The following is a 41,908-nucleotide window of genomic DNA, read 5'->3' as shown; positions in this document are numbered from 1 at the left end:
CTTTCCTGCATTGGGAATGCCATGTTGTTAATGAATTTTTGTATTAAAAAATCGCCACGATATTCCGCATGGCGTGTACCGTGGCGATTTCCATATAGAATTCCATTTCAGGCAATCCAATTACTTCCCCGCCGAAAAGTCCTTGATGCTCTGTTCCTCGCTCAGGCGGCACACCAGCAGACGGCCGTCCTTTTCCGCCACGATGTAGTTCTCCAGTCCTTCCAGCACTACCTGTCTGCTTTCCGCCACATGCACCATACAGTTGTGACAATTATACAAGTCCACCTTGCTGTCGCCCACCGTCGCGTTGCCGTTCTTGTCCTGCGGCAACAGCGTGTGCAGCGAGCCCCAGCTACCCAGGTCACTCCATCCGAACTCCGCCGAAAGCACATAGATATCTTTCGCCTTCTCCATCACCGCATAGTCGATGGAAATCTTCTCGCAGGTAGGGAAGAGGCGTTTCAGCTCCTCCGCTTCCCTGTCGGTAAACAAGGCAGGCTCCAGCTCGTCCATCACTCCGGCGATCTGCGGCACGAACGTACGGATGGCATTCGTAATTGTTTCCACGTTCCACACAAATATCCCCGCGTTCCAGAAATAATTTCCCGCTGCCAGATACTTCTTCGCCGTTTCCACGTCCGGTTTCTCCTTGAACGCCTCCACCTTGCAGATACCCTTTTCGTCGGCTTCACCCTGAGCCGCTATGTACCCGTAGCCCGTTTCCGGTCGGGTAGGCCTCATACCCAAGGTCACAATGGCGTTGGAGTTTGCCGTCTTCTCCAGAGCCAGCCGGATACAGCGGGCATATTCCGTTGTGTCAATCACCAGCGCATCCGAGGGAGTCACCACGATGTTCGCCTGCGGAAACTCCTTGCGGATCTTCCAGCACGCATACGCGATGCACGGTGCCGTATTCCTCGCCTCCGGTTCCGCCAGGATATGCTGCTCCGGCACCTGCGGAAGCTGCTCCTTTACGATGTCTACATACTTTTCCGATGTCACCACCCAGAAGTTTTCCATCGGGCAGATCTCTTTCAGACGCTGTACCGTAAGTTGTATAAGCGATTTTCCTACCCCCATTACGTCGATGAACTGTTTGGGGTATTGTGGGGTGCTCATGGGCCAGAAGCGGCTTCCTATGCCGCCTGCCATGATGACTACGTGGGTTTGCATAATGCTTGTATTTAATTTTAACATGTTCATATAGAGAACACTGCTCTTCAAGGTAATCTAAACTCCAGTTGAAACATCTACATTTAGAAAAGTCGGACAATAAGCTGTCTTTTGCTTCCAATCGACATCAAGAATTCCAGACATAACTATCAATCCGCCCGACTTCCTAAAGTTCTCACCCACCTTTTAATCCTATTTAAAATCCAATCACATCAACATTCAATAGGATAAAGGCTTCTCAAAACCTCACCTATTATTATGTTTTTTCTTTCTTCTCCACTCACTAATAAGCAGCATAGGCAATGTAATGACAATCCATCCACATCGCTTCAATTGCTTTTTGGGTTCACAAAATATCCGGTAAACAAACTCTAAATGATTCTTTACCATCCATTCTGGTGCTCGCTTCACATCAATGCCACTATAAAACTTAAAAGCAGCTCCAACCGCTATCATCACTCCATGCTTTAAGTAAGGCTTCAGCTTACTCATAAAAATCTCCTGTTTAGGAGCACCTAAAGCCACCCAAATAATATCCGCCTTATCCTCTTCTATAACTTCAGCTATCTCCTTATAGTCGAAATCTTCTACTCTTCGAAAAGGCAACTCTATAAACTGCATATTAGCAACATCAGGGTTTACCTTCATCAAATTAGCTTGCAACCCGTCCAATATAGCCTGCGAAGTTCCCATAAATATCATACGATACTTACGACACTTCACGATATCCATAAAAATCTGGCTTCCACAATACTGTTCATATCGCTTTCCATATATCCACTTCAAATACAAAGGAACATAGCTACTGTCACAAATGGCGAACATTCCGCCATTCACCACTTTCAGGTATTCCGCATCCCGGTTAGCAATATTCAAAATTACGCCATCTGCTACACAAATATAGTCCGCCCTTTCCTTCTTTAGCTGTTGGTCAATACATTGCCATACAGCACTGCGGTCAAATTCATATCTAATATTGAAATAAGTTTGCATATTAATAAATTATTATTAGGAACTCACTTTCCTTGACAACTATCACTTCAATATAATATCATCTTTATTTAATAATCCAGTCATTAGTTCCAGCCATTTTTTATACACTATTTCCGAAGAATATTCTTGCTGTAGTTTTCGAAAAGCCTTTTCTCCCAATTTTTCTACAGCTTCCGGATGTTCCCAAAGTGCAGTAATTTGTCTCTCCAAGTCTACAACATCATTCGGTATAAAAAGTTTTCCAATAGCCTTTTCTCCCTTTCCAATGATTTCCGTAAATCCTCCATGATCTGGTCCGACGGTTGGCTTTCCATATTGAGCAGCCTCCAGAATAGACATAGGAAAACCTTCATACCAGCGACTTGCCATTACACAAAAAGCAGCATTCTTATAAAACTCAGCCAGTTTATTGCCACTGATATATCCTACTAATAACACATTTCCAGGTAACATACCAAACTGATTTTTATCACGTAAAGCTCCAGCTAAACGAAACTCTATTTCAGGATGCCGTCGGGCTACTTCTATAATTATATCCACTCCTTTTTCTCGGCTCAACCGCCCGCAATATGCTACATATTTTCCATTTATCGGTTCATAGCTACCCGGTGCGTCTATCGCATTAGGAATTACTTCAAATTTATCAGTAGAAAATCCAGCTTGTATCAATTTCTTCCGTTGGAAATCTGTAATACAAGCAAATTTGTCTACACGATCTCTGTAAGAACCGGTCAATCGTGCTACAGCATTTCGAGCAGCATAACCAACAGACTTCAATAATGAATGTTCACAATTATAACGTACACATCCCCACTCATTCCCTTTCTGTAAGCACAATTCGCAAGGTCTTCCATCTCGCATAAATAATCCAGTAGGACAAATTAATCGGAAATTATGAACTGTCATTACCACCGGTATTCCTGCCTTCTTACACTCAAATAATGCTGCCGGACTAATAAAAGGATAAAGATTATGCACATTCACTACGTCTGGTTTCTCCCGTTGCAATACTTCTCGCATAGCTTTTACACCACTCGGACAATATAGCCCTGCACAGAATCCATGTATCTTACCTATCAAATTCTCACGGCTTCCAGCTGTTGACTGACGTAATTGTACAACTTCATGTCCGTGAGAAGTCCACATTGCAGCCATTCGATCAACAACGGCTTCTTCACCGGAGTATTTTCCATAATCGTTATGGACGAGAAGAATTTTCATATATTTAGTTCAAGCCCTATTAATATTTTCCAACTATTTACCACTCTTCCTTGTGTCACCTATTTTTTTTGCAGGATTGCCTATTAATATAGAATAATCTTCAATGACTCCTTTTATAACAGCTCCTGCACCTATAATACAATGTTTCCCAATCCTTGTTCCCGGTAATATTATAGCGCCAGCTCCAATAAAAGAATTTTCTTCTATACTAACAGATTTAAAAGCATATTCTACTGTACTCTGATTATTAGGCCTTTTTAAAAAAGACCAATCGTGAGTTAAAACAATTACTCTAGTAGAAATCACGACTCCTTGATAAATAGTTAATCCACCAGATGGATCTAAATATGCATCTTTTTGAATGTATTCTGGAGTGCCTATAAAATGTACTCCTTGTGATTTATGCGCTTTAACAATAAAATACATATACCATTTGTCATTTATCAACCGAGAGATAAATGACATGTTTATAAAAATATAAAATAAAAGTCGTCTCATATATTTTAATAGTGTGAGATTATCATATATCTCATTTTTTGAGGAAGTAGTGCCAATACTAAAAAAGGCATAACTTTGATATTCAAAATATTATATCGCAACGATAGGAAAACCTCATAAATGGTTTCTCTTCTTTCATTGTATCTGACAGCAACAGAAGCTCTCATTTTATGCCAATGTGAAATATAAGTTTTTAATCCAAGGGTTTTTGGATATTTTTTATATATATTCACTAACTCCTTACCTACTGGATCTCCCTTATCCTGTCTTCTTGGAGGAAGATTCTTCTTATTATATCCCTCACCCAAATTATAAATTACATGCGACGTCCTTGCAAACGCTATAATATATCTACAAGCCAATCGTGCCCATGTCAATAAATCTTCCCCTGATTTAATGCCGACAGGAAATCCTCCAACAGATTGTATAGCATCCTTCTTCACCATAACAGCAGACGTCCACAAAGGAGGATGTGAACAACTGGCCACTTCAAAATAATTGGAAAGGACACCATATTCTCTTGTAAAAGGTAGTTTTCGAATAATGGTAGATCGCACATTCCCTTGGATATCCCTGAATTCGTAATTACAAGCAAATACACTACAATCCAAATATTGTTGTGTAAGATTATATTGAGTTTCTAAATATTCCGGTTTCCATTCATCATCAGCATCCAAAAATGCAATATATTCTCCTTTTGCTTCCTCAATTCCACGATTGCGTGCAGACGATACACCAGCATTAGGTTGTTGAATTAGACGGATGCGAGGATCTACTACTTTATTAACTTCTTCTACACTATGATCTGTTGATCCGTCATCCACAATGATAATTTCAAAATCTTGAAAAGTTTGTTTCAATACGGTTTGTAGTGTTGAAGTAATACTTTGTTCTTTATTATATAAAGGAATAACAATTGAAATCAACATCTATGAATATTTATTAATTCTAATTTATACAAATCTACTGCTTTCAAGAATATTCCTATGAAAACGAATGGAAATATGAAAGCCTGTTGTGAATATGAAACTACATTATCAAAAGCCATAGAAAAAAACGTACCCAAACAACTTCCTAAAGCCATAGCACCTGATAATAATATAAAATCATCTTTAAAGAATACAGTACAATAGCCTATTTTTAAAACTGTAACAAAAAAAAATAAGCCAAATAAAACAATGCCAATCAACCCTGTATCACATAATATTTGTACGTAATCGCTATGAATTAATTTCACAATAAAATTGTCTTTTGTGTATTGCACAGAATTTCCCAAACCTGAACCTATAATAGGATTAGGTTTATAAAATTTTGCCAAATTAGTTTTCCAGATCACCTCACGACCATTTGACTGTATATTATCTAAATCCAATGTTCCATTCTTATATACTTGTGTAGACTCTCTATCATTGATAAACATCTTCTCCTTAAAACTTGGTACTAAATATATTGTTGCAATAGAAAGAATAACAAATATTAAAATATACGGAATAGCTTTTAGCTTATATATAACAAGAATAAAAGATGATGTAGCAAGAGCTATGCCTCCCAATCCTGTTCTAACAGTTTCTAAAATAGTCGATAATAGAATCCATGTTGCAGAAAGTAAATATATTTTCTTTCTATAAATAATATATAAAGTAAGAGGAATTACAAATAATGCTGAAAAAAAATCTGCTAATGAAGCATATGCAATAAATAGCCCACCGCTTTTATATAGTAATGCATTATATACAAAAGGTAATATTATAGAAGCAAATCCTCCTATAAAAAGTGCATATATTACCATAATTAAATTAGTTTTTTTCAATAAAAGAAGAAAGTCCTCTTTGTTATTAATAGCATTATAACCAAGCCATAAATACAGTAGAGGAAGCGAATACTTTATCAACATCATGATGCCTTGCACTTTATCTATAGAATTTAGTAGCGAAAAGCAGCACCATAAAAAGAATGCCATATATACACAAACAATCTTTTCAAACTTCAATTGAAAAGAAGTCAAGGCTATGAACAATAGCAAAATAATACTAAAAGCATATTTCACTAAAGAAAAAGATCCTAAAAAAAGCATTGCAGTAGCGACACTGAACAAAAGGAAATGTAAATTTCTATTTATAGGATATGGCTCATTTTCACATGGATTTTGTATACATAAAAGGTTCTGTCTATTATAGATTCTAAAACTATAATAAACAAACCACATAGTAAAAAGCAAATTAAGCAGGAAGGTCATATTTTATTATATAGATTATTAAACAATTTTATATATTGAGCTAAACTAAATCGTTGTACATAGGTTGTAGCTTTTATTGAATATTGCTTCCAAAGTAAAGGGTGTTCTACCAACTCGTTGATTTTGTCAGCTAAATCTCCTATTTGTTCTGGTACATGTAATAATCCAACTTCTCTATCCCGTACAACTTCAGGTAAACCACCTACACGAGACGCGACAACGACACAGCCGCGTGCCATTCCTTCAATGGCCGTAAGTCCGAAACCTTCACTACGCGAGGGCATTAACAAGATGTCTATACGATCATAGTAGTTTGATAACTTCTCCTGTGGTTGCTGTCCCGTAAACTCGACTGCTTCTTCCAATTTTGCTTCGTAAACCTGTTCGTCCATCAGTTTACGCAGACTTCCATCACCGACTACCAACAATTTCATTTCTGTATGACTTGCTTTTACCTGAGCAAAAGCAGGTACTACCAAATCCATTCCTTTGATTGTTTCCAAACGACTGACTACTCCGATTGTTAATGGTTGGTTATATTTTTTTGCTTGCTTAGATATAGAAATACCCGCAGGCAGGGCATTATATATTGTAAAGTGATTCCGCTTTTTCAGTTGGGCCTGTTCTGTATATAATTGGGAAGTTCCAAAGAACGAACGTTCTGCTAATTCCGTAATACAAGTAAAAGCCCGTACGCAATGTCGCTGAACAAAATGTACTAATCGCAGGCTTGAGTAAATGTCGGCAGGCGTATGTGCTGTCGCTATGATTTTAGGTATACCTAACAGACGTAAAAGTAGAATTGGAATCGCACCAGGGGCCATGTACTGTACATGCGCCACTTCTGGTCGGTATTGTTTCAATATCTTGCGAAGCCCTTTATAGAGGAAAATAATTCCTTTCCAACCTCCGATGCGTGATCCGTCTTTACTCAAACAAATTACTTCACTACCGACTTGTTGAAACCTAGAAACCATCTCTGAAGCGTATTCAAAATAGCAAACAGTGAGAACTTTGTGTCCACCTGTAACCAAAGCCCGTACTAAATTGAGGGTCTGTATTTCTGTACCTCCTGTCATCAGACAAGGAATGCAAACCAATACTTTCATCGCTGAAAACGTTTTTTTATTTTATGTAAATAATAACAGACAGTCGGCATAGGATCTCGCCAATTGAAATTAATAAAACAGCGGGTTCTCATGAAGTCTTTTAACCATAACCTCAATGAAACGTCTCCGTTCTTTACATATAAAAAATCAATAGAGTAATTCATCATATACGTTCTTCGTATATGTTGCCAATCAATAGTATAATCTGGATTTACATAAAAAGCATGAAGATTAGCGCCTGCTGCAGTTGACGCATACGCTAAACCTTCATTCCGAAAATTTACTTCCATAAAATAGTTTTTGTTATCTTTATGTAAAAATTCCACACTAAAAGGGCCATAATATCCTGCATGTTCAAAAAAGCGTTCCAAACCGGGGATATCGATATTCAGCTCTTTCAATGGTAGAAACAATCCGTAAGCTCCGGCGCCTATCAAATAAGGATAATGCCTAATTTTCCGTACGGCACCGGATAGAAATACTCCTTTTTCAGTACGAACTCCGATACAATCCAACTCATATTCTTTGTTAATAAACTCCTGAAGAATAAAATCCTTGCAATGACTTTCCTCTTTTAAAGCAGATTTTAAATCCTGAAATACATAGCAAATATGAATATCACTCTTTTCTCCTTGAGTACTATACAAAGGTTTAAGAAGAATTGGATAATCAATACAGATAGAATCAATTTTATCTGTCCGATGAAAAATTTGCGAACGGGGAACAGTTAACCCGCATTGTATAGCCAACTTGCATTGCTCATCTTTGTTGAATAAAGAGCCTATAGTTTTCCCTTTAGCGGGAGTTCGGAAATAAGGAGCAAGCTCTTTCTCTAGGCTGTCAATAAAAACAGCCGCTTCATCAAATGTGCAAATAATTGTCTTTATACCTTCCATCTCTTTCATCTTTTCTAAAACAGAAAAGCATTCATCGATTGATTGGATGTATTGCACCCGATTTTTTTTTAAATATTTACTTTTGGCTACAAAACAAGTATCTTCTTCACATTTTAAGATTAAGTATTGTTCTATTCCTGCTTCACCTAAACTGCGAACAGCACTTAAAGTGTTATGCGTAGAATCACCAATAACAATAGCTATGTGTAGTGAGGTATTCATTAGTCAATTTTAAAATAGAGTTCACAGTTCCATTGATTTGCTTTCACAACTAAATTTGGAAGTACTCCACTCCATGGCTTTCCACAAGGAGCAAGCGGTTTCACATAAGCGTCAATGGCTTTTAATTTTACCAAGTGTTCTTTCTGATTCATTTTAAGTATGAAAGCATTTTTCCAATCAATGTTCCATACATTGTAATACCAAAACCAAACACAATACTCGTACAACTGAACCGGAATTGATTGTATTCGTATAATTTCTCTTACTATTTTTCCAGCTTCAATATGGTCGCTCCATCCTTCACCTTTGTGGGGAACAAAAATAGCGTTTGGCGAAAGTTCTTCAATCAATATCTGTAGGCGTTGAGTTTCAGTGTCATTGAATGAAATACTACCATCTGAATAATCTAAAAAATGCAGTTGGTCAAGTGGAAGATTCAAAATCTTTGCAGCCTTCCGAGATAAATTCCGCCGGGAGTCGATTAATGTGGATTCATCAATGTGGCAACAGCCTTGATGGCTCTTTCCTCCTCCAGATAGAATCACTACATGCACTTGTTTTCCATTATCAATCATTCGTTGTATAAAACCGGAACAACCCAAAACTTCATCATCAGGATGGGGAGCTACAATCAATACCTTGTTTTCAAGCTGTAATTGAGAAAATCGATAAAGCAGGCAGTTTATAATTGTTACTCTAGTTTGCCTAATAATATCTTTTATAAATCTAAGCATTTCCGATATACTTCAATTGTTTTGTGAGCACAAGTTTCCCAAGTAAATTTAGAAGCCTGTAAAATAGAATTTCTTTTTAACGATTCAATATCTAACTCTTTGTTTTCAAATTGAGCCATTATTTGAGTCATTGAGTCAATATCTTCCGGTTCTACGTATATAGCCGCATCTCCTCCTACTTCTCTTAAAGAACTGTTATCGCAAGTTATGACTGGAGTTCCGCAAGCCATTGATTCTGCTATTGGTAATCCAAAGCCCTCGTATTTGCTTGGAAAAAACATAGCCGTAGCAGAAGCATACAATTGACTTAATTCTTCATCTGTTATATTAGAAACAAAATGAATTTTATTATTAAATTGAGAAGATATATACTTTTCCTGAATTTCTATTGGAGGATTTCTCCAAACTAAAACTAAATGATGATATGGTGCTTGTTTCAACAATTGTTCATATGCCTTGAGTACTGATATTGTATTTTTGCGACCAATATCACAAGAAACAGACAGAAAATATGGATTACTTCCCGTATATTTATTAGAAGATTTCGATTTCGGGGAAAATAATTGGTGATTAATCCCCCAATAGCATACAAATATTTTTTCCCTTGGAATTTGCATGTATTCTATGATTTCTTTCTTTGAATTTTCACTACAAGTAATAATAGCTCTTGCTTTTCGTGCTAACTTAGGATAATTTTCTTTCGCAAAATCATGATTTAAAAACTGTTCTGGATAAGAAAAAAACATAGCATCATGAATTGTCACGATACATTTTTCCGGGCAATGTACATATTCAAAATTATGTGGTATATGCATCAAATCATATCTCGTCAAATATTCTCTTAAAGGAAATTTAGCTAATAACTTATCTATCTTTTCTCGATGCGGCAAATAAACATGACAATTTTTAAATGGTAGTCCTGTATTACGTCCACCTATTCCTTTCATATTTTGGGAGTAAAGAATAACTTCAAAAGGTAAATTGTCTATTTTTGCCAATGCTTGAATCAATTCCAATGTAGTGCGTCCAATACCATTTACCTTACCAAAAACGTAGTAAGGAACAATAGAATTTACATCAATGAGTAATTTCTTCATATAGCTTAATTAATGATTTACAATGTAGTTGAATAGGTATAACCTTATCACAAAAAAAGTTAGATTTAGTATGGAGAAAATGTTCCGATATTTTTCGTATACGTTCAGCAAGTTCCTCTACATTATTAGGTTCCACCAACCACCCATTGACTCCTTCTTCAATCTGCATTTCCGCTCCCCCACATCGAGTAGCCAATACAGGTTTATTCATAGCTAATGATTCAGCAATATTTAATCCAAAAATTTCCAAACAAATAGTTGGATGAATTAATATATGAAAACTTTGAATGGTTTGAAAAACCTGTTCTGGATGAATTTTGCCATGCCATATAATACGTAAATCGGCAGCATATTTTTTTTTCAATAAACCTTCATACCTTCGTTCTGTTTTATTTCCGGCTCCACCTATTAAATGTAATTCAATATGTGGATTATTTACCAATGAGAATGCTTTTAATAACACATGTATTCCTTTTACATAGCAAATACGACCAACATAAAAGAACTTTATTCTTCCATCGATAATAGGAGGGAAAGGTGCTACAAACGTTGGCAAAGGTATTCCATGAGGTAATATAATAATTTTATCTTTAGCTAAACCATTACGTTGCATAGCCTCAGAAATGGCATAACAAGGAGCAATCATTCGGGTACATTCACCAGCTATCATTTTCCAATCTTCCTCTTTGCGTGCAATTAACAAAGCTATTTGTCCAATAGGAGTGACAAATGGGAAAAAAGGTAGTTTCGATAGCCCTTCCCCTATTTGTTGATAAAGTTTTTGAGGAAGCAATTTCATCAGTGGATACCAATATTTTCCACTGCGAATATTCCGCAAACAACAAGCTAAGCAATTATTATGAGAAACATGATGAGTACAAATTTGGTCATTAAAATCAAGCAATGTTCCAGCGGGACAGACGATACCACCATGATGAGCAGTCACTACTACCGGAATGCTTAGTTTCTTTCCAATGCTTACAACCTCAGACTTATGACTATGAGCGTGAATGATATCTGGTTTTATTTGTTCAATCAGTTGTCGCAAATCTTTTATACCTTTTATACCTACCTCGTACAAATCAATTGATTTATATTTCTTCTTTTCAATATAACTTTCTTTAGAAAGAAAAGAAATAACCTGTAAAGAACATTGCCGACGAATCATCTCATCCACAATATTCTTCACATAGACTTGTCCTCCACCGTAAGTAGAGAAGAAATCACCGGAGGCAATCTGAAGAATCTGCATTAAACTATCTCAATTTAAATTTATTCGTACATTCCAGCATAACTTGATTTAAATCAGTCTGTAAAGATTTTATTCTATTTATGGGTTTCAAATTCGTTACACTAATAAGATCAGATAAGGTCTCATTACCATTAACTTCTAAATAACTACTTGAACAACCTAATGAAGAATAATAATCATCAAATTTATAATCATAAAAAGAAGTTGGCATTGTTTTTCTATCAATAAACCTCATATTAGGAATGTAAAAAGCGTCAGCTATAATTAGGCCATGTAAGGAGGAAGATATTATTGAAGCACATTGTTTTATCTTCTCAATAACCTCCTTAGGCGATTTTAACACATCAATAAAAAGTACTTCTGCACCAAATTTTTCTTTCCATTTTTTTATGATATCTCCTTCTTTATCAACAAAATGAGGGATAATCCCTAATTTATATCGAACGACTAATTTTTCTGGATATACTAAAGACATCAGCAGCCCAGGATCACCTAACTTTATTTCTGATACAGCCCCACCCTGTATATTAGATAATGTCAATTTTCCTCTTACAGCTAAAACTGTAGCATTAGGAAAATTGTATTCCATATTATCTCCTCCAGTTCCAATAATATATCCAGAATAATCACTAGAGACCCACTGCAATATACTTCCGGCTAAAATTATATCAGATTGATTAAGATTTGGAACATATACAGGTGTTAAACCATAGTATTTTAATATATCAGGCTGCAAACAATCCCCAAAATTATTTAAGCCACGTCCCCAATGCACCTTAATCAGATTATGCTTAATATACCTACCCTTAATTATTGCTGGGAAACGGCATTTAAAATAGTAACAAATTTCTTTATAAGAATATTTCATCGTAAAATGAGTTTTATAAGACGATGTGGTATGTAGTTAAACTCTCTTATACAGCCATAATATATAAAAAAACTAATTATAGAATATATAATTAAAGCACATATAGAATATATTAACCATTGAAATATATTAGTAAAACTAAACCATTGATTTATATTGGATAAAATTATATATGATATAAAGAATGATAAAATTGTCAATATATTATATTTAAACCAAACACTCCAATATTTCCATACATTTTTTTTAAAACCTTTTGTATATAAATAATAAGGTTTCCAAATACCAACAATAGCAAATATGCTAATAATAGAAGACAGTATAATACCATGTAATCCCCAAAATTTACCTCCAATAACAGCTATACCTACGAATAATATAATTTGAAGAATTGAAGACCAAACATCAGCAAATAGACCAAATCCTGCAATGAACTGTCCAATACCCCCTGTCGAAATTTGTATATAGATTTTCAACGTTAAAAGCAATAATATAGACTTTGGCAAAAGATATTCATGACCAATCCATTCAATAATAAAAAAATCTAAAGTATTATAAATAATAAATGCAATAATACCTGCTATCCAATATCTAATACCAGTTATTTCCCAAAAAACAGTTTCTATTTTAGCATTATTCCCTTCTGCTATTAAATTTCCAATACCTGCCGATGTACTTCCCAATACAGTATTCATTAACTGACAAAGCTTGTCTACAATTAATGTATAATTACCATAAAAAGCTACTATTTGTAAAGATACAAATGTATAAACGAAAAAAGGAGTCGTTTGATATTGAAAAAATGATGAAATTTGATGCACAAACAACTGCTTTGTATAAGTCATCACCTCAGGGTAGTTTTTGAATAACATTTTCCCCTGCTTTATCTCACTTTTTAACCACGGATACACTTGATTGATCTTCCAGTTTAAAATAAACGAATAAATGATACCAAATACCAACTCGATGATAACCCAAAGATAATAGCTACCTGTATAGTAAGCACTTGCCATTTGTATAATCGTCTTAATGAGGGTAGCTGTTTGAAAATAGGCAGTGACTACGTAATTCTTCTGGTCTGCTCCTAATAGAGTTTGCTTGTAGTTAGCAAAGTAACCGATGAGTGAAGATGCTAAAAAAGAAAAGTAGGCAAAAATAATGATACCTAAATCAAATCTCGTATCAGGAAATATTAATGGCAGAAAACAAGCCAAAACAAGACCAACTCCCAAGATGATGAAACCAATCCAACGATACAAATAACCAAAGACAGAAATAATCTCGTTGATTTTTGTTTCATCGTGATCGAACAAGGGCTTATAAAGTACATAGCCAATTGCACTACCAATACCCAATTCTGCTAAATTAAGAAAGCCCAAAAGGTTCTGAAGAGTTCCTGTCAACCCTACAAAATCAGCTCCCAAACAATCTAAGAAAATTTTACGGGAAAAAAAACTTAGAGCCAATGTTAAAAAATAAAAGATCAGATTAACACGAGCATTAAGTAAGGATTTTTTTACACGAGATTCTTGCGCCATTATTTAACTGCAAATTGCTTTTTAAGAGATTTATAAAAGTCTGTAATCTATGCACATCCAAACCTGTATAGTTGTACATACCTGATTGTAACAGCCAGTGGGCTTTTTTCTGAACTTCCTTTCCATATTGTCCATATAAGGAAGGAAAATTTAACTGAAATTTCACTTTTCCTTCTTGCAACTGGTAATAATCGGACTTGTGCATATAGACATATCGTTCCGGATGAGCCAGTACAGGATAATAACCAACAGCCTTGATTCTTTCCAACATATTATACAAACCCACCGGTGGATTGAAATAGGAGGTTTCTACCAGCAGGTGGTTGCCTTCTGTACCCAAGGGGAGCAGGTCGCGGTGGGCAAGCCGTTCCTTGAACAGGTTATCGAGCATGTATTCGGCTGCCAGATGCAGGCGGATATTGCCGGTATAGTTTTTCTGAAACTGTTCGAAGCGGCTGCGCAGACCGGCTGTGGTATTGGGTATGTCTTCCATGATATGTGGGGTAAACCAGACTTCACGGATTCCCAACTGTTCATACAGCCGCAGAATTTCCAAGGATTCTTCGGTAGTCTGTACGCCGTCGTCTACGCCGAAAAGGAGGTGGGAATGATAATCGGTCATTCCCCGCAACACTCCGCTTTCTGCCAGCGTCTGTTTTTGCTGAAAAGGCCACCACCAGCTCATTCCTATTTCTGTTTTTCGTTACCGTAATAACCGGAACCATAACCGTAATGATAACCATAACGATAACCATAATGGTACGAACCACTACCTTCTGTGCCGTTCAGCAGTACGGCCATGTTCTTGAACTTCTGTCCGGTATAGAGGTTTTCCAGTTCGGGCAGCATGCTGCGTTCCAGCAGTCCGGCACGTACCACGAAGATAGTCCGGTCGGCATATTTTTCGATGATATGGGTATCGGCTACCAGCTCAATCGGCGGACAGTCGATGAATACATAGTCGTAACGGGTGCAAAGCTCGCCCAGTAACGCCTGCAGGCGTTCGCCCGACAGTAGTTCGGTAGGATTGGGAGGAATGGTACCTATAGGCAGAACATCGAAACGGACTGCCGCGGAAGCGGGTACAATGACGTCTTCGATACGCTGTATCTTGCCGGCAAGGTAGTTGCTCAATCCGCTGTGCGGCGAACCGACATAAACAGAGGTAGAACCGCGGCGGAGGTCACCATCGATTACCAGTACCCGTTTTCCCTTGAGGGCAAGCGTAGCGGCGATATTCACGGTCAGGAAGGTCTTGCCGCTGCCGGGATTGAAAGAGGTCATCAGGATAACCTGTGCCTTTCCGTTATCGCTTGATACAAACTCCAGGTTGGTGCGCAACACTCGGAAGGCTTCGTTCACCACGTCACGGCTGCCTTCCTGTACGACAATCTTCGTTTCGGTAGAGGGAGTAACTTTCTTGCGGAAAAGTCCGGAACGGCGTACCCTGCCGTACAACGGTATTTCGCCCACAAACGGGATGGACAGATTTTCCAGATCTTTTCTGCCGCGTACCTTGGTATTCATGCTTTCCTGCAAAAAGACAATCACCAGCGGAATCAACAGGCCCAGGGCAAAACCTATCAACAAAATATTCTTCTTGACCGGAGCAGTCGGAGTCATGGAACCGGTAGGCGGGGTAATGATACGGGTATTGTAGGCGGTAAACGCCTGTGAAAGCTCGTTTTCCTCACGCTTCTGGAGCAGGAAGAGATACAACGCTTCCTTTACCTTCTGCTGGCGTTCTACCGACAGCAGGTATTTGGCCTGCGAAGGATTGGCGGCAATATGTTCCGTAGCCTGCTGGTTGCTCTTTTCCAAACTGTGAATCTGGGTATTCAGGGTAGTAATCAGGTTGTCTACAGATGATACAATACTCTGGCGCATGGCACGCAGCGACTCGTCCATATCTACTACCAGCGGATTCCGCTCGCTACTGTTTGCCACCAGGTTGTTGCGCTGGAGCTGCAAGTTATTGTATTCCGCTATCTGGCTTTCGATATTCGAACTTTCCAGACCGGAATTGGCGGGCAGCAACTGGTTGCGGCTGGATGCGGTAGTCAGGTAATTGCGGATGTAACGAGCCATGGAAAGCTGGGTACTCAAGGTCAGAATTTGCGATTTGGCCTGGCTACTCTCCGTCATGTAAAGCTGGGAAGCCGCCTGTACATCGGGCAGCAGGTTCTCGCTCTTGAAGGTGGAAATGTTTTCATCCACATGCCCCAGTTCGCTTTCGATTACCCCCAGACGGTCGTTGATAAACATGGAAGTGCTGACCGCTATCTGGTTCTTGTCCTTGATCCAGTTTTCATTGTATACGGCAATTACCGTATTCAAGATGTCTTCCGCCCGCTGAATGCAGACATCCCGGAACGTCAAGTCCACAATTGTAGTTTTCTCACTCTGTAATGCAACACTTAGCCCATTAGTATATCGAGCTACAGCTGAGTTCAAAGCCGAACGGGATACCGACAAAGGTTCCGCATTTTTCTGCCAAGCAGTATAAGCCGCAGCCGGACGGATCACGACTTTACCTACCGGAGTAACCAAAGTATCGTTCAACGCGCCGACTACCTCTCCGTCTACTTCTTCTCCGTTATGCATGAACGAAGTCAGCTTTACCCCCTGCGGACGGACTGCCTGTACGGTCAGTGCCGCGGTTTCGTTATCGGCCAGACCGGCAAATGTCACCGTCAGAGGCAGGTTTTGTCCGTAACGAACCTGTGGATAAAAGGTACCTTTCGTACAATAGTCCACATCCAGGTGCAGGCGCTTCACTACGTCGTACATCACGGCAGGCGATTGCAGCGAAACCACTTCATTATTGACATTGGTATTGGACTGGAAAAGTCCCAGGTCGGAAAACGAGGATCCCACATCACCGGAAAGGGACTGCCCTTTCGACTCTTGCTTAATAAGTAACGAAGCTGTGCGAGTATATACAGAAGGAGTCTTTAAGAGATAAAGTCCAGCAATGCCAACACAAACTATCAGAGAGATAACAAACCAGTACCATTTAGCTAAACATAGATAACCAATGTCCTGAATGCGAATAGAATCGTCCACTTTAGATACCGGACGATTATTTTGTTGAATGATCATATTATAGAATTCTATTGATTATTTGAAAATAAGCACCCCAATCGTAGTCAAGAAAGAACCAAGTGACAACCAAAAAGAAGTAGAACGCACGTTATTGCCGTTCACCGTTGACTGACGGGCACGGACATTGTTCGGTTCCACATATACCACATCGTTCTGGCGCAGGTAATACACCGGCGAGGTATACAGATATTCTGCCGAACAGAGATCCACGCCATAAACATGTTGTACTCCTTCTTCTTCACGAAGTACCAATACCTTTTCACGCTTGCCGTAGATGGTCAGGTCGCCCGCCATGCTGATGGCATCGAGCAAGGTTACCTTATCACGGTCGATGCTGTAACGCCCCGGTTTTGCCACTTCCCCCAAAACGGAAATGCAGAGGTTCATATATTCCACGGTTACCACCGGATCTTTTACCAGGTTCTTGGCCAACAGCTCTCCCTTAATAAAGGAGGCGATTTCCTCCCGGTTCTTGCCGGCTATTTCAATCTTGCCCAAAACCGGAAAGTCAATCATTCCCTCTTCATCTACCGTATAGCCGGAAACCCCCTGACCGGTACCTGAAACAGAACCGGAAGATTTAGATGCGGACATCTGTCCGATTTGTTGAGTGACATACGGCAAATTAAATAGCTGTGTTAACTGGGGATCACGGCTGTTTACAATAATAGAAAGCTTGTCCCCGGGACGAACCTTGATTTCGGTAGCCGCTATGACCTTCTGTTCGCTTTCTCCGGGACGCAAATCCTGAAAATAAGTGACCTTCGAAGGAGTTGAACACGATACCGCTGCCCAGGCGGCAAAAAGGATGAATGCCGCCTGCAGCGACAAAGACCGGAAAGATAATTTCATAACAACGATATAAAAAGAATAAATTAAACGACTTCATTGTGATGTGCCGCCAGCATTTCCTTGGCTTTCCGCTTGCGGGCTATCAGCACATTCAGATAGAGATGCAGCGCAATCCACAGTACGATATCGATAATGAGGATGTAGGTAACGTTGCAGTAAGACAACAGTAACAGATTCAAAGCGATGAAAAACAGTGCAATAAAGAGAATGGTTGCCATCACCCCGCGTACCCGCAGACCGGTGCGCAGCAGCTTGTGGTGGAAATGGTTCTTGTCCGGCAGGAAAGGACTTTTCCCGTGACGGATGCGGTGCAGCACGACACGTACCACATCGAACAGGGGGACAATCAGGGTGGTGAGGGCTATCACCAGCGACGGATTGGTGTGCGCGGTTTCATCAAAATGGACAAAGCTCAGGTGAATCACCAGGAAGCTGAGGATATAGCCCAGGGTAAGGCTGCCGGTATCGCCCATAAACAGCTTATGGCCTTTCTGGGCATTACCGAATACATTGTAACACCAGAAAGGCATCAGGATGCCGAGGGTTGCCAACGCCAGGAAGGCATAGATGTACTGTCCGACATAGATGTGCATGTAGGCAAGCATGGCAAGCGAGATACAGCACAGGCCGGAAGCCAGCCCGTCGATGCCGTCAATCAGGTTGATGGCATTGGTGATGTATACGATGAGGAACATGGTAAGGGGGATGCCGAGCCATGCGGGCAGATCGTAGATGCCGAACAGACCGCCCAGCGAACGGATCCAGTCGCCGCAGACCACCAGCAGCAAAGCCGCCAGAATCTGAATCAGGAACTTCCGGCGGTAGCCTACGCCGATCAGGTCGTCCTGTACGCCGATGAGGTACAGCATCATGGCACCTACTATCCAGAACAGGAATTCGTACAGGGTACGCGACAGCGGAAGATTTTCTACAGGAACTTGAAACAGAATGCGGAATCCCATAATCAATGCTACAGCAATGACAATGGCCGGCAAGAAGGAGATCCCTCCCAAACGGGGAACCGGACAGGTGTGCACTTTCCGGGGATCGGGTAAATCGAACAAACGTTTTCGGTAAGAGACAAGCAGAATGTTGGGAATCATTATAACTCCCAGCAGCAGGGCTATCAGGAAACTACCTGCCAAAAACAATGCAATCATTTATTTAGAAACAATTAAGTATTAATAATCTCTATCAGGTCGGGCGACACTTCGGATACGGCGATGGCGGATACGTGGTCGATAAGCACTACCACCCGCCGGTTACGCTTACCCTTGACTTTTACGAACACACCTTCCACACCATTGAAGGCGCCTCCGAGAATGCGGACACGAGTACCTTTCGAAAGGTTGATTTCTTCCGGTTTCAGGTAAATCAAATGTTCGTCGTTTGTGCGGCACACCCGCATAAACTGTTCCATCTGCGTATCGGGGACAATGATTTTTTGGGAAACGCCATCTACCTTACGAACTAAATATTGTAAAAAGGTAGTGGTCTGCTTGAACAATTTCAGACAGGTATCTGTTGTATGAACAAAAATCAGGTTGCTGACGGCAGGAACGTATAAACGCATCTTCCGTCCTCTGACGGTACGCACTTCATAGCGCATGGGCACAAAACAGCCGATCTGTTTTTCGTCCAGCATGCTTTTTACTTTCAGCACCCGGTTATAAGGAACACTCATGGCGTACCAGCATTTCTGCTCTACGGCACTGCCCGGACTGTCTGTCGCTGTCATATTTTCCCCCTCAATAATCATAACGTTTCTTCTTAAAAAGCTAAAGAATTAGCTCCTTGAAACACTCGCAACTGTTTGTATTTCAAGCTATTAAACCCAACTAATTCTCTTTTTATTCAATATATAGACCTTTTCTTACTTAGAAATGGACCATTCCTATTTACCGCTTCTGCTTAGTGCGGCAACCAGCTCGGCATTCGCACGGTCGATGACGGAAGTATCGATGGAAGACAGGTAAATCAAAGTTGTTTTTTCAGAACTGTGTCCCATGCCGTCGCTGATGACGGCTACCGGGACATTGTGCTTGCGTGCCGTGCTTGCCCAGGTATGGCGGGATGTATAGGAGGTGAGCAAGATATCTCCGCCCAGCAAGGATGCCAGCTTTTTCAGTTGTTTGTTGTAATAACGCAAACCGGTCTGGTACTGTTTGTACGATAAGGCTTTGTCTTCTGTACGGAGAATCGGAAAAAGATAGGGGGTATTTGCCGTGACATTCCGGTAGCGGTTGATAATGGCCTGAACCTCAGGCTCGATACGTACCGACAGGGGATGGCCGGTTTTTCTCCGGATGTAGCAGATATAGCCGTTGTGGATGTTTTTACGGCGGAGGTAAGCGATATCGACAAAGGACATGCCGCGGGTGCAGTAGCTGAACAGGAAAAGGTCGCGGGCCAGACTCAGGCCGGGTGTATCGCTCAGCTCCAGTTCCTTCAGACGGATAATCACGTCTTCGTCTACCGAACGCTTGGCGGTCTTGTCGATGCCGGTATAGACGTGACGGAAGGGAAAGGTCTGGACTACGCCTTCCTCGCGGACGGCACGGTTGTAAACCGAACGCAGGTTGCGCATATAGAAAGAGGAGGAATTGGAGGTGATGCCACGCTTGGACAGCCAGTCGGCATACTCTCCCACCACGACCTCGTCGAGCATCGAGAAGGCTATATCTCTGCCGTGCAGAAATTCCGCGAAACTGGAAAGGGTGCATCGCAGGTTGCGGGCGCTGCCCAACTTGCCGTTGCCTGCCATGCGGGCTATCAGAAGTCTGCCGTACGAAAGGATGGATACGGCATTCCGGGAGGATTGAAAAATCTCAACAACGGTGCGGGTGCTGAAATCATCGCCGGACATTTCCAGGGAACGGACAATCTGCCTGAGCTGTTCCGCTTCGCGGTCGAGGCGGTGCTGGACGGCGGAAAGACGGAAACGGTCTGGAAACAGGGACTGGCAGATGCGCCCGGCGGAGGAATCCCACTCTTCCGGCAGCAGACGGATGTTGGTGGTGATCTGCCTTACTTCTTTTTTATGAGAAATCTGATAATATACAGTGCCGGACTTGCCCGGAACTGTAGATAAACGTAATTTAATTCTAATCTTAGCCATATTCATTGAATTTTTATATTCAACAAACAAGTTACACAAATTAGAAACGTAAAATGACAGTTTTAGATTTCGTAACAACCGGATGCGACGGCCGGATATGACAGGAAACGTCAGATAGACAAGAAGTTAGGGAAATGTGAAAGAAAACCTGCGGACAAAACGGGGAAAACCTCGATAAGTTCTTTTAAAAATTTGTACAAATAATTTTATTTTTTGTACAAATTTTCAGAAAACATCGAGACGTTTTCGGTGGTTTACGAGGAAATTGGGGTTATAAACAGACATTCAATAGGCTTATTTGCTATTCACGCCCTTCACACAGCGGGTTTCGATGATGCGTTGAGCATGCCAAAAGAGCCGGATGTGAAGGGCGTGAAGGGCAAAAACGGGTACTTTTTCTTTTTATTTCAGAACTGGAAATAGATAAACGGCTGGATGTCGCTGCTCTTTACCTGAATGACCAGGAAGATGAGGGCTATCAGGATGAGTGCCTGACCGACCAGTGGCAGGCGTGTCATGCCCCGGCTGCAAGCGTTCTGCCAGGAATCGGGACACCAGTGAAGCAGGTAGCCGACGCCCATCAGGACGAATACTTTCCAGTATCCGGTGACGAGCTGCGTAAACAGTTCCGGATGGAAGGAGGTGAATATCTGGCGGATCATGGAAACCGAACCTTCGAACTCGGTATTGCGGAAGAATATCCAGCAGAAGCAGACGAAGTGGAAGGTGATGATTACGGCGAACACGCGGCGCCAGCCGGTACTGCGGTAGGTCTTGGGACGGTGAAGCAGGCTGCGGAAGAACTTGTGTACGGCCAGTGCTACGCCGTGCAGTCCGCCCCATACGATGAAATTCCACGAAGCGCCGTGCCAGAGCCCGCCCAGCAGCATGGTGAGTATCAGGTTGAGGTAGGTACGCAACTTGCCTTTCCGGTTGCCGCCCAGCGAGATATAGAGGTAGTCGCGCAGCCAGGTGGACAGGGAGATGTGCCAGCGGTGCCAGAAATCGGTCACGCTGTCCGACTTGTAGGGAGAGTTGAAGTTGATGGGGAAACGGAATCCCAGCAACAAGGCGATGCCGATAGCCATATCGCTGTAGCCCGAAAAGTCGCAGTATATCTGCAAGGCATATCCGTAAACGCCGAAAAGGTTCTCAAGACCGGAATAGAGGCTGGGATTGTCGAAGATGCGTTCTACGAAATTGATGCTGATATAGTCGGAGATAACGGCTTTCTTGAACAGACCGCTCACGATAAAGAATACACCCTGACCGAACATTTCGCCGGAAACAAACAGCGGCTGACGGATCTGCGGTATGAAATCGCGAGCACGCACAATGGGACCTGCTACCAACTGGGGGAAGAAGGATACATAGAAGACGTAGTCGAGCAGGTTGTCGAGCGGCTTGAGGTCGCGGCGGTATACATCGATGGTATAACTGAGCGACTGGAAGGTGAAAAAGGAAATACCTACGGGCAGGAAAATGTCGAAGGCTTCGTAATGTCCGTTCCACAGGGGGCAGAGCATTTCGTAGAAGAAATTGGTATACTTGAAGTAACACAACAGTCCGAGGTTGATGCACAGGCTGACTACAACCAGCAGCTTGCGCTTCCAGCGGGTTTCGGTACGATCCATGCGGGCCGCCAGCAGAAAGTCGCTCACGGTGACAATGCCCAGCAGAAAGAAATATACTCCGCTGCTCTTATAGTAGAAATAGTAGGAAAAGGCGGATACGAACAGCAGGCGTGCCGTGGTACGTTTCTGTAACAGTACGTATATCAGGCTGAATCCCAAGAAAAGGAACAGGAACAGTCCGCTGCTGAATATCATCGGCTGACGGGGGTCGTAGGTTAGTATGTCTGCCAGTTTAGTCCAATCGAGTTGCCACATAATTATTGTATGCTTTTATAAATGCTTCGTGTAATAACAATCCTTGTAATCTATATCCTTCGTAAGTAAAATGAATTTTATCGCGCTGGTACATTCTGGCCGCACTCCAGTTCAGGCAGGCACGCTGCTTGCCGCCGACGATATGGTACATATCCCATACGGCAATGCCGTACTGACGGGCAAACCGGAGTTCATTTTCTACTACCAGCGGGGTGCGGGGGTTAATGATCTTCCCTTTTCGGCCGTTCCGCACATAGGCTCCCGGAGGGGTGGTCATCAGAAAGACGACATCGGGGCAGGCTGCTTTCAGGGCATCCGTCAGGTGTTTCATGGCTTCGGTATGCTCGGCGGCATTGTAGCGACGCCCGTGGGCTTCGTTGGTACCGAAAGACAGGATGACCAGATCGGGGTGAAGCTCGGTAATCCGGCGGATGTTCTCGGGGGTGGAATAGCTCTGGCAGGTGGCTCCGTTTATGCCGAGAATGTGGTATATCACGCCGTTGGAACCGGTTTCACGGGCGATGCCGGAGGTCTGGTAGGTTACGGGAATGTTTTCGACGGCTTTCGAGCCGAAATCGTCTTCCAGACAACAGCGCATGATGTAGGGAAAGACATGTCCCCGGACATGTGAATCGCCGATGTGTACGATACGCAGCGGACGGTCGAGTACGCTCAGTTTCTCCCAAAAGGGATATAAGGAACCGGCGGGATCGGTCAGTTCGTTTGCTTCGGTACCGCGGAATGTGGCAGGCATGGGACTGTCTACCGGTATAAACCGCATCAGTTGCTTCATCTCCCGGCTGGGATAGACAGGCGATGAGTGCTTGTCGGGCTGAGGACAGTCCGGCAAGACATCCTGTGCATAGCCGGGCACAGTGACCAGACTGATCAGGCTGACTATCGATATGAATAATTGTTTTAGGTTCATCGTGCGTTAATTTTCGTAGGCCTTGCGTTTCTCATACTGTTCCTTGCCGTACATCAGGGCATCGAACAGAATCTTCGCCAGGTGTTTTCCGCCCCGGAAGTTGATGTGGGTATAGTCGTAGTTCGCCATGGCGGGCTTGCTGTTGACCATTTCTTCCATACTGCCCTCGCCTCCCATGGCTTCGTACATGTTCCAGAATGCGACATGGGTCTTGGCGGCAAGTGCCTGCTGGTAACGGATAAGGTTCTTTACGCCGGGCATGGTATGCAGTTCTCCGGTTTCGGTCTTGCTCTCACGGTCGCCGATGCCGACAATCAGAATGGCGGCTCCGGGGAAGGCTTCCTTCAGGTGGGCAATGACTTTCTCCATCTCGACGGTATAATAGGAATAGTTCATGACTTTTTCCGACGCGACATTCAACCCGTACTGTAACACAATCAGGTCGTAGGTACGCAGGCGATTGTAGGCTTTCAGGATGGAAACCGGTATGCCGGCAAGCTGCTGTCCGCTGCTGCCCCGGGTACTGAAGTTGTCGAGTATCACCCCTTCCCGCGAATCCATGGTAGCGGCAAAGCAGCGGGTATGCTTTCCGGCCTGCTGTACACGCCAGCGGATCGTGCCGATTCTTCCGTCTACCCGGGCAACCTGCATGCCGGTGCTGTCGCCGGGGAATACGTATTCGGTGCTTTCACCTCCGTTAATCTGTGCCGACAGTATGACGGAATCGGGCGAGAAGAAGTAGAAGGAGGAGGTTTCGCAGGTATCCAGACAGGCGGCATAGTTGGTTCCGCCTTTCAGGGTGACCGTAGCTCCGCTGCGGGGAATGAAATAATGATTGGATATGTCCTGGAAGGCACGCTTGAAGCCTACCGAATCGGTTACAGCATGACTTTCCCAGCCTTCGAAGGTATGTTTTACCGTGGGACGGAATCCGGCTACACGGGAGGTGACCGGCACATAGCCTACTCCCCTGCCTCCGAACTTCTGTTGGAACAGGGTACGCAAATCGGCTGTCAGGATATCGCCTTCGATAAAGGAGTCGCCGAAATAGGCGATACGGACCGGACGGCCCAGTGAGGAGCTGCTTGCCAGGGCTTCGTAGAATGTGCCCATTCCCTGCCCCAGTGAATCGGCATAATCTTCAATGCAGGTCATTCCGGACTTGCAAGTGTCTACAAACGCGGGCTTTACCACGACCGGCAAAGCGATGGAATCGGAATCGGAAACTTCTTCGACAACCGGATCGGGACGCAGGTCGGACAGCAGATCGACTTTACGCAAAGGGCTTCCGTTCAGCATGACAGGCGGCAGATAATACAACGCCAGTAGTCCTGCCACAACCAGCAGGGTAAAGACAAAAGTAAATGTTATTTTATTTTTCATCGATGAATCTTTGCAAACAGCTGCAAAGATAGCGGTTTTTCGAAGATAATGAGAGGGATTGTCAGGGCTTTTCTTTTACCGACTGTAAAAAAGCGTCTACCATCTGCATTCCCTTGGGAGTGGAAATTCCCCGCATGTGCAGGAAAGTCACCTCGCTGTAAATTTCTGATAACGGGTAGTTTTCGGTTATATCGGAATATACGAGCATCTCAAACTGCATGGACATGGCCTGATTGATGATGTCGAAATTGATGTCGTCGCGGAAGATGCCTTCTTCCACGCCTTTCTGAAAATGAACCAGTGCCGCCGCGTCGCTCAGCTTCTGACGTTCGCGTACGTATGACAACACATTGGGGTATTTGCGCAGGTCGCGCAGAAAAAGCGGATTCAGCTCAGTGAGTTCACTCAGCTTACGTCTGTAAAAAGCAAAGATTACTTCCAGGGCATTTTCAGCCTTGGAAGCAACCTCGCTTATATAGGTATTCATTTCCTGCTGGTGCATGATCAGCACTTCCAGCAGAAGCTGTTCCTTATCGCAGAAGAGTTCGTAAAGGGTACGCTTGGATATGGAGAGCGAACAGGCAAGATCGTCCATGTGGACGTTTTTTATGCCGTATTTGCCAAAAGCGCGGAAGGCCTCAGCAATAACCCGCTTCCTCAGTTCTTCCCGGTCGTACTTGTTTCTCTTTACGCCTGCCATACGATACGATTAATGAATGATTCCTAATTTTGATGTTTCAACAAACTCGATAATGCGGTTGATCTCTGCACTGGGCGGTACCTGTTCCTTGATACGGAGCAACGCATCGTGCTGTGAAGTATTCGCCTTGTACAGGATACGGTATGCCTGTGCGATATGCTTGATGAGTGTTTCGGAGAAACCTGTAATCTCGAGCACCTTGGTATTGATGCTGTAAAAGGCAATCGGTTCGTGAGCCGCTACAATATAAGGAGGAATATCCTTGATGAAACGGCAGCCTCCCTGTACCAGAGAGAAACTTCCCAGACGTGTATTTCCCTGCATCAGCACATTGGATGTAAGGATGGCACAGTCCTGAATGATACAGTTTCCTGATACCTGTGAACCGTTTCCGATAATACAGCGGTTGCCCACCGTAACATCGTGCGACAAACGTACCCCTGTCATGATGAAGTTACCATCGCCTACGGTAGTAGCATGTCCGGCATGTGTACCACGGATAATCACAGCGTTTTCACGAATGACATTGTTGTTGCCGATGCAAGCCAGTGTATCCTCGCCGGTATAGGCAAAATCCTGAGGTACGGCTGCAATCACCGCACCCTGGTATACTGTGTTGCCGTTTCCCATACGAGTGCCGCTCATCAGGCTGGCATAAGGCATAATCACATTATCGTCGCCTATCTCCACATTCTTGTCGATATAGGCAAACGGATGTACCGTAACGTTTTTTCCGATCTTGGCAGAGGGGTCAACGTAAGCTAAAGGACTAATCATAGTTTCTGTCATTATTTAAGGTTAATTATTCTCTTCCTCCTCCCACGGCGCTGTACAAATCGATAACAGCCTGAATACGCTGGAAGTTATCGGATACTTCGCTCAACTGTGCACTCAGCAGGTTCTGCTGTGCTGTAAGGATTTCCAGATAGGTAGCGTCGCCGCTCTGGAACAAAGCCTTGGTATAGGTAACCGCCTTGTCGAGCTGTTCTACCTGTCCGCGGTCTTCTATCAGTTTCTTGTTCTGTGTATCGTACAGGAACAAGGCGTCGCTGACTTCTTTTCCTGCTTGCAGGATGGTCTGCTGGTAGTTCATCTGGGCAATCTTTTCTTCAGCCTTGGAAACTTTCAGGTTGGCAACCAGCTTTCCGTTGTTGAAGATAGGCTGAGTCAGTGAAGCGACAGCGTTCAGAATCAGCTTGCCCGGGTTCAGTACTGCAACACCGGCGTTGTTGGTCCATCCGGCAGTACCGGTAATATTCAGCCCCGGATAGAATGCGGAACGTGCCTGATTGGTTGTATAATAAGCACTTGCCAATGTCATTTCGGCAATCTTCACATCCGGACGGTTTTCCAATAACTGCAAAGGTACACCGGCTGTCAGTTCTTCGGGCATTACCTGCTCGTCCAGTGTGCTGCGTTCGATGGTCTGCGGAGCCTTTGCCAGCAATACGGCCAGCGAGTTTTCGGTTTCACGCACCTGACGTTTCAAGTCCATCAGAGATGCTTCTACCTGATGACTGGCAGCACGCATCTGTGCAACTCCCGCTTCGGTAGTCATACCGGCTATCTTCATGGCTTCCATCACACGTACATTCTCTTTGTAGATGGCAGCAGTTTCGGTCGTGATTTCTACCTGACGGTCGAGCATCAGCAGTGAATAATAAGTATTGGCAATGCCACAGATAATCTGTGAGCGTACAGCCTGACGGGAATACTTGCTTTGCAGGTAAGCAGCCTGTTGTCCGCGTTTCGCGTTCAGCAGCTTGCCGAACAAATCGATTTCCCAGCTTGCTGCAACCGGAAGCTGGTAAGTCTGCGAGGGTTTCGACTTATCGAAACTGCTCAGTGTTCCCTGAGGAGCCAGATTGATGGAAGGAAGGTAAGACAGACGGGCAGCGGTAAGCATCACCTTGGCCTCTTCCACACGCAGAATAGCAGCCTGCATGTCTACATTGTTGGCCAGTCCCTCTTCTATCAAAGCCTGCAACTTCGCATCACGGAAAACTTCTTTCCACGGCAGATTCCCCATGTTGGCTGTATCGGCAGCCAGCGTATCGGTTGCCGATGCCGGGTCACGATAGATACCTGAGGCATCTATCGATTCCGGACGATCGTAAGCTTTATAAATGTGGCAGCTGCTCATCATGGCAGCCACACACATTGCACCTAATATTTGTTTTTTCATTATCGTCTTTATCATTTATGAGTTTTACTTGCAGGAGAATACTGTTCAATTTCAGATTCTACTTCGCTTTCATCGAGGCTATCCCATTCCATCGGTTTAACCTTCTCCTGTAACCACTGGAAGACCACAAACAATACGGGGACAATGAAGATCTGCAAAATCATACCGATCAACATACCACCGATAGCTGAAGAACCCAGTGTACGGTTACCGTGAGCACCTACACCGAAGGCGAACATCAACGGAAGCAAACCGACGATCATCGCCAAAGAAGTCATCAAGATAGGTCGCAAACGAGCAGCGGCACCCAATACAGCCGCCCACGAAATACTCATACCTTGCTTACGACGGTCGAGGGCAAACTCTACAATCAGGATGGCGTTCTTTGCCAACAGACCCATCAACATGATCAACGCAATCTGCATGTAGATATCGTTTGACATGGATCCCACTATCATCTTCAGTGCAGGGATGCTTCCCAGTGCGCCGAAACCGTTGACGAAGATAAAGCTACCCATCAAACCGAACGGTACTGAAAGCAATACGGCGAGCGGAAGGATGTAACTTTCGTACTGGGCACTCAGCAACAGGTATACGAATACGAAGCAGAGTACGAAGATGATACCGGTAGTACTGCCGCTTGAAGAAGCTTCCTCACGCGCCATACCTCCCAGCTCGTAACCGAAACCGGTCGGCAGGTTTTCCTTCGCTACTTCGGCGATAGCCTGCAAGGCCTGACCAGATGTATATCCTGATGCCGGAGCAACCATGACCTTCATGGAAGTATACAGGTTGAAACGGCTGATGATATCCGGACCGTATACCTTCTTCATGCTGACGAACTGGGTAATAGGAGCCATTTCGTTGCCACTGCGAACCTTGATTCTGTTCAGAGATTCCATATTCTTGGTAGCATCCGGCTCTGCCTGAATCATTACACGGTACATCTTACCGAAACGGTTGAAGTTGGATGCATACAAACCTCCGAAATATCCCTGCATGGTAGAAAGGATGTCGCTCGGGCTGATACCTGCTTTCTTACAAGCTGCGGCATCGATATCCAACTGATACTGCGGGAAGCTCGGGTTGAAGGTTGTCTTGGCTGAGTTGATTTCCGGACGTGCTTCCAGGGCAGCGGTATAACTGTTTACGACTTCAAAGAAGTGATCCAGGCTACCACCGGTCTTATCCTGCATATTCAACTCGATATCACTTGAAATAGAATAACCCGGAATCATAGGAGGAGCAAAGAACAATACCTGTGCATCCTTGATGACTTTCTGCGCACGCATGAACAAGGTAGCGTAAATAATATCGGAGTTCTGCATCATGGAACGTTCTTCCCAGTCTTTCAACTTGATGATGACAGAACCGTAAGAAGGTCCCTGACCGCCGATGAAGCTAAAACCGGAAATGATAGTACGAGATTCTACCGCAGGTTCTGCTGCAACCAGACTGTCGACCTTAGCCAACACTTCCAATGCACGTTCCTGAGAAGTACCAGGAGGCAATGTAACAGCACCCATGATGGTACCGGTATCTTCGTTCGGCACCATACCGGTCGGAGTAACTTTCATGAAGAATACCAGCAGGACGATAGAAACAACTACCATACCCAGTGCCAGCCATTTCTTGTGGATGAAGAATACGACACGTTTCTTATAGCTCTTCAGCAAAGAATCGTATGCAGCGTTGAAGGAAGCGTGGAAGCGATCGATCACGCTCATCTTCTTAGGCTTATGTTCAGAATCGTGCGGTTTCAGGAAGAGGGCACACAACGCAGGTGACAAGGTCAACGCGTTCAATGCGGAGAATGCGATAGAGATAGCCATGGTGATACCGAACTGACGGTAGAAGGTACCGGCTGTACCACCCATGAAGCTTACCGGGATAAACACGGACATCATGACCAGTGTAATGGAAACCAGCGCACCACCCAGTTCGCTCATGGCATCGATAGAAGCCTCACGGGAAGATTTATAACCCTGGTCCAGTTTCGCATGGACACCTTCCACCACAACGATGGCATCATCGACCACAATCGCAATGGCAAGCACCATCGCCGACAGTGTCAGCAAGTTCACACTAAATCCGATCAGCTTCAAAACGAAGAATGTAGCGATCAAGGCAACCGGAATAGCGATGGCCGGAATCAATGTAGAACGCATATCCTGCAAGAAGACATATACTACAATGAACACGAGGATAAACGCCTCGATCAAAGTCTTGATAACTTCGTGGATTGACGCGTACAAGAAGTCGTTGGCATTCTGAGCCACGTTGATTTTCAAACCTGCCGGCAGGTTCTCTTCTGTTTTATGGATTACATCCAGCAAGTTGTTGATAGTTTCGGTAGCGTTGGTACCTGCCATCTGATAGATAACGCAGGTTACCGCCTTATGTCCGTTTACCGTATTACTGAAGGTATAGGCCAGACGTCCCAGCTCGATGCGGGCTACATCGCCCAGACGAAGAACTTCGCCGTTAGGCTGTGCCTTGATGACAATGTCTTCGAATTCTTCGGTCTGCTGCAAACGTCCTTTGTAACGGATGGTATACTGGAAAGTCTGCTTACCACGTTCACCAAACTGTCCCGGAGCAGCCTCGATGTTCTGTTCGGCCAAGGCATTGGAGATATCAGCCGGAACCAGGTTATACTGAGCCATGATGTCCGGCTTCAGCCAGATACGCATAGAGTAGTCCTGGCCCATCACACTGGCATCACCCACACCTTTTACACGCTGAAGTTCCGGAATCAGGTTGATCTTGGCGTAGTTTTCCATAAACTCAATGTTATACTTGTCTTCCGCATCGTACAGAGAGAAGATCAACAACATTGAATTTTGTTTCTTCTGAGTAGTCACACCGACTTTGGTAACTTCGGCAGGCAACAGACCCTGTGCCATAGAAACACGGTTCTGAACGTTGACCGCAGCCATATCCGGGTCGGTACCCTGATTAAAGAAGATATTAATAGTTGCAGAACCATTGTTGGATGCAGTAGACTGAATATACATCATGTTTTCTACACCATTGATCTGGTCCTCCAACGGAGCGATTACAGAGTTCAATACAGTTTGCGCATTGGCACCTGTATAGGTAGCACTTACCGATACGGTAGGAGGCGCAATATCCGGATACTGTGTTACCGGCAGCGTAGCAAGACCGATAATACCCAGGATAACTATCAAGATAGAGATTACCGTTGACAGTACCGGACGGTTAATAAATTTATCTAGTTTCATTCTATTCCTTAATAATATTATACGATTTTGTTCACCTCACACCAATCAATTGAAAGCACTCTTGATGTTTCCGTCGCGCTGATCCTGGAGGGCTTTCTGATACTTGGCTTCTTTCTGAGCTACAGTAATAGGAACAATTTTCTGTCCGTCCTGCAAGGTCTGTACACCTTCGACAACCACCTTGTCGCCTTCTTTCAATCCGCCGGTTACGATATAATTCTTACCGTCGTTCAGATTGGATACCTGGATTTCGGTATGCTTCAGTGTGCTGTCGGCCTGCAAGACATACACAAACTTCTTATCCTGAATTTCCTGTGTAGCTGTCTGAGGAAGCAAAATAATATTATTCATAGCGTATGGGAATACGACATTTGCCATACCACCACTACGCAGGATGTTCTGCTTGTTGGGGAAGATAGCACGCATGCTTACAGAACCGGTACTCTGGTCGATGACTCCGCTGACAGCATCAATCTTACCTTCAGCATCGTACATTGTACCATCGGCCAACTGCAATTTTACCGCCGGCATTTTTTCCAACTGTTCTTTCAGTGTGCCGCCTGCCTTTGTCAAAGCCAGCAACTGTTTTTCTGTCATGGAGAAGTATACATACATATCTCCAATCTGAGATACGGTAGTCAACGGCTCGGCAACCGAAGCGCTGACCAAAGCACCTACACGGTACGGGAATGTACCGATAACACCGTCCGACGGGCTGGTTACCGTACAGAAACCGAGGTTCTGTTTTGCGGCGGCATAAGCAGCTTCAGCCTGTGCTACATTAGCCTTGGCTGTCAGCAAGTTATTTATAGCTGTCTGATATTCGAAGTCGCTGATAATCTTCTGCTCATGCAGCATCTTCTTGTTGGCTTCTGTTTCAGCAACAGTCTTCAAATTGGCTTTTGCAGACTCTACGCTGGCCTTAGCCTGATCGTAAGCTGCTTTATACTGAGTTGGATCAATCTGAAACAGCGCCTGTCCTTTATGAACGGTTGCTCCTTCGTCGACACATAACTTCACGATAAAGCCTGATACCTGCGGACGAATCTCAATATCCTGCAAACCCTTGATTGTAGCCGGATACTGAGTGGTTTGATTACTGGAAGTTGTTGTAACCGTTTGTACAGCAAATTCGTTGTCACCCATTTTCATACCGCCCTGACCTCCGCCACAAGCAGTTAAAACCGATACCCCCAAAGCCATAAGGGCAATCCGGCTAGAAGAAAAACTTCTGTTTCTTTTTACACTCATATTCATATTATAATAGTTAATGTTTTTCGTACCCTCTTCTTTAAAAATTAGAAAACTTTTTCAACCTGTTTAGTTTTTAGCCTTGCAAATATACGGAAAAAATCACTCAAAAAAACAATCGTTTAACTAACAATAACCATAAAACAAGAGAGTTATTACATATCGCCAAATTAATCCGACCAATTGACAAATATTATCGACCAAAGAAATCGGCACATTCTACAATTTATAGTTTTTTAAAAGAAATAATCTTCCATTTGTTATTTTATTTCTACATTTGCGCTACACATTAATTGAGAAAACATTAAATCAATAGAACCATGGTGAAAATAACAAAAGAAGCCGCCTTGCTCTATCACTCACAGGGCAAGCCTGGTAAAATAGAGGTAGTTCCTACCAAACCATACCAAACACAAAGAGATTTATCGCTGGCATACTCGCCCGGAGTAGCCGAACCATGTCTTGAAATACAGAAAAATCCGGAAACGGCTTACGACTATACCGCAAAAGGAAACCTGGTTGCCGTCATATCGAACGGTACTGCCGTACTGGGACTGGGTGACATAGGCGCCATGAGCGGAAAGCCGGTCATGGAAGGAAAAGGCCTGCTCTTTAAAATCTATGCAGGCATCGACGTTTTCGACATCGAAGTCAACGAGAAAGATCCTGACAAATTCATAGAAGCCGTAAAGGCCATCGCACCGACATTCGGCGGTATCAACCTGGAGGATATAAAGGCTCCTGAATGTTTCAAGATAGAACAGCGCCTGAAGGAAGAGCTGGACATTCCGGTGATGCACGATGACCAGCACGGTACAGCCATCATTTCGAGTGCCGGACTGCTGAACGCACTGGAAGTGGCAGGCAAAAAGATAGAAGATGTCAAGATTGTTGTAAACGGTGCCGGTGCTTCGGCTGTATCATGTACCAAGCTGTACATTTCGCTGGGAGCGCGTCTGGAAAACATCATCATGGTGGACAGCAAGGGAGTCATCTCCAAACAGCGTACCGACCTGAACGAACAGAAGAAATTCTTCGCAACCGACCGTACGGACGTACACACGCTGGCAGAAGCCATCAAGGGAGCGGATGTGTTCCTGGGCCTGTCACGAGGTAACGTGCTTACCCAGGATATGGTAAGAAGCATGGCCGATCATCCGATTGTATTCGCGCTGGCCAATCCGACTCCGGAAATTTCGTACGAGGATGCCATGGCATCACGTCCGGACGTACTGATGTCGACCGGCCGTTCCGACTATCCGAACCAGATTAATAATGTAATCGGATTCCCGTACATCTTCCGTGGTGCCCTGGATACACGTGCTACCGCCATCAACGAAGAAATGAAGCTGGCTGCCGTACGTGCCATCGCCGGACTTGCCAAGAAGCCGGTGCCCGACGTAGTGAACGAGGCATACCATGTAAACAACCTGACCTTCGGTCCGGAATACTTCATTCCGAAACCGGTCGATCCGCGACTGATTACAGAAGTTTCCATGGCTGTGGCTAAAGCCGCAATGGAATCGGGAGTAGCACGCAAGCAGATTACCGACTGGGAAGCATACAAGAATCACCTGCGCGAACTGATGGGACAGGAAAACAAGCTGACCCGCCAGTTGTACGAAACAGCCCGCCGCTGCCCGCAGCGTGTAGTCTTTGCCGAAGGTACACACCCCAACATGCTGAAGGCGGCTGTAGAAGCCAAGGCCGAAGGTATCTGTAACCCGATTTTGCTGGGCAACGAAGAACGTATCGCCAAGCTGGCCAAAGAACTTGACCTGAACCTGGAAGGCATTGAAATCGTCAACCTCCGTCACGACCGCGAGGCAGAACGCCGTGAACGCTATGCACGCATTCTGTGTGAAAAGCGTGCCCGCGAAGGAGCCAACTTTGCAGAGGCAAACGACAAGATGTTCGAACGCAACTATTTCGGTATGATGATGGTAGAAACCGGAGAGGCAGATGCTTTTGTAACCGGTCTGTACACCAAATACTCCAATACCATCAAAGTAGCCAAGGAAGTAATCGGCATCCAGCCGGGATACAATCATTTCGGCACCATGCACATCCTTAATTCCAAGAAAGGTACTTACTTCATCGCCGATACACTGATCAACCGTCATCCGGATACAGATACATTGATCGATATAGCCAAACTGTCGGTGAAAGCAGTACGCTTCTTCAATCAGGAACCGGTTATGGCCATGCTGTCATACTCTAACTTCGGTTCCGATACGGAAGGAAGTCCGGCAAAGGTACACGAAGCCATCAGCTACATGCACCGCGAATATCCGGAACTGGCCATCGACGGAGAAATGCAAGTGAAATTTGCCTTGAACAACGAACTGCGTGACGAGAAATATCCGTTTACCCGTCTGAAAGGCAAGGAAGTCAATACCCTGGTATTCCCGAACCTGAGTTCTGCCAACGCTACTTACCAGCTCATCCAGAGCATGAGTGAAACAGAAGTCATCGGCCCGATCCAGATGGGACTGAACAAGCCGATCCACTTTACAGACATTGAAAGTTCGGTACGTGACATCGTCAACATTACGGCCATTGCCTGCATCGATGCCATCGTAGACAAGAAAAAGAAACAATGTTAAATCCTAAATAAGCGGAAAGCTGAGAATAAAGCTTAAAGTCCTCGCCGAAAAAGAGAAACTTTATCCTTTATTTTCAGCTTTCTCTTTTTATAACCCCATAATACCATCCGACCTATGAAAAAGCCCCTTACCAAAACCCAATGTGTCATCCTGACACTGTTCTGGGCAGCACTCTGCTTTCTGATTCTGACTTCAACCCCTCACATTGACGGCCCCCTTATCATAATGATTCTCATTTCGGGAGCTCTTGTATTCATTCCTGTCGCCAAATCACTAAGAAACAACAAATAATAACCATTTACACATATTTAAATTACAATTTCAAGTATTTTGATATTTTTTTCTCGTTTTTCTTTATCAAATGTTGTGCAAATAAATTTTTTTCTATATTTTTGTCACATTCAAAATTAATTAATTGAGGACATCAATAATCCAACAACTAAATAGATAATTATGAATGCAGCTAAAGTACTGGAAGATCTGAAAAGAAGATTTCCGAATGAACCTGAATATCATCAGGCAGTAGAAGAAGTGTTAGGCACAATCGAAGAAGAATACAACAAACACCCCGAATTCGACAAAGTAAACCTGATAGAGCGTTTGTGTATTCCAGATAGAGTTTATCAGTTCCGTGTAACCTGGATGGACGATAAAGGTAATATCCAGACCAATATGGGTTACCGCGTTCAGCACAACAACGCTATCGGCCCGTACAAAGGTGGTATCCGTTTCCACAGTTCTGTAAACCTGGGAATCCTGAAATTCCTTGCTTTCGAGCAGACATTCAAAAACTCTCTGACTACCCTTCCGATGGGTGGCGGCAAAGGTGGTTCCGACTTCTCTCCACGTGGTAAATCAAACGCTGAAGTCATGCGTTTCTGCCAGGCATTCATGCTGGAATTGTGGCGTCACATCGGTCCTGAAACAGACGTTCCTGCCGGAGATATCGGTGTAGGAGGCCGTGAAGTAGGTTACATGTTCGGTATGTACAAGAAGCTGGCTCACGAATTTACCGGCGTACTGACCGGAAAAGGACGCGAATTCGGCGGTTCACTGATCCGTCCGGAAGCAACCGGTTACGGAAACATCTACTTCCTGCTGGAAATGCTGAAAACACGTAACATCGAACTGAAAGGCAAGACTTGTCTGGTATCCGGTTCGGGTAACGTAGCTCAATATACCGTAGAGAAACTGATTCAGTTGGGAGCCAAGGTTGTAACCATGTCCGATTCTGACGGTTACATCTACGATCCGGACGGTATCGACCGTGAAAAGCTGGATTACATCATGGAACTGAAGAACCTGTACCGTGGACGTATCCGCGAATACGCAGAAAAATACGGCTGCAAATATGTAGCAGGCGCACGTCCATGGAACGAAAAGGCTGATATCGCTCTTCCTTCTGCAACCCAGAACGAAATCAACGGAGACGATGCCAAGGCTTTGATTGCCAACGGTGTAATTGCCGTTTCCGAAGGAGCTAACATGCCATCTACTCCTGAAGCAATCCGCGTATTCCAGGAAGCTAAGATTCTTTACGCTCCGGGTAAGGCTGCTAACGCTGGTGGTGTATCAGTATCTGGTCTGGAAATGACTCAGAACTCTATCAAACTGAGCTGGAGCCAGGAAGAAGTAGACGAAAAGCTGAAGAGCATCATGAAGAACATTCACGAGGCTTGTGTACAGTACGGTACAGAACCGGACGGCTACATCAACTACGTGAAAGGTGCAAACGTAGCAGGCTTCATGAAAGTAGCCAAAGCCATGATGGCTCAGGGTATTGTCTGACAGACTAAGTAATCCTCATATAATTAAAAGTAAAACGGGTGGAATGCGGCAAACATTCCATCCGTTTTTTTATATTCCCCGGTGAATATACTCTTTGTTGAACTTCCGTGCGACCATAACAAACAAGCCCTCCTTCTTCATGCCGAGAACAGACTCATACATGAAACAAGGAGGGCTATACTCAAAGTATTTCAGATTATTTTTCCAAAGACAAAGACCGGGTATTCCAGTTATATACTACCGTATACACAGTGTTGCGATTTACGGTTTCGCCTTCGTGTACACCCCATTCACCCTTCAGGACATTCACTTCCGCATCCGAATTGGTAACAGACAATTCATAGCTGAAAGAAACACCGTCCGAATGAGCAAAGTAAGCGGTTTCTCCATCTTTCAACGACACAGTCCGCTCAGCCGAAGTAACCGTAAAGCTATATTCCTGCAACCAATCTCCCAGCACATCCGAAAGGTTTACGCTTACAGCAAAAGTAATCATGGGAACCTGAACCTTCAATCCGGTAGTTTCGCCCTGCTTTACAGAAAAAGGCACCTCCTGATAATACACAGGCTCACCCTTCTCTTCGTTCGTCCATTTCTGTTCAGCACCATAATTCGGACTATACACTTTCAGCATATAATCATCAGCTGCATCCAGCTCAATCTTATCCTGCATATCTTCGGCCGATAACTGACGGAGCATCTCCTCTCCTTTCCACAACTCAACCGTCCAGGTGATGTCGTCTGCCGCCCGCGAAGCGACCTCTGTGTTTGTCTGTGACTGAATCTCTATCCCTCCAACCGACAAGAATCCTTCGCCGGAGAGTACCGTATCGTTTTCCTGCTGACAACCGACCAGCAGGAAAACAGATAATATCGTATATAGAATCTTTTTGCTCATTATTCTTTTATTTATTTGTCATAAACCAAGGAAACATCATCAATAAACAACTCATTACCACGAAAAGTAGCATCAGCTGTTTTATCTGTTGTACCGCCTGTATTAAAATTCTTCAGGTCAGTCTCCCAATTCAGATTTTCCTTTATTCCAGACTTAAACAAAACTAACAATTTATTAGGAGCCAACTTCAATTTTTCAACATCCTCTTCATAAAGAATATCAAGAACTTTTTCGACATAACTATCTTGTGCTCCAGTTCTAAATTCACCTTGTCCCAACAAAGTATCATCATGAAAAATCTGAATTTGAACCAGTGAGAGATCATTACCAAGAACATTCTCTATACACTTATAGTAAAAACGTAAAGCTGTAGGATGAGAATTATATGATATACCATAACTTCTGTTTCCATCATCATCTGCACTTGTTCCTAAGAACAACTCACTATGCATTGCCGCCTGAGGAACAGCCCAGCTTCCACCCTTATATCCCAAAGTAATAATTCGAACAGCCTCTCCCGAAACAGCATCCGAAGTCGGTCTACAGCCAGAACGAGAATTAAACGAATATGCAGTTCTGAAACAATAACAAGCAGATACAGCATTTAAGGTAGCCCAATTATCCCATGCATATAAAGCGCCATAATCAGCGCCAAAAAAGCCAGGGCTATCCGTACCTCTAGTTATCTTTGCTCCTTCCAATCCTCCATTTTCCAGGTTTACCACCGAATAAGTAGAAACAGCAACAGGATCACTATATATTTCATCACGATAAACGCCACGAATGTAATACATCGTACCAGGATTTAATCCATCTTTCCGTAAGTCATCTCCCAAATCGGTCCAATCGTTTTCACCATCCGCACTGAACTGATATTTCATTTTCTGCCCTAACAATTCATAATCTCCAGCCTTTACATCTTCGGCCGACAAAGGACTCACTGTAAACTCTTTTGTCCAAATATTTCCCGGATAAGCACTGACACTAAACTCCGGCTTATTACAAGTAAGTGTATAAACCCGGTTGGCCGATGCATCCTCGCTTGCCCAGCGGTTATTGGCCTCAACATCCACTTCTACCGTCGAAGCAACAGTAGCACCTTTATCTGTCATCAACTGGGGAATCAAGGAAGTAAAATCAAGACTGCCCTCCGTTGCTCCGATTTCTGGCAATGCAATACCCAATGCTGTTTCTACAGCCAACTTATCTTTAGCATTCGACAATAAATATTCTCTTCCCTGTTCCAGTCCGGCAAACTTAGCATCTGCCGAATTAAACTTCAACTTCAGCTCCTGCAAGGCAGACGAAAGCTTCAAGCGAATAACAGCCGATTTCTTTTCTGTTTCGGCAAACGACAATGTATTGTTTACAAAATCGTCTGATTCCAGCTTCGGCTTCGGCAAATATTCTACGGGAATCGTTTCTGAAATAGATACGGTTTCTGTTTCCAGTTTCTCGATTGAAACACCTATGCCCGATGAAACACCGGATTCATCCAGTCCCAACGTTACCTTTACATGAGTCTTTACCGGAATGTTTGCGAACTTCTCCTGATCTGGAATATTGTAAGTCACCTCTTTTCCGGTACCCAACAAACGTCCATGGAAAACAAGATTCACCGACGAACCGGCACGGAAGTAAGCACTTTTGCCTGAATCAGCATCCAAATCGACTGATTCGCCACCAACTGAAACCGTCACGTAATAAGACTCATACAGCTTATTCAGACTCTCCTTATTATAAATGACAGACAGCAACGAATTGGCAACCGAGCAAGAGATAGAAGCCGAAGTCATCTGCCCCTTTATCACTTCCTGTTCTTTCAAGCTTCCTACATAATAAGGAGCATCCAGAGCAATCACCGGATTGTCGCCATAAGTAGCCGTCAGGTCGTAGAGCCCTTCCAACAGCAGGATAGATTCCTTGCAACTGCCTTTATACGCCGACTTATCCGTACCGCTAAATACTACCTTCAACTGAAACATTTCCATCAACGGATCTTTCAGACCGGAGGGAGCTGTACGCGAATAAGCATTATTCTCTTCGTCGGTCAACGTAACAAGTAATCCTGTCTTGCCGGACAGAACCGCTTCTTCATCCGATTGGCATCCTCCCAGTACCGTACCCAGTACCAACGAGCATAAACAGCCAATCCATTTTATATATTCACTTATCGATTTATTCATAACCTAATTCAAATTCATCTACCCATAATGTACTGCCATCACCAACCTGTCCGATAACTTTCTTGCCTTCAGAATTAAAATCGCCGCCATACTTACTGGAGGTAGCAACAATGGCAATTTTTGCAGGCTTTGAAGCTGTATCACTATATTCAATATCAAACTCAAATTTCGTATATGTAGTCACAGTTTCCGAACCTACAAATTCACCGTAGGCTATTTCCTGTCCGGCCGAATTCCATAACTTCAAATAGATATGACACTGGTCCGTCTTCAGATTTCCCGGAACAGTACCTTCATTACTAATAGGCATCGGCTTATACTTATAATACCCGCTCAACTTAGTAGGACGGGCACCCGAATAAGGACGTCCAAACGACGGACTGTCTACAGGCCTTCCTATATTCGTTTTATAGGTTCCGATAAACAAGTTTCCGGCCGCAGCTCCCACCAGCAGGATATCGCCATACGTATACATTTTGGCAGCCTTACCTTTATAAGCATCACTACCACTAACCGGTACCGTACTCGACTCCTTGTAAATAGTAACCCCTTCGTTTCCGGTAGCCCAGTAAGCCTGCGGATCGTCATAGTTATTGGCAACCGGATTAGGATACCACGCTTTATCACCCTGCGTCCAAGTATCGAAATTCATGTTGGGGAGAGTCACAATGGTTTCCGTCTGGAAAGAATACGCCTCCCCTTCACTATCTCCGGCAAGAGCGCGTACTTCATAGTCTGTACCATCCTGCAATCCGGTAAGTTCGGCAGAATAAGAGGTAGTTCCCGTTTCTGTGATGGCAGAAGCATCGAGCTTAGTCCATTCTTCACTGCCCTTTACACGATATTCCACCGAAACCTTATTTCCTGCCCGGAAGCTGCCACTGATATAAGCCTTGGTAGCCCAGGCATTTACCTTTTCTACCGAAGCGGCTACCGATGACTTCTGCACATCCACCGTCCAGTCGCATATATATCTGCCGTTACGATAAGCCTTAAACACACGCGGACGGGTAAAGTCCGTTACCGTTTCTGCCGGCGGATCGAGCACAGTCTTGGATCCCTCCAGATTCAACTTTTTAATCTTGATATTCCGATAGTCGGCATCCTCGGTGACATAAATAATGGCGATATGATTATACAAATCCAGCGAAGGAGCCGTTCCCGACTGATTTTCCACCTCAATCGTACGTTCTATCTCCTGCTTTACCGTAATCTTCCACCAGTAGTCCTGATAAGTTCTCAGCAAGAACCCTACCGGAGTTGTAAAATCGACAGCAGTATTTGCATTGCCAGGAAGTTCGTTCAACGAAGTAAAACTAAAGTTAGGAAAGCCGTTAGGCTTAATACACGCGGCAGTATCCGGATAAATCAGTGCCTCTGAATTGGCAACCAACTTAGTAATCGGCAAACTATCGATAAAAGCATCTTCACCTATAGTAATTTCAATGGTGCGAGCCTGATTATTGAACACGGCTTCTCCCTGCATTCCGTCGACCTGAATATCCTGAATAACTCCCTCGATATAAGGATAAGGAATGTCATTCTCTATACACGAAGACATGTTCAGTAACAAGAGTGATACAAAGCTAAACTTTAAAGCTTTTATAATCATAATTTGTCAATTTAAAAATAAGTACAAATACCGATGTTGATAGAAAATATATTAATCTTGAAATCAGCCGAACTCTGACGGTATGATCCATGTTCTACCTGATTGGTTGTCTGTTCGATCCACTTGAAATCCAGACCAACGACATTGATGGAAACCTCCACAGCCATATTGTTCGTGACGAAAGCTGTCAGACCCGGTGCCGCCCCAATCTGCAAACGATGAGAAGTCTGATAGGTACCCGTTGCCTTTTCGTCAGAGCCAGACAATGTTTTTCCCTGACCATATCCATACGTCAGACGAAGTTCATTGAAAAAGCCAAAAATCT

General features: G+C 43.7%; 33 protein-coding genes and 1 pseudogene. 3 read left to right on the top strand and 31 right to left on the bottom strand.

All coding sequences use genetic code 11. From position 1 onward, the window contains the following. Positions 1 to 120: 120 nt before the first annotated feature. The 27 genes from WKT12_RS13985 to WKT12_RS13855 form a co-directional block, all read right to left on the bottom strand. Complete coding sequence (locus WKT12_RS13985) at positions 121 to 1,173, bottom strand: mannose-1-phosphate guanylyltransferase (protein ID WP_340320073.1); 1,053 nt, start codon at positions 1,171 to 1,173, stop codon at positions 121 to 123. A 246-nt stretch (positions 1,174 to 1,419) separates the two neighbouring features. Beyond that, positions 1,420 to 2,166 carry a WecB/TagA/CpsF family glycosyltransferase gene (locus tag WKT12_RS13980; protein ID WP_340320072.1) on the bottom strand — a complete coding sequence of 249 codons (747 nt, stop codon included), beginning with the start codon at positions 2,164 to 2,166 and terminating at the stop codon, positions 1,420 to 1,422. Between the two features lie 42 nt (positions 2,167 to 2,208). Continuing rightward, positions 2,209 to 3,387, bottom strand: coding sequence for a glycosyltransferase family 4 protein (locus WKT12_RS13975; RefSeq protein ID WP_340320071.1), 1,179 nt, complete (start codon positions 3,385 to 3,387; stop codon positions 2,209 to 2,211). Positions 3,388 to 3,420: 33 nt separating this feature from the next. Beyond that, positions 3,421 to 3,885 (bottom strand): acyltransferase, encoded by a 465-nt coding sequence (locus WKT12_RS13970; RefSeq protein WP_340320070.1) that lies wholly within the window; start codon positions 3,883 to 3,885, stop codon positions 3,421 to 3,423. A gap of 5 nt (positions 3,886 to 3,890) precedes the next feature. Continuing rightward, positions 3,891 to 4,814 carry a glycosyltransferase family 2 protein gene (locus WKT12_RS13965; protein WP_340320069.1) on the bottom strand — a complete coding sequence of 308 codons (924 nt, stop codon included), beginning with the start codon at positions 4,812 to 4,814 and terminating at the stop codon, positions 3,891 to 3,893. Then, positions 4,808 to 5,845: an O-antigen ligase family protein gene (locus WKT12_RS13960; RefSeq protein ID WP_340320068.1), complete on the bottom strand. Its 1,038-nt coding sequence runs from the start codon at positions 5,843 to 5,845 to the stop codon at positions 4,808 to 4,810. The genes WKT12_RS13965 and WKT12_RS13960 overlap by 7 nt, the downstream gene beginning before the upstream one ends. Positions 5,846 to 6,117: 272 nt before the next feature. Then, positions 6,118 to 7,230 (bottom strand): glycosyltransferase family 4 protein, encoded by a 1,113-nt coding sequence (locus WKT12_RS13955; protein WP_340320067.1) that lies wholly within the window; start codon positions 7,228 to 7,230, stop codon positions 6,118 to 6,120. Beyond that, positions 7,227 to 8,348 (bottom strand): hypothetical protein, encoded by a 1,122-nt coding sequence (locus WKT12_RS13950; protein ID WP_340320066.1) that lies wholly within the window; start codon positions 8,346 to 8,348, stop codon positions 7,227 to 7,229. Before WKT12_RS13950 ends, WKT12_RS13955 begins: the two co-directional genes overlap by 4 nt. Then, the gene (locus WKT12_RS13945) at positions 8,348 to 9,082 is read right to left on the bottom strand and encodes a PIG-L deacetylase family protein (RefSeq protein ID WP_340320065.1); all 735 of its coding nucleotides are present in this window, start codon (positions 9,080 to 9,082) and stop codon (positions 8,348 to 8,350) included. The genes WKT12_RS13950 and WKT12_RS13945 overlap by 1 nt, the downstream gene beginning before the upstream one ends. After that, positions 9,067 to 10,179: a glycosyltransferase family 4 protein gene (locus tag WKT12_RS13940; protein WP_340320064.1), complete on the bottom strand. Its 1,113-nt coding sequence runs from the start codon at positions 10,177 to 10,179 to the stop codon at positions 9,067 to 9,069. The genes WKT12_RS13945 and WKT12_RS13940 overlap by 16 nt, the downstream gene beginning before the upstream one ends. Further along, on the bottom strand, positions 10,160 to 11,431 hold the full coding sequence (locus WKT12_RS13935) for a glycosyltransferase family 4 protein (RefSeq protein WP_340320063.1): 1,272 nt from the start codon (positions 11,429 to 11,431) through the stop codon (positions 10,160 to 10,162). The genes WKT12_RS13940 and WKT12_RS13935 overlap by 20 nt, the downstream gene beginning before the upstream one ends. 4 nt (positions 11,432 to 11,435) lie before the next feature. Continuing rightward, complete coding sequence (locus WKT12_RS13930) at positions 11,436 to 12,299, bottom strand: polysaccharide pyruvyl transferase family protein (RefSeq protein ID WP_340320062.1); 864 nt, start codon at positions 12,297 to 12,299, stop codon at positions 11,436 to 11,438. Then, positions 12,296 to 13,837, bottom strand: a complete 1,542-nt coding sequence (locus WKT12_RS13925; protein WP_340320061.1) for a lipopolysaccharide biosynthesis protein — start codon at positions 13,835 to 13,837, stop codon at positions 12,296 to 12,298. Before WKT12_RS13925 ends, WKT12_RS13930 begins: the two co-directional genes overlap by 4 nt. Next, positions 13,800 to 14,522, bottom strand: coding sequence for a tyrosine-protein phosphatase (locus WKT12_RS13920; protein WP_340320060.1), 723 nt, complete (start codon positions 14,520 to 14,522; stop codon positions 13,800 to 13,802). Before WKT12_RS13920 ends, WKT12_RS13925 begins: the two co-directional genes overlap by 38 nt. Before the next feature lie 2 nt (positions 14,523 to 14,524). Continuing rightward, positions 14,525 to 16,939 carry a GumC family protein gene (locus WKT12_RS13915; protein WP_340320059.1) on the bottom strand — a complete coding sequence of 805 codons (2,415 nt, stop codon included), beginning with the start codon at positions 16,937 to 16,939 and terminating at the stop codon, positions 14,525 to 14,527. Between the two features lie 18 nt (positions 16,940 to 16,957). Next, positions 16,958 to 17,794: a polysaccharide biosynthesis/export family protein gene (locus tag WKT12_RS13910; protein ID WP_340320058.1), complete on the bottom strand. Its 837-nt coding sequence runs from the start codon at positions 17,792 to 17,794 to the stop codon at positions 16,958 to 16,960. Between the two features lie 23 nt (positions 17,795 to 17,817). Then, positions 17,818 to 18,954 (bottom strand): MraY family glycosyltransferase, encoded by a 1,137-nt coding sequence (locus WKT12_RS13905; protein ID WP_340320057.1) that lies wholly within the window; start codon positions 18,952 to 18,954, stop codon positions 17,818 to 17,820. 14 nt (positions 18,955 to 18,968) lie between these two features. After that, the gene (locus WKT12_RS13900) at positions 18,969 to 19,532 is read right to left on the bottom strand and encodes a UpxY family transcription antiterminator (protein ID WP_340320056.1); all 564 of its coding nucleotides are present in this window, start codon (positions 19,530 to 19,532) and stop codon (positions 18,969 to 18,971) included. A 156-nt stretch (positions 19,533 to 19,688) separates the two neighbouring features. Continuing rightward, positions 19,689 to 20,912, bottom strand: coding sequence for a site-specific integrase (locus tag WKT12_RS13895; RefSeq protein ID WP_340320074.1), 1,224 nt, complete (start codon positions 20,910 to 20,912; stop codon positions 19,689 to 19,691). Positions 20,913 to 21,319: 407 nt separating this feature from the next. After that, positions 21,320 to 22,801: an MBOAT family O-acyltransferase gene (locus tag WKT12_RS13890; protein WP_340320055.1), complete on the bottom strand. Its 1,482-nt coding sequence runs from the start codon at positions 22,799 to 22,801 to the stop codon at positions 21,320 to 21,322. Next, positions 22,779 to 23,729 carry a GDSL-type esterase/lipase family protein gene (locus WKT12_RS13885; RefSeq protein ID WP_340320054.1) on the bottom strand — a complete coding sequence of 317 codons (951 nt, stop codon included), beginning with the start codon at positions 23,727 to 23,729 and terminating at the stop codon, positions 22,779 to 22,781. The genes WKT12_RS13890 and WKT12_RS13885 overlap by 23 nt, the downstream gene beginning before the upstream one ends. Before the next feature lie 6 nt (positions 23,730 to 23,735). Beyond that, complete coding sequence (locus WKT12_RS13880; RefSeq protein WP_340320053.1) at positions 23,736 to 25,112, bottom strand: hypothetical protein; 1,377 nt, start codon at positions 25,110 to 25,112, stop codon at positions 23,736 to 23,738. Positions 25,113 to 25,173: 61 nt separating this feature from the next. Beyond that, positions 25,174 to 25,812, bottom strand: a complete 639-nt coding sequence (locus WKT12_RS13875; protein WP_021971704.1) for a TetR/AcrR family transcriptional regulator — start codon at positions 25,810 to 25,812, stop codon at positions 25,174 to 25,176. A gap of 9 nt (positions 25,813 to 25,821) precedes the next feature. Continuing rightward, the gene (gene lpxA / locus WKT12_RS13870; protein WP_021971703.1) at positions 25,822 to 26,589 is read right to left on the bottom strand and encodes an acyl-ACP--UDP-N-acetylglucosamine O-acyltransferase; all 768 of its coding nucleotides are present in this window, start codon (positions 26,587 to 26,589) and stop codon (positions 25,822 to 25,824) included. Positions 26,590 to 26,614: 25 nt separating this feature from the next. Next, entirely contained in the window at positions 26,615 to 27,997 is a 1,383-nt protein-coding gene (locus WKT12_RS13865) for a TolC family protein (protein WP_340320052.1), read from the bottom strand. 11 nt (positions 27,998 to 28,008) lie between these two features. Next, positions 28,009 to 31,242 (bottom strand): efflux RND transporter permease subunit, encoded by a 3,234-nt coding sequence (locus tag WKT12_RS13860; RefSeq protein ID WP_021971701.1) that lies wholly within the window; start codon positions 31,240 to 31,242, stop codon positions 28,009 to 28,011. A gap of 45 nt (positions 31,243 to 31,287) precedes the next feature. Continuing rightward, the gene (locus WKT12_RS13855) at positions 31,288 to 32,499 is read right to left on the bottom strand and encodes an efflux RND transporter periplasmic adaptor subunit (RefSeq protein ID WP_340320051.1); all 1,212 of its coding nucleotides are present in this window, start codon (positions 32,497 to 32,499) and stop codon (positions 31,288 to 31,290) included. Between the two features lie 314 nt (positions 32,500 to 32,813). Here WKT12_RS13855 and WKT12_RS13850 point away from each other — a divergent pair, with 314 nt between their 5' ends. The 3 genes from WKT12_RS13850 to WKT12_RS13840 all read left to right on the top strand — a co-directional run bounded on the left by WKT12_RS13850 (position 32,814) and on the right by WKT12_RS13840 (position 36,887). Continuing rightward, positions 32,814 to 35,099 carry an NADP-dependent malic enzyme gene (locus tag WKT12_RS13850; RefSeq protein WP_021971699.1) on the top strand — a complete coding sequence of 762 codons (2,286 nt, stop codon included), beginning with the start codon at positions 32,814 to 32,816 and terminating at the stop codon, positions 35,097 to 35,099. A 114-nt stretch (positions 35,100 to 35,213) separates the two neighbouring features. Beyond that, positions 35,214 to 35,390, top strand: a complete 177-nt coding sequence (locus WKT12_RS13845) for a hypothetical protein (RefSeq protein ID WP_021971698.1) — start codon at positions 35,214 to 35,216, stop codon at positions 35,388 to 35,390. Between the two features lie 162 nt (positions 35,391 to 35,552). Then, the gene (locus WKT12_RS13840; protein WP_021971697.1) at positions 35,553 to 36,887 is read left to right on the top strand and encodes an NADP-specific glutamate dehydrogenase; all 1,335 of its coding nucleotides are present in this window, start codon (positions 35,553 to 35,555) and stop codon (positions 36,885 to 36,887) included. 196 nt (positions 36,888 to 37,083) lie between these two features. Here the strand turns inward: WKT12_RS13840 and WKT12_RS13835 are convergent, their stop codons facing one another. From WKT12_RS13835 to WKT12_RS13820, 4 genes and pseudogenes are all read right to left on the bottom strand, one after another. Continuing rightward, a complete protein-coding gene (locus WKT12_RS13835) occupies positions 37,084 to 37,785 on the bottom strand; it encodes a DUF4493 domain-containing protein (protein WP_340320050.1) in 702 nt (233 codons plus the stop codon). Between the two features lie 11 nt (positions 37,786 to 37,796). Continuing rightward, positions 37,797 to 39,971, bottom strand: coding sequence for a DUF4493 domain-containing protein (locus tag WKT12_RS13830; protein ID WP_340320049.1), 2,175 nt, complete (start codon positions 39,969 to 39,971; stop codon positions 37,797 to 37,799). Next, positions 39,964 to 41,583: a PCMD domain-containing protein gene (locus tag WKT12_RS13825; protein ID WP_340320048.1), complete on the bottom strand. Its 1,620-nt coding sequence runs from the start codon at positions 41,581 to 41,583 to the stop codon at positions 39,964 to 39,966. Before WKT12_RS13825 ends, WKT12_RS13830 begins: the two co-directional genes overlap by 8 nt. Before the next feature lie 11 nt (positions 41,584 to 41,594). Next, positions 41,595 to 41,908 (bottom strand): annotated as a pseudogene (locus tag WKT12_RS13820) (hypothetical protein); the annotation flags it as partial.

This window comes from Phocaeicola sp. HCN-6420 (assembly GCF_037890145.1).
Taxonomy (GTDB): domain Bacteria; phylum Bacteroidota; class Bacteroidia; order Bacteroidales; family Bacteroidaceae; genus Phocaeicola.
Note: the sequence above shows the minus strand (reverse complement) of the source record. Positions and strands in the feature narration are given on the sequence as shown.

Bases quoted from the DNA above. Each gene is read 5' to 3' on its own strand.
- WKT12_RS13985 (WP_340320073.1), bottom strand. From the start codon at position 1,173: ATGCAAACCCACGTAGTCATCATGGCAGGCGGCATAGGAAGCCGCTTC.
- WKT12_RS13980 (WP_340320072.1), bottom strand. From the start codon at position 2,166: ATGCAAACTTATTTCAATATTAGATATGAATTTGACCGCAGTGCTGTA.
- WKT12_RS13975 (WP_340320071.1), bottom strand. From the start codon at position 3,387: ATGAAAATTCTTCTCGTCCATAACGATTATGGAAAATACTCCGGTGAA.
- WKT12_RS13970 (WP_340320070.1), bottom strand. From the start codon at position 3,885: ATGAGACGACTTTTATTTTATATTTTTATAAACATGTCATTTATCTCT.
- WKT12_RS13965 (WP_340320069.1), bottom strand. From the start codon at position 4,814: ATGTTGATTTCAATTGTTATTCCTTTATATAATAAAGAACAAAGTATT.
- WKT12_RS13960 (WP_340320068.1), bottom strand. From the start codon at position 5,845: ATGGCATTCTTTTTATGGTGCTGCTTTTCGCTACTAAATTCTATAGAT.
- WKT12_RS13955 (WP_340320067.1), bottom strand. From the start codon at position 7,230: ATGAAAGTATTGGTTTGCATTCCTTGTCTGATGACAGGAGGTACAGAA.
- WKT12_RS13950 (WP_340320066.1), bottom strand. From the start codon at position 8,348: ATGAATACCTCACTACACATAGCTATTGTTATTGGTGATTCTACGCAT.
- WKT12_RS13945 (WP_340320065.1), bottom strand. From the start codon at position 9,082: ATGCTTAGATTTATAAAAGATATTATTAGGCAAACTAGAGTAACAATT.
- WKT12_RS13940 (WP_340320064.1), bottom strand. From the start codon at position 10,179: ATGAAGAAATTACTCATTGATGTAAATTCTATTGTTCCTTACTACGTT.
- WKT12_RS13935 (WP_340320063.1), bottom strand. From the start codon at position 11,431: ATGCAGATTCTTCAGATTGCCTCCGGTGATTTCTTCTCTACTTACGGT.
- WKT12_RS13930 (WP_340320062.1), bottom strand. From the start codon at position 12,299: ATGAAATATTCTTATAAAGAAATTTGTTACTATTTTAAATGCCGTTTC.
- WKT12_RS13925 (WP_340320061.1), bottom strand. From the start codon at position 13,837: ATGGCGCAAGAATCTCGTGTAAAAAAATCCTTACTTAATGCTCGTGTT.
- WKT12_RS13920 (WP_340320060.1), bottom strand. From the start codon at position 14,522: ATGAGCTGGTGGTGGCCTTTTCAGCAAAAACAGACGCTGGCAGAAAGC.
- WKT12_RS13915 (WP_340320059.1), bottom strand. From the start codon at position 16,939: ATGATCATTCAACAAAATAATCGTCCGGTATCTAAAGTGGACGATTCT.
- WKT12_RS13910 (WP_340320058.1), bottom strand. From the start codon at position 17,794: ATGAAATTATCTTTCCGGTCTTTGTCGCTGCAGGCGGCATTCATCCTT.
- WKT12_RS13905 (WP_340320057.1), bottom strand. From the start codon at position 18,954: ATGATTGCATTGTTTTTGGCAGGTAGTTTCCTGATAGCCCTGCTGCTG.
- WKT12_RS13900 (WP_340320056.1), bottom strand. From the start codon at position 19,532: ATGACAGCGACAGACAGTCCGGGCAGTGCCGTAGAGCAGAAATGCTGG.
- WKT12_RS13895 (WP_340320074.1), bottom strand. From the start codon at position 20,912: ATGGCTAAGATTAGAATTAAATTACGTTTATCTACAGTTCCGGGCAAG.
- WKT12_RS13890 (WP_340320055.1), bottom strand. From the start codon at position 22,801: ATGTGGCAACTCGATTGGACTAAACTGGCAGACATACTAACCTACGAC.
- WKT12_RS13885 (WP_340320054.1), bottom strand. From the start codon at position 23,729: ATGAACCTAAAACAATTATTCATATCGATAGTCAGCCTGATCAGTCTG.
- WKT12_RS13880 (WP_340320053.1), bottom strand. From the start codon at position 25,112: ATGAAAAATAAAATAACATTTACTTTTGTCTTTACCCTGCTGGTTGTG.
- WKT12_RS13875 (WP_021971704.1), bottom strand. From the start codon at position 25,812: ATGGCAGGCGTAAAGAGAAACAAGTACGACCGGGAAGAACTGAGGAAG.
- lpxA (WP_021971703.1), bottom strand. From the start codon at position 26,589: ATGATTAGTCCTTTAGCTTACGTTGACCCCTCTGCCAAGATCGGAAAA.
- WKT12_RS13865 (WP_340320052.1), bottom strand. From the start codon at position 27,997: ATGAAAAAACAAATATTAGGTGCAATGTGTGTGGCTGCCATGATGAGC.
- WKT12_RS13860 (WP_021971701.1), bottom strand. From the start codon at position 31,242: ATGAAACTAGATAAATTTATTAACCGTCCGGTACTGTCAACGGTAATC.
- WKT12_RS13855 (WP_340320051.1), bottom strand. From the start codon at position 32,499: ATGAATATGAGTGTAAAAAGAAACAGAAGTTTTTCTTCTAGCCGGATT.
- WKT12_RS13850 (WP_021971699.1), top strand. From the start codon at position 32,814: ATGGTGAAAATAACAAAAGAAGCCGCCTTGCTCTATCACTCACAGGGC.
- WKT12_RS13845 (WP_021971698.1), top strand. From the start codon at position 35,214: ATGAAAAAGCCCCTTACCAAAACCCAATGTGTCATCCTGACACTGTTC.
- WKT12_RS13840 (WP_021971697.1), top strand. From the start codon at position 35,553: ATGAATGCAGCTAAAGTACTGGAAGATCTGAAAAGAAGATTTCCGAAT.
- WKT12_RS13835 (WP_340320050.1), bottom strand. From the start codon at position 37,785: ATGAGCAAAAAGATTCTATATACGATATTATCTGTTTTCCTGCTGGTC.
- WKT12_RS13830 (WP_340320049.1), bottom strand. From the start codon at position 39,971: ATGAATAAATCGATAAGTGAATATATAAAATGGATTGGCTGTTTATGC.
- WKT12_RS13825 (WP_340320048.1), bottom strand. From the start codon at position 41,583: ATGATTATAAAAGCTTTAAAGTTTAGCTTTGTATCACTCTTGTTACTG.